General features: G+C 33.3%; 57 protein-coding genes, 1 tRNA gene and 1 pseudogene (1 of these 59 running past the window's edge). 27 read left to right on the top strand and 32 right to left on the bottom strand.

Features of this window, described 5'->3' with window-relative positions:
- The 5 genes in view from traM to BOW57_RS15355 are tightly spaced (at most 35 nt apart) and all read left to right on the top strand, a layout consistent with a single transcriptional unit that may run on beyond the window.
- On the top strand, window positions 1-605 hold the 3' portion of the coding sequence (gene traM / locus BOW57_RS15375; protein WP_129055494.1) for a conjugative transposon protein TraM. 685 nt of this gene lie to the left of the window's left edge; 605 of the gene's 1,290 nt are visible here — the last part of the coding sequence; its start codon lies beyond the left edge, outside the window; it ends in the stop codon at window positions 603-605.
- Window positions 606-617: 12 nt separating this feature from the next.
- Window positions 618-1,481: a conjugative transposon protein TraN gene (traN, locus tag BOW57_RS15370; protein ID WP_129055492.1), complete on the top strand. Its 864-nt coding sequence runs from the start codon at window positions 618-620 to the stop codon at window positions 1,479-1,481.
- 15 nt (window positions 1,482-1,496) lie between these two features.
- Window positions 1,497-2,648 (top strand): hypothetical protein, encoded by a 1,152-nt coding sequence (locus BOW57_RS15365; RefSeq protein WP_129055490.1) that lies wholly within the window; start codon window positions 1,497-1,499, stop codon window positions 2,646-2,648.
- A gap of 5 nt (window positions 2,649-2,653) precedes the next feature.
- A complete protein-coding gene (locus tag BOW57_RS15360) occupies window positions 2,654-2,956 on the top strand; it encodes a hypothetical protein (protein ID WP_026983253.1) in 303 nt (100 codons plus the stop codon).
- Window positions 2,957-2,991: 35 nt separating this feature from the next.
- A complete protein-coding gene (locus BOW57_RS15355) occupies window positions 2,992-3,267 on the top strand; it encodes a DNA-binding protein (protein WP_129055488.1) in 276 nt (91 codons plus the stop codon).
- Window positions 3,268-3,616: 349 nt separating this feature from the next.
- Here the strand turns inward: BOW57_RS15355 and BOW57_RS15345 are convergent, their stop codons facing one another.
- The 6 genes and pseudogenes from BOW57_RS15345 to BOW57_RS15320 form a co-directional block, all read right to left on the bottom strand.
- A complete protein-coding gene (locus tag BOW57_RS15345) occupies window positions 3,617-4,924 on the bottom strand; it encodes a site-specific integrase (RefSeq protein ID WP_035688725.1) in 1,308 nt (435 codons plus the stop codon).
- Window positions 4,925-5,215: 291 nt separating this feature from the next.
- A tRNA-Tyr gene (locus tag BOW57_RS15340) sits at window positions 5,216-5,296 on the bottom strand.
- Between the two features lie 487 nt (window positions 5,297-5,783).
- A pseudogene (locus BOW57_RS15335) lies at window positions 5,784-6,170 on the bottom strand (peroxiredoxin family protein); the annotation flags it as partial.
- Between the two features lie 18 nt (window positions 6,171-6,188).
- The gene (locus tag BOW57_RS15330) at window positions 6,189-6,950 is read right to left on the bottom strand and encodes a DUF4369 domain-containing protein (protein ID WP_129055486.1); all 762 of its coding nucleotides are present in this window, start codon (window positions 6,948-6,950) and stop codon (window positions 6,189-6,191) included.
- A 258-nt stretch (window positions 6,951-7,208) separates the two neighbouring features.
- Entirely contained in the window at window positions 7,209-7,649 is a 441-nt protein-coding gene (locus BOW57_RS15325; RefSeq protein WP_089054020.1) for a KTSC domain-containing protein, read from the bottom strand.
- A gap of 251 nt (window positions 7,650-7,900) precedes the next feature.
- Complete coding sequence (locus BOW57_RS15320) at window positions 7,901-8,152, bottom strand: hypothetical protein (RefSeq protein ID WP_089054021.1); 252 nt, start codon at window positions 8,150-8,152, stop codon at window positions 7,901-7,903.
- Window positions 8,153-8,238: 86 nt separating this feature from the next.
- Between BOW57_RS15320 and BOW57_RS15315 the strand changes: the two genes are divergently transcribed.
- From BOW57_RS15315 to BOW57_RS15270, 11 genes are all read left to right on the top strand, one after another.
- Complete coding sequence (locus BOW57_RS15315; RefSeq protein WP_129055483.1) at window positions 8,239-8,781, top strand: hypothetical protein; 543 nt, start codon at window positions 8,239-8,241, stop codon at window positions 8,779-8,781.
- Window positions 8,781-8,930, top strand: a complete 150-nt coding sequence (locus BOW57_RS20655; RefSeq protein ID WP_089054023.1) for a hypothetical protein — start codon at window positions 8,781-8,783, stop codon at window positions 8,928-8,930. Before BOW57_RS15315 ends, BOW57_RS20655 begins: the two co-directional genes overlap by 1 nt.
- Window positions 8,931-9,047: 117 nt before the next feature.
- Window positions 9,048-9,284, top strand: a complete 237-nt coding sequence (locus BOW57_RS15310; RefSeq protein ID WP_089054024.1) for a hypothetical protein — start codon at window positions 9,048-9,050, stop codon at window positions 9,282-9,284.
- Window positions 9,277-9,651: a YchJ family protein gene (locus BOW57_RS15305; protein ID WP_129055481.1), complete on the top strand. Its 375-nt coding sequence runs from the start codon at window positions 9,277-9,279 to the stop codon at window positions 9,649-9,651. The genes BOW57_RS15310 and BOW57_RS15305 overlap by 8 nt, the downstream gene beginning before the upstream one ends.
- A 106-nt stretch (window positions 9,652-9,757) precedes the next feature.
- On the top strand, window positions 9,758-10,876 hold the full coding sequence (locus BOW57_RS15300; protein ID WP_129055479.1) for a VWA domain-containing protein: 1,119 nt from the start codon (window positions 9,758-9,760) through the stop codon (window positions 10,874-10,876).
- Window positions 10,877-11,015: 139 nt separating this feature from the next.
- On the top strand, window positions 11,016-12,479 hold the full coding sequence (locus BOW57_RS15295; RefSeq protein WP_129055477.1) for an AAA family ATPase: 1,464 nt from the start codon (window positions 11,016-11,018) through the stop codon (window positions 12,477-12,479).
- A gap of 107 nt (window positions 12,480-12,586) precedes the next feature.
- The gene (locus BOW57_RS15290; RefSeq protein WP_129055475.1) at window positions 12,587-13,024 is read left to right on the top strand and encodes a MarR family winged helix-turn-helix transcriptional regulator; all 438 of its coding nucleotides are present in this window, start codon (window positions 12,587-12,589) and stop codon (window positions 13,022-13,024) included.
- Between the two features lie 5 nt (window positions 13,025-13,029).
- Window positions 13,030-14,349, top strand: coding sequence for a serine hydrolase (locus tag BOW57_RS15285; protein ID WP_129055473.1), 1,320 nt, complete (start codon window positions 13,030-13,032; stop codon window positions 14,347-14,349).
- A gap of 30 nt (window positions 14,350-14,379) precedes the next feature.
- Window positions 14,380-15,231, top strand: a complete 852-nt coding sequence (locus BOW57_RS15280) for a DMT family transporter (RefSeq protein ID WP_129055471.1) — start codon at window positions 14,380-14,382, stop codon at window positions 15,229-15,231.
- Between the two features lie 446 nt (window positions 15,232-15,677).
- On the top strand, window positions 15,678-16,964 hold the full coding sequence (locus BOW57_RS15275; RefSeq protein WP_241687456.1) for a Glu/Leu/Phe/Val dehydrogenase: 1,287 nt from the start codon (window positions 15,678-15,680) through the stop codon (window positions 16,962-16,964).
- A gap of 112 nt (window positions 16,965-17,076) precedes the next feature.
- Entirely contained in the window at window positions 17,077-18,297 is a 1,221-nt protein-coding gene (locus BOW57_RS15270; RefSeq protein ID WP_129055469.1) for a sterol desaturase family protein, read from the top strand.
- A gap of 320 nt (window positions 18,298-18,617) precedes the next feature.
- Here the strand turns inward: BOW57_RS15270 and BOW57_RS15265 are convergent, their stop codons facing one another.
- Window positions 18,618-20,216: a DUF6377 domain-containing protein gene (locus BOW57_RS15265; protein WP_129055467.1), complete on the bottom strand. Its 1,599-nt coding sequence runs from the start codon at window positions 20,214-20,216 to the stop codon at window positions 18,618-18,620.
- Window positions 20,217-20,688: 472 nt separating this feature from the next.
- Here BOW57_RS15265 and BOW57_RS15260 point away from each other — a divergent pair, with 472 nt between their 5' ends.
- The 6 genes from BOW57_RS15260 to BOW57_RS15235 all read left to right on the top strand — a co-directional run bounded on the left by BOW57_RS15260 (window position 20,689) and on the right by BOW57_RS15235 (window position 30,379).
- Window positions 20,689-21,213 carry a DUF5004 domain-containing protein gene (locus BOW57_RS15260; protein ID WP_129055465.1) on the top strand — a complete coding sequence of 175 codons (525 nt, stop codon included), beginning with the start codon at window positions 20,689-20,691 and terminating at the stop codon, window positions 21,211-21,213.
- Window positions 21,214-21,221: 8 nt separating this feature from the next.
- On the top strand, window positions 21,222-22,304 hold the full coding sequence (locus tag BOW57_RS15255; RefSeq protein ID WP_129055463.1) for a hypothetical protein: 1,083 nt from the start codon (window positions 21,222-21,224) through the stop codon (window positions 22,302-22,304).
- Window positions 22,305-22,423: 119 nt separating this feature from the next.
- Entirely contained in the window at window positions 22,424-25,441 is a 3,018-nt protein-coding gene (locus BOW57_RS15250) for a TonB-dependent receptor (protein WP_129055461.1), read from the top strand.
- Window positions 25,442-25,465: 24 nt separating this feature from the next.
- Window positions 25,466-26,980, top strand: a complete 1,515-nt coding sequence (locus BOW57_RS15245; protein WP_129055459.1) for a RagB/SusD family nutrient uptake outer membrane protein — start codon at window positions 25,466-25,468, stop codon at window positions 26,978-26,980.
- 110 nt (window positions 26,981-27,090) lie between these two features.
- On the top strand, window positions 27,091-28,335 hold the full coding sequence (locus BOW57_RS15240) for a glycoside hydrolase family 71/99-like protein (protein WP_129055457.1): 1,245 nt from the start codon (window positions 27,091-27,093) through the stop codon (window positions 28,333-28,335).
- Window positions 28,336-28,360: 25 nt separating this feature from the next.
- Window positions 28,361-30,379, top strand: a complete 2,019-nt coding sequence (locus BOW57_RS15235) for a glycoside hydrolase family 97 protein (protein ID WP_129055454.1) — start codon at window positions 28,361-28,363, stop codon at window positions 30,377-30,379.
- Between the two features lie 112 nt (window positions 30,380-30,491).
- On the opposite strand, the gene BOW57_RS15230 is transcribed toward BOW57_RS15235, so the two are convergent.
- The 21 genes from BOW57_RS15230 to BOW57_RS15130 form a co-directional block, all read right to left on the bottom strand.
- Window positions 30,492-31,403 (bottom strand): hypothetical protein, encoded by a 912-nt coding sequence (locus tag BOW57_RS15230; RefSeq protein ID WP_129055452.1) that lies wholly within the window; start codon window positions 31,401-31,403, stop codon window positions 30,492-30,494.
- Between the two features lie 280 nt (window positions 31,404-31,683).
- Window positions 31,684-32,118: a DUF6526 family protein gene (locus BOW57_RS15225; protein WP_129055450.1), complete on the bottom strand. Its 435-nt coding sequence runs from the start codon at window positions 32,116-32,118 to the stop codon at window positions 31,684-31,686.
- A 270-nt stretch (window positions 32,119-32,388) separates the two neighbouring features.
- Window positions 32,389-32,871 (bottom strand): DNA-deoxyinosine glycosylase, encoded by a 483-nt coding sequence (locus BOW57_RS15220; RefSeq protein ID WP_129055448.1) that lies wholly within the window; start codon window positions 32,869-32,871, stop codon window positions 32,389-32,391.
- A 91-nt stretch (window positions 32,872-32,962) separates the two neighbouring features.
- Window positions 32,963-34,162 carry an FAD-binding oxidoreductase gene (locus tag BOW57_RS15215; RefSeq protein WP_129055446.1) on the bottom strand — a complete coding sequence of 400 codons (1,200 nt, stop codon included), beginning with the start codon at window positions 34,160-34,162 and terminating at the stop codon, window positions 32,963-32,965.
- A complete protein-coding gene (locus BOW57_RS15210; RefSeq protein ID WP_129055444.1) occupies window positions 34,159-34,671 on the bottom strand; it encodes a low affinity iron permease family protein in 513 nt (170 codons plus the stop codon). The genes BOW57_RS15215 and BOW57_RS15210 overlap by 4 nt, the downstream gene beginning before the upstream one ends.
- Window positions 34,672-34,682: 11 nt before the next feature.
- On the bottom strand, window positions 34,683-35,444 hold the full coding sequence (locus BOW57_RS15205) for an MlaD family protein (RefSeq protein ID WP_129055442.1): 762 nt from the start codon (window positions 35,442-35,444) through the stop codon (window positions 34,683-34,685).
- Between the two features lie 15 nt (window positions 35,445-35,459).
- Complete coding sequence (locus tag BOW57_RS15200) at window positions 35,460-36,239, bottom strand: ABC transporter ATP-binding protein (protein ID WP_089054038.1); 780 nt, start codon at window positions 36,237-36,239, stop codon at window positions 35,460-35,462.
- Window position 36,240: 1 nt separating this feature from the next.
- Window positions 36,241-36,999 carry an ABC transporter permease gene (locus BOW57_RS15195; protein ID WP_089054091.1) on the bottom strand — a complete coding sequence of 253 codons (759 nt, stop codon included), beginning with the start codon at window positions 36,997-36,999 and terminating at the stop codon, window positions 36,241-36,243.
- 244 nt (window positions 37,000-37,243) lie between these two features.
- On the bottom strand, window positions 37,244-39,514 hold the full coding sequence (locus BOW57_RS15190; protein WP_129055440.1) for a glycosyltransferase: 2,271 nt from the start codon (window positions 39,512-39,514) through the stop codon (window positions 37,244-37,246).
- A gap of 616 nt (window positions 39,515-40,130) precedes the next feature.
- Entirely contained in the window at window positions 40,131-40,595 is a 465-nt protein-coding gene (locus tag BOW57_RS15185; RefSeq protein WP_129055438.1) for a DUF1440 domain-containing protein, read from the bottom strand.
- Between the two features lie 19 nt (window positions 40,596-40,614).
- Window positions 40,615-41,124 (bottom strand): DinB family protein, encoded by a 510-nt coding sequence (locus BOW57_RS15180; RefSeq protein ID WP_129055436.1) that lies wholly within the window; start codon window positions 41,122-41,124, stop codon window positions 40,615-40,617.
- Window positions 41,125-41,146: 22 nt separating this feature from the next.
- On the bottom strand, window positions 41,147-41,518 hold the full coding sequence (locus tag BOW57_RS15175) for a VOC family protein (RefSeq protein ID WP_129055434.1): 372 nt from the start codon (window positions 41,516-41,518) through the stop codon (window positions 41,147-41,149).
- A gap of 77 nt (window positions 41,519-41,595) precedes the next feature.
- Window positions 41,596-41,808 carry a hypothetical protein gene (locus BOW57_RS15170; protein ID WP_241687455.1) on the bottom strand — a complete coding sequence of 71 codons (213 nt, stop codon included), beginning with the start codon at window positions 41,806-41,808 and terminating at the stop codon, window positions 41,596-41,598.
- Between the two features lie 9 nt (window positions 41,809-41,817).
- A complete protein-coding gene (locus tag BOW57_RS15165; RefSeq protein WP_089054043.1) occupies window positions 41,818-42,198 on the bottom strand; it encodes a DoxX family protein in 381 nt (126 codons plus the stop codon).
- A 385-nt stretch (window positions 42,199-42,583) separates the two neighbouring features.
- Window positions 42,584-43,315, bottom strand: coding sequence for a GNAT family N-acetyltransferase (locus tag BOW57_RS15160; protein WP_129055432.1), 732 nt, complete (start codon window positions 43,313-43,315; stop codon window positions 42,584-42,586).
- Between the two features lie 71 nt (window positions 43,316-43,386).
- Window positions 43,387-44,013 carry a Crp/Fnr family transcriptional regulator gene (locus BOW57_RS15155; protein WP_241687454.1) on the bottom strand — a complete coding sequence of 209 codons (627 nt, stop codon included), beginning with the start codon at window positions 44,011-44,013 and terminating at the stop codon, window positions 43,387-43,389.
- A gap of 208 nt (window positions 44,014-44,221) precedes the next feature.
- Window positions 44,222-44,677 (bottom strand): hypothetical protein, encoded by a 456-nt coding sequence (locus tag BOW57_RS15150; protein ID WP_129055430.1) that lies wholly within the window; start codon window positions 44,675-44,677, stop codon window positions 44,222-44,224.
- Between the two features lie 262 nt (window positions 44,678-44,939).
- On the bottom strand, window positions 44,940-46,358 hold the full coding sequence (locus BOW57_RS15145; protein ID WP_129055427.1) for a TolC family protein: 1,419 nt from the start codon (window positions 46,356-46,358) through the stop codon (window positions 44,940-44,942).
- A gap of 321 nt (window positions 46,359-46,679) precedes the next feature.
- Window positions 46,680-49,844 (bottom strand): efflux RND transporter permease subunit, encoded by a 3,165-nt coding sequence (locus BOW57_RS15140; RefSeq protein WP_129055425.1) that lies wholly within the window; start codon window positions 49,842-49,844, stop codon window positions 46,680-46,682.
- A gap of 12 nt (window positions 49,845-49,856) precedes the next feature.
- Window positions 49,857-51,074: an efflux RND transporter periplasmic adaptor subunit gene (locus tag BOW57_RS15135; RefSeq protein ID WP_129055423.1), complete on the bottom strand. Its 1,218-nt coding sequence runs from the start codon at window positions 51,072-51,074 to the stop codon at window positions 49,857-49,859.
- Between the two features lie 247 nt (window positions 51,075-51,321).
- A complete protein-coding gene (locus tag BOW57_RS15130) occupies window positions 51,322-51,915 on the bottom strand; it encodes a TetR/AcrR family transcriptional regulator (protein ID WP_089054049.1) in 594 nt (197 codons plus the stop codon).
- Between the two features lie 545 nt (window positions 51,916-52,460).
- Between BOW57_RS15130 and BOW57_RS15125 the strand changes: the two genes are divergently transcribed.
- Complete coding sequence (locus BOW57_RS15125; RefSeq protein ID WP_241687453.1) at window positions 52,461-52,949, top strand: cupin domain-containing protein; 489 nt, start codon at window positions 52,461-52,463, stop codon at window positions 52,947-52,949.
- Window positions 52,950-53,176: 227 nt separating this feature from the next.
- Here the strand turns inward: BOW57_RS15125 and BOW57_RS15120 are convergent, their stop codons facing one another.
- Entirely contained in the window at window positions 53,177-53,494 is a 318-nt protein-coding gene (locus BOW57_RS15120; RefSeq protein WP_129055419.1) for a GIY-YIG nuclease family protein, read from the bottom strand.
- A 540-nt stretch (window positions 53,495-54,034) separates the two neighbouring features.
- On the opposite strand from BOW57_RS15120, the gene BOW57_RS15115 reads away from it, so the two are divergent.
- From BOW57_RS15115 to BOW57_RS15100, 4 genes are all read left to right on the top strand, one after another.
- Window positions 54,035-54,268: a hypothetical protein gene (locus tag BOW57_RS15115; RefSeq protein WP_129055417.1), complete on the top strand. Its 234-nt coding sequence runs from the start codon at window positions 54,035-54,037 to the stop codon at window positions 54,266-54,268.
- 153 nt (window positions 54,269-54,421) lie between these two features.
- Window positions 54,422-54,874 (top strand): hypothetical protein, encoded by a 453-nt coding sequence (locus BOW57_RS15110; protein WP_129055415.1) that lies wholly within the window; start codon window positions 54,422-54,424, stop codon window positions 54,872-54,874.
- Between the two features lie 10 nt (window positions 54,875-54,884).
- Window positions 54,885-55,580: a hypothetical protein gene (locus BOW57_RS15105; protein WP_129055413.1), complete on the top strand. Its 696-nt coding sequence runs from the start codon at window positions 54,885-54,887 to the stop codon at window positions 55,578-55,580.
- 21 nt (window positions 55,581-55,601) lie between these two features.
- Window positions 55,602-56,093 carry a hypothetical protein gene (locus tag BOW57_RS15100; protein ID WP_129055411.1) on the top strand — a complete coding sequence of 164 codons (492 nt, stop codon included), beginning with the start codon at window positions 55,602-55,604 and terminating at the stop codon, window positions 56,091-56,093.
- Window positions 56,094-56,189: 96 nt separating this feature from the next.
- On the opposite strand, the gene BOW57_RS15095 is transcribed toward BOW57_RS15100, so the two are convergent.
- From BOW57_RS15095 to BOW57_RS20650, 3 genes are all read right to left on the bottom strand, one after another.
- Entirely contained in the window at window positions 56,190-56,534 is a 345-nt protein-coding gene (locus BOW57_RS15095) for a hypothetical protein (RefSeq protein WP_123872351.1), read from the bottom strand.
- A 99-nt stretch (window positions 56,535-56,633) separates the two neighbouring features.
- Window positions 56,634-56,978: a hypothetical protein gene (locus BOW57_RS15090; protein ID WP_129055409.1), complete on the bottom strand. Its 345-nt coding sequence runs from the start codon at window positions 56,976-56,978 to the stop codon at window positions 56,634-56,636.
- A 374-nt stretch (window positions 56,979-57,352) separates the two neighbouring features.
- On the bottom strand, window positions 57,353-57,671 hold a 319-nt coding region (locus BOW57_RS20650), incomplete at its 5' end, for a hypothetical protein (protein WP_164973719.1).

The raw sequence follows: 57,671 nt of genomic DNA, 5'->3' as shown, positions 1-57,671 counted from the left end.
AAATATATTCAGTGCAGAAAAAAGAAGCAGAGAATAACATAAGCTCACTTCAGCGGAATGCCGATTTGCAGACCTCTTTGAAAACAAATGAATTTTATTCTCTGGACGAAGCACAGCCTGCTGAAGAAATACAAAATTCTATTGAAGCAGTTGTGCATCAGACGCAGACTATTGTCAATGGCTCAGTGGTTAAATTAAGACTTACGAATGATATTTTTCTCCAAGGAACAATGATACCCAGAAATACTTTTCTGTATGGTATGGCGGCTTTAAAAGGAGAGAGGCTGGAGGTAAAAATCACAAACATCCAGTACAATAATTCGATATTTCCCGTCGAGCTGGCTGTCTATGATATGGACGGGATTGACGGCATCTATATTCCCGGAGCGATCAACAGGGATGTGGCTAAAGCATCAGCTGACAGATCCATTCAGACTCTCGGTCTTACCGGGATTTCGGATTCATGGGGAGCACAGGCCGCAGGTATGGGCATCGAGGCAGCTAAAAGTCTTATCAGCAAAAAGGTAAAACTCATAAAAGTGGTTGTAAAGGCAGGGTATCAGGTGCTGCTGTATGATGAAAAACAAAAGAATTTAAAACCTTAAAAGAGAGAAAATATGAAAATAGCGAATTATTTGTTTTTAATCAGCTTGCTGCTGGTTTGTGTTTCAGTTAATCCACAGTCAAATGCAAAGGAAACTGTCTTTTACCAAGACCAGTATAAAAATCTTCAAGTAGGTTTTTCTAAAACCACAAGCATTATTTTTCCTTATACAATCAAGAGCATAGATATAGGAAGCGCAGAAGTGCTTGTACAGAAAGCAAAAGGAGTTGAGAATATACTACTTGTAAAAGCTGCTAAACAGCATTTTTTTCAGACCAATCTGACAGTTGTAACTTCTGACGGGAAATTGTATGTTTTTGTACTGAATTATGACGATTCCTGCCCTGACTTAAATTTTAAGGCTGAAAATGCAGTGGCTGCAAGCAGGGATGTGCTGTTTTCTTTAGAAAACGAAAATCAGAAAAGAATTGAACAGTGTGCTTTGGCTGCATATTCCAAAAAGAAAAAAATCAGTGGTCTAAAAAAATCAAAGTTTCAGATCAGACTGGAGGTAAACGGCATCTTTATCCAGCAGGATGTTTTGTATCTGCGTGTTGTTTTTGAAAACAAATCAAAGATTAACTACGATATTGATCAGTTTCGTTTTTTTATCAGGGATAAGAGAAAATCAAAACGAACTGCCTCACAGGAAATTGAATTGGAGCCTTTGTATGCAACTTCATCGTCTTCTGTAATTCCTTATAAATCTGAAATAAAAAAAGTCTACGCGCTGGAGAAATTTACTATACCTGAGAATAAGTATCTAACCATTCAGATGATTGAAAAAAACGGGGGAAGACATTTGGAATTAGATATAAATAATAATCTGACTAATCTGGTATTTCCGATTTCCGAATTAAGCAGTGACACTTTTTAAGCTTTAAAATTAATTATGATAATCAATTTAGCTGACACTGAAATGATGCTGTCATTTGCTGAGGAAATGGCTTATAACGGCCATCGATTTACCGCCTTTAATACCGATGAGGTGACTGATACCAACACAATTGAGTTTTTTAGAAACCCATTGGATGCGAAGGAGTACTGTCTGGTTATGACCAATGATGTGAATTATTTTCAGAGCCTGCCGATTGAATCAGTTATCGACGACTTGCGAGCAGTTTTAAGTAGCGGGGCAGATACTTCCGAAAATGAAGCAATAGAACTTACTGGATTTTCCAAAAGGGAAATAGATAGGAGAGAAATTTTAGAAAATAATTTAAATGAAAACGCAATGAATGAGAAAAATTTAGAATACCTGAAAGACCAGTTAAAATATACTGGATTTGGAGAAACGTTCGATGCTGAACTGCGAGAGAACATAATGAAGGGAGATAAGGATTTTAAAATTATGCACACCGGCATTATGAACAATGGTCTGCCAAATAAGGATACCTTAACTGTAGAATTAAATTTCAAAAGGTCTGAGCAGACAGATATGTACTTTTTTAATTCCTATCATGTCAATCTTCAGAAAGAAGAAAACAAACCTGGTCTGGAACAGACCTTCTACATCAACAAAGACAGCGCCAGCATTACAATGAAAGAGGCCTATAATTTGATGGAAGGCAGATCTGTCAATAAAGATCTTAAAAACAAAGAAGGGGAGAGCTATAATTGCTGGCTGAAAATCGACTTTAAACAATCTGACAATGGGAATTTTAAGCTGAACCAATACCATCAGAATTATGGGTATGATTTGGAAGCAAGTCTGGCAAAACATTTAATCAAAGAGCTCAATACTCCGCAGTATAAAGAAGACCTTTTAAATTCCCTTAAAAAAGGAAATCTTCAGTCAGCGACTTTCGTAGTTAGCGGTGTTGAAAGTAAAATGTTTGTGGAGGCAAATCCCCAGTTTAAGACTGTTAATGTTTATGATGAAAATTTACAAAGAATCAATCATCGAGAGAGCAAGGAAGAGAAAAAGGCTGAATCTCAAAAAGAATCAGTATCTAAAGATCAAAAAAAAAATCTAGATTCTGATGAAGGTGATTCAGGGAGGAAAGATAATAAAGTAAAGAAAAGAAAAACTCCTTCACTTTAAAAGTTATGGAAAAATTAAAGCCTTTATCGGATTTTTTCACCGCAATAGAGAATGATTACCGGATTAGTCCGATGCATATTGCCATTTATGCAGCTCTATTACAATTTAGATCCGTTAAGGGCTTTATTAATCCAATTTTTGTCTTTAGCTCGGAGATTATTGTTATTGCTAAAGTTTCTTCAGCAAATACGTATCATAAATGTGTCCAGGAACTTCATCAGTATGGATACATAAAGTATAGACCATCTTTTAAAAAAAATCGTGGAAGTGAAGTATATTTTTTGTTTTCAGCAGATGCGGACATTTAAAGATTCTGCAATTAATAATTCTATGAAATTGTACTATGAATGAAATTGTAACCAAGGAAGATCTGAGACAGTTTGGTCTTCTTCTAGTAGATAAATTACAAGCTGTATTTTATGAAATGAATTACAGACAGAAAGAACCTTTGGAACCTGAATGGCTTAAAAGCAAGGCAGTGAGAAAACTGCTTGATATTTCAGCAGGTTCAGTTCAGAATCTTAGAACAAGCCAAAAAGTCCGTTTCAAAAAAGTGCTTGGGTCGTACTACTATAATAAAGAAGATCTTCAAAAATTATTTGATGATGATAAACACTAAGAGATTAAAAGAAAGCTATATAATGAGTTATCTGTCAATGTATAGTAATGATCCTAAACTAAATGTCTGGCATCTATCAATTTTGACAGCAATACTAGGATTAGGCTATAGGCAGGGCCAAAGAAGAAGGATTAAAGTCAGCCGCAGTAAAATTATGGAGCTGTCACACGTGAATACGCTGCCGACTTATCATAAGTATTTTAAACAGCTTCAGGATTTAGGATACATTAAGTACACCCCATCTTATCATCCAGGATATAAAAGTGAAGTTAAGTTGTGTAAAAGGAGGCTATCTCAAATTATTTGAGATAGCCTCCTTTAATTTTAAATATATTTTGAAATTTATTGATCACGAAGAAATGTTGTATTTCTTTTTGATTGCCTGAATTTCCTTTTCGAGCCTGCTGAGAACCGCCAAATCAGGTTTAGATATTTTGGATCCAGTTTTATTGAGTTTTTTATTGAGAATAGACATTTCACGACCGATTGTAGCCTGCTCAGTTATAGCATATGCCTCAGTCTGTTTTACCGATGCATGACCCAGCAGTTCTTTAACTACATTAATAGGGACGTTGTTATTTAATGTCACAGTGCTTCCAAAAGTACGGCGGGCCATATGCGTGTTTAATGTAAAAGGAAAGCCGCACAAGACTGCCACCTCTTTTAGATACTCATTCATTTTCTGGTTGGATGAAACAGGAAGCACGGTTCCACGCTGGATACACAGCGGGTGCTCTTTATATTTTTCAACTATTTTCAGTGCTTGGGGAAGAAGAGGTACATTAAAAGATGAGTTTGTTTTCTGCCTTTCGGACATAATCCATAGATTTCCATCAATGCCTTCTTTGATATCAGTTTTCTTTAATTGATAAGCGTCTATGTAAGCCAGGCCAGTGTAGCATTGGAAGACAAATACATCCCTTACGACATTGAGCCTGTCAGTTGTGAAATAATGACTTTCAAGTTCGTACAATTCCTGTGCGGTGAGTGGTTTTTTTACCAGTTTTGTTTTACGTCCTTTAAAGTTCTTAAATGGGTCCTTGGTGATTAACTCCTTATCAATGGCGCGGATTACAATCTTTTTGAAATTTGCAATATACTTTAGGGTGGTGTTGTTGCTGCAGTCGCGTACAGTTCTAAGGTAAAACTCGAAGTCCTTTACAAACTCAAGATTCAAATCCGCAAATTCAAGATCGTGCTTTTTAAGCTTGAATTTTATAAACGCAGTCAAATGGTTTTTAGTAATGGTAAACCGGTCAAGGGTGCCTTTTGCATAGCCTTTTCCAAGAAGCGCCTCCATTTCATCATTATGCTTCTGAAATTCTTCGAGCACCTTAATCTTTGGGGCTGTCCTTCCCAGAACCTCGTCCATAATTTTCTCAGCGGTTATGGTTTTGCCGCTGTACATCATTTCGGTTTTGATTTCATTGATTTTTAAAGTCAGCGAATCCAAAAAGAAGTTCAGCGACTTTGCATCTTCCTTTGAGCCGACCGCTCTTTCGAACCTTTGATCCCATCGTGTATTATCCCATTTTCTCTTAGTTGAGCTTTCCTTACGGATACCGTCAACAGTTATTCTGAAATATACGATCCATTCTTTACTTTCTATTTTGGGTCTTTTTAAAAAGAATCCCAAACCAAAACTGCTTTCCAACATAATCCTACTTTTTAAATTAATAAATGTAGAATAATATTACTGCCAAATCAAGTCGTTAATCTCGTTAACCCCTATGATATAAGGGATTTTTACTGTTTCTGGTGCACTTTTCAGCGCGCCGGAAAGTGCACCGATTCTGCACCTTTAATTTTGTGAGGATTTGTAAATATTGAAAACAGGCTTAAAACGAAAAAAACCTGCAAATCCTTGAATTTGCAGGTCTTCAGACATTTTTTGTGGCTTTTTAAAAAGATTGAAAACTTTAACTTTTCCACCTTTTTGGCCTTTCCGTGGGGAGAGCAGGATTCGAACCTGCGAAGTTCACACAGCAGATTTACAGTCTGCCCTCGTTGGCCGCTTGAGTATCTCCCCGAAGCTTTGTATTGTTGTGCTTTGTTGTTCTAAGCGGTTGCAAATATAGGAACGTTTTCTACATCTACAAACAAAAAACGAACTTAATTTTAAGTTATTTTTAAATTATTTTTTAATTGATTGGAATTGAATAAAATAAAAATCTTCTAAAATGTATTTTTTTTAAAATATTTTTAAAAGTAAGAATATTTTTATGTTAAATTTATGATTTTTACTTTTGATTTGATCCTTGATAAAGCTGTCAGTCCTTGCTTTTATGGATATATTAATTAGAATTAAGGGAAGAATATTTGTTTAGTAATGTACTTTATAATTGGCTTAATCTAAATTTTTATTGATAGGTAAAATTTAAGTCATTAGTGTATCACTCTTTTTTTGATTGAATTTTAATTTCTGCTTGATGAAATTTCAATTTTAAATGGGAATGCTGTAAAACAAAAAAAATCTCCACTAGGGAGATTTTTTTATTTCTATTTTAAGAATGGTATTATTTAGCTAAAAGCTCTAATACTTTTGCTCTCAATTCTGGACCTCTTAAGTCTTGAGCAACTACTTTTCCTGAAGCATCAAGAATAAAAGTAGCTGGAATTGATTCAACATTGTATTGTTTTGCAATTGGTTCATCCCAAAATTTCAGGTTTGAAACGTGTGTCCAAGTTAAACCATCTTTTGCGATAGCTTCTGTCCACTTGCTTTTGTCTTTGTCTAATGAAACTCCAACAATGTTTAATCCTTTTGAATGCAGTTCTTTGTAAATAGCTACAACATTAGGGTTTTCTTGTCGGCAAGGCCCGCACCATGAAGCCCAAAAATCAACGATAGTTACTTTACCTAAGCTTTCTTTAAGCGAAACTACTTTTCCTTCTGGATTTGGCGCAGAAAAGTCTGCTCTTCATTTAGCGTTGCCAACTGCTGGAGCTGTAGCACCAACTGCAGGCATTTTCGCTTGACCTAATTTTGTTTTAACCTCTTTACCAGGAGCAGTGTTTTTTAATGACTCATCTAAAGCATTAAATAAGCTTTCTGTTTTTTTAATATCAGCGCTTGGGTCAGCAGCCATACCTTGAACAATTAAAACTGAGATAAACGATTTTGGATGACCTTCAGCATAAGCTAAATATTTCTTTTTGCTGTTTTCTTGTACTTCTGTTTGAATAGTCATGTATTGTTTCATCAAGCCATTGATAGTTGCTGTATCTTGAGCTTGTTGAGCTTGCTGCATTTTCTGAGTATTTTTTTTCTGAAAATCAATTAAGCTTTTTTGAGTTTTGTTAAGATCTTCTTGGAATTTCACATACTCATCGTTGCTGTAAGTTCCAGAAATTTTTGATTTATGGATACTGTCTTTATCAATTGCAATGTTGATTTCTCCTGTTTCTAAGATAAAAGGAATTGGTCCGTTTGCACCTTGAAGAATTAATGTATGGAAAGCTGGTTCAGTAACTTTTCCTTTTATTTCAAATTTTCCGTTTTCAACTTTTACTGTATCAAGAGCTAAAGGCATTCTTGTAGCTGGGTCTAGACCTTGAAGGATAATGGTTTTTCCGTTTTCAATTCCAGTTGCGGTACCAGTAATTAAGTATTCTCCGTCTTTAACTTTACTGCATGAAATGATAGCCGCAGAAGCTGTAAGTAAAAAAAGTATTTTTTTCATTATAAAAAATTAATTAGTTAATTGATTTGTGCAACAAAAGTATCTAAAATTATAAAACATACAGAATTTTGTAACCTAAAATTTTGTTATAGTTTTTTAGTGGTTAATTTGCCTGTAATCAAGGTGTTTGGTGCTTTAATTTGATTTAAAACTCTAGTTTTGGATTTATTCTGAGGGGTGATTTTGATTTTTTCTAATTTTTAAGCATAAAAAAAGCACTCTGTAAAAGAGTGCTTTTTAGAATATTTTTTAAGAAATCTATTCTTGATTTGTTTTCTTTCTCCAAGTAAAAGAGTTCAAAATGTGTCTTTTTGCAAATCTTCCAGGAGAATCTGCGTTTACCATTTTTACATAAGTTGCTTTAGGAACACTAATGTATTCGTAAACACTTCCGTTAGAAAAATCGATAATTAAACGACCTTCAACAAATTTATAATCAGTAATTGATGAAGTTGCGATAGTTTCAGTGTATTCTGGTAAATTTAGTTTAATCGTTTCAGGATTAATACTTACCAAGAAATGGTACGCTTCAATGATAGCTTTACTTTTTTCTTCTGCCGCTTTTAAACCAGCATCATCACCTTGAAATTTATCAGGATGAGCTTCTTTCATCGCATTACGATAAATGGTTTTCAAATCTTTTAATTCAGCAGTTTTGTCTACGTTTAGTAACTTGCGGTATTCAACTATTTTTTTCATAAATAAAAGGTAACTTCTTGTCTATTAGTTCGAAATGAGTGTTTTTACTTCAAAACGACAAATTTTTTGCAAAGGTACACTTTTTTTTAACTTTTCAGTTTTCATCTAAAAAATATTCCAGAAAGTTATCTGTAAAATGTAAAGAATCATAGAAAGTAATACCAATTTTAACCGCAAAGTTCGCAAAGCTTTGTGTAAAATACAGCTTTGCGAACTTTGCGGTTAAATTTTTCTGAAGCTTGAAATAAAACTTACTTGTTTTCTGGTTTATGATTTGCTTTATCAAAATTCCTAGACTTCTTCGGGTATTTATCATAGCTGATATCACTTGGATTTTCGATTATAGATTTTATTGTAATCCAATCACCAACATTAAAATTTGAATGTGCTATTTTATAATCTAAAAGATATTCACCACAGAAATAATTATTGTTTTCATCTTTTTCGATAATACCTGTATAAACTCCTTTTTGAGGCATTCTTTCTTGCGAATCTTTAGACATGATTTTTTTGTTTTAAATTTATGAGGCAAAGTTAATCAATTTATGTTTGTTTTAGGGAGTTCGAGACAATCTGAGTATATTTGCACATGCAGAAAAACTTTAAGCCACATCCAAATTCTTTTAAAAATACCTTTTGTGTTTTTCATGAAGTGCTTCCAAATGAAATTGAAGGTTTAAAAAAACAGTTCGAAAGCAAAGCAGGAAGTTCTTACTATTATACAGAAGAAGGGATGTACCGCGTTTCGAACCATTGGGGAAGACTGGCAAACAGCAAATGGCGTTTAGTGGCTCGTGAACCTGAGACGGAATCAAAAACAAAAATTGGATTTGCGGCATGGAACGAGTTTTATCCTGATAATGCTGAGGAAAAACTATATTATTTAGAAGCAGACTTTGATAAAAACCTTGCTAATTATCAGCATAAGAATAATCCAAAATATGATAAAAAAGCAATTTTAAGAACAAGTTTTGAAACTGCAAAAAGATTAAAACAGATTAGAAACTTGCAGCAATTAACTTCGTGGGCAAAGTATTTTGATTATGACGATCTAGCCGATTTGAGAAAGCAGATTATTGATGAATTGATCTACACGGAGAAAACATTAGAAGAAATTAAAAGAGAAATATAATGGGACGGAATAACGAAAAGAATATTAAAACTCATAATGACAAGTTGCATAAAGCTCAAGCAAAGAAAAAGCAGGCAGAAATTGCCCGTAAAGAAAAGCTGAAAGAAATTGTGAAAAAATTCAACGAAGATAAAAAAGAAGAAAACTAAATATGTTTTGCCGCGAATTTCGCGAATTAGCATGAATTAAATTTTAAGATTTGGGCTCAAATCAAATAAAAATTAGTGCTAATTTGTGAAATTCGTGGTAACTAAAAGATAACAATTATGAATTCAAAATTTGAAACCCTAAAAGCAAACGTTCAGGAAATTATTGATTTGATTGCTGCAAAAAACGACAGAGAAGCTAATAATAAACTGCTTGAAGTAAGTGATGAATTAGACGAAATGTTAGATCACGCTGAAGAAGATGAAGAACTTAGAGAAATCAGCAGATATCAAGTTTTATTGAATCAGCTTCATGTGAAAATTAACGGTGAAGAACAAGTTGACGGCGATGCATAAATGTTATTGTGATACAGGTTTACAGTTTGAAAACTGTTGTGGCTTGTATCTTGAGAAAAAACAAAAAGCGCAAACAGCTTTGGCATTAATGCGTTCCAGATATTCAGCATATGCGACTCATAATGCTGATTATCTTTTGCAAACCACTTATGTTACTGAAAGAGGATATTATTCTAAATCAGAAATTTTAAAATGGGCAGCCGCAAATAAATGGCAGAAATTAGAGATTTTAAGTTTTACAGAAAATACTGTTGAATTTAAAGCTTATTTTTTGGATTCGAACAATAAACCACAAACGCATTACGAATTTTCTACTTTTAAATTGGAAGAAAACGAGTGGTTTTATGTCGATGGAAAGTTTGAATAATTCACATAATTCGGATAACTTTTGAGTTGTTGTGCCATAATACTTTAACTAAAAATTAATAAACGTTTCGTTTTTCATAATTCTAAAAAACCTTAATTTTAGAATTATGAAAAACGAGTTTAAAAAAGGTTTTTATTTTAAGTCATACGAAGCTCCATTTCAGTCTCCGTTTGAGAAACTTTTTGGCATTTTCAAAGAGTTAATTACCCATACTTCGGGTGATTTTGATGAAGCTATAGATTGGCTTCGGGAACTAGATAAGGAATATAAGCTTACCGACGAAAACTACACTATCGATGATTTTATCGAAGATTTAAAAAAGAAAGGTTACATAAAAGACGAAATAAAAGGTGATGGTACAAATGGTTTTGGTATTACAGCTAAAACAGAACGTGCAATTCGTCAGCAGGCTTTAGATCAGATTTTCGGAAATTTAAAACGTTCAGGAAACGGAAATCATAAAACGAAATATGCAGGAAATGGTGATGAGCACACGGGAGAATTTCGTGAGTTTAATTTTGGTGACAGTTTAGAGCGTATTTCATTGACGGAAAGTCTCAAAAACGCTCAAATCAATAATGGAGTTGAAAGTTTCCAGTTGACCGAAAATGATTTGGTAGTTGAGGAAGCACAGTACAAAGCACAAATGAGTACCGTTTTGATGATTGATATCAGTCACAGTATGATTTTGTATGGCGAAGACCGAATTACTCCGGCAAAGAAAGTTGCAATGGCTTTGGCCGAATTAATAACGACCCGTTACCCAAAAGATACGCTTGATATTTTAGTTTTTGGAAATGATGCTTGGACAATTCCAATTAAAGATTTGCCGTATTTGCAAGTTGGTCCTTATCATACCAATACCGTTGCCGGATTGCAATTGGCAATGGATATTTTGCGTCGAAAACGAAATACCAACAAACAGATTTTTATGATTACGGATGGGAAACCAAGCTGCGTGCGCGAACGCGACGGCTCATATTATATGAACAGTAACGGACTAGATGAATATATTGTTGACAAATGTTATACACAAGCACAGCAAGCTAGAAAATTACATATTCCAATAACAACCTTTATGATTGCAAATGATCCTTATTTGCAGCGATTTGTAAATCATTTTACCGAAGCTAATCAAGGAAAAGCATTTTATACAGGACTAAAAGGTTTAGGGGAAATGATTTTTGAAGATTATGAAACGAATAGGAAGAAGAGAGTTCGTTAAATGAGGTTCAAAGGTTCATAGTGACAAAGGGACAAAGGTTTTTTTGACAACGTGTATAGAGGTGCACAGCGGTGCGTTTAAGACAATGCTTATTATCTACAGAAAATAATAAAAACAACAAAACACATATTTCAATAAAATGGAAATAGCAACTATAAAAACATTAGGGCAGTTAAAAGCCTCAGGATATAAAAGTATTAGTATTAAGGATGAATTAAGAAATAATCTACGCGAGAAGATTAAATCAGGAAAACCCGTTTTTGAAGGCGTTCATGGCTTTGAAAATACGGTAATTCCAGAATTAGAACGTGCCATTCTTTCTCGACATAATATTAATTTGTTGGGACTTCGCGGACAGGCAAAAACTCGCTTAGCGCGTAAAATGGTAGAATTGTTAGATGAATATATTCCGTATGTTTCTGGTTCAGAAATTAATGATGATCCATTAAATCCGATTTCACGTTTTGCTAAAGATTTAATTGCTGAGAAAGGCGATGAAACTCCAATTTCATGGCTTCAGAGAAATGACCGTTTCTTTGAAAAATTAGCAACGCCAGATGTTACTGTTGCAGATTTAATAGGAGATGTTGATCCAATAAAAGCGGCAAATTTAAAATTATCTTACGCAGACGATCGTGTAATTCATTTCGGAATGATTCCAAGAGCAAATCGCTGTATTTTTGTAATTAATGAACTTCCAGACTTGCAAGCCCGAATTCAGGTTGCTTTGTTTAATATTCTGCAAGAAGGCGATATTCAAATTCGCGGATTTAAATTAAGAATGCCGCTTGATATGCAGTTTATATTTACTGCAAATCCAGAAGATTATACCAACAGAGGAAGTATTGTAACGCCTCTTAAAGATAGAATAGGTTCGCAGATTTTAACGCATTATCCTGAAAGTGTTGCCATCGCAAGAACTATTACAGAACAAGAAGCAAAGCTGGACGCAAATCAAAGCGACATCGTTTATGTGCCAAGTTTAGCCAGAGATATTTTAGAACAAATTAGTTTTGAAGCCCGAGAAAGCGAATACATCGATAATAAAAGCGGTGTAAGTGCCAGAATGAGCATAACAGCTTTTGAGAATTTAATTAGTACCGCAGAACGTCGTGCCTTAAAATCTGGAACAGATAAAACCATTTTGCGTTTATCAGATTTTATGGGAATAATTCCGTCGATTACAGGTAAAGTCGAATTAGTTTATGAAGGAGAGCAGGAGGGAGCTGCTGTCGTTGCACAGTATTTGATCGGTTCAGCAATTAGAACATTGTTTTCAGAGTATTTTCCAAAAATTGAAAAATTAGAAAAGCCAGGCGAAAAAACACCTTATTCAGATTTAATTGAATGGTTTTTTACAGAAAGCGGTTTCGAGTTATTAGACGATGCTTCAGATGCTGAATACAAAGGTATTTTAGATGAAGTTTCGCCATTAGATATTTTATTAAAAAAATATCAGCCTCAATTAGATAAACAAGATATTCATTTTATGAAAGAGTTTGTTTTATGGGCTTTAGTAGAGTATAAAAAACTGAGTAAAGATCGTTTTGCGCAAGGTCATCAATTTAAAGATATGTACGGAAGTTATATTAGCAAATTATAGTTTATAACTCATTTTACAATCTAACCCGATAGTTATTTTTAATTGTCGGGTTTTATTTTGTGTATTATATTGATATATCAATTATATTTGTATCAAACAAGTGAATCATGAAAATTGAAAATCCAACAGGAACAGCTCTTTATTCTATAGAAAAAGCAATTAAAGAATATCGAAAACTGGCGCAAAAAAACATTGCCAAAGTGGTAAAAGATATTACAGTCGATCAATGCTTGGTGCTAATAATACTCCAGCAAAACGATAGTATTTCTCAAAACGAATTGGCAAATCTTGTTTTTAAAGACAGTGCTTCTATCACAAGAATGATCGAATTAATGGTAAAAAATGATTACCTAACCCGAACAATTCACGCAGAAGACAGAAGAAAATTCAATCTTGTAATTACTGAAAAAGGTTTGAAAACTATTGAGTTAATAGAGCCTGTTATTCAATCAAACAGAGAAACAGCTTTGCATGGTTTATCATTAAAAGAAATAACATTATTGGATCAAACACTGCATAAAATAATAAGTAATTGTAAAAAATGATTGGTATGAAATCAAAATTAATCTTAGTAATGTTATCGGTATTTGCTATTGGGTATTCGCAAAACGAATTGAGCAGCAAACTAGAAAAGTATATGGATGCGCAATTTGCTGTTAATGATTTTAGCGGTACCGTTTTAGTTTCTAGAAATGATACAATACTATTGAAAAAAGCCTATGGTTTTGCTGATTACGAATGGAAAATAAAAAACACAATAGATTCAAAGTTTAGTTTAGCATCCGTTTCAAAACAGTTTACAGCAGCGGCAGTTTTACAATTGGCTGAAAATAAGAAACTTTCATTAGAGGATCCTATAAATGAATATTTTACTGATTTTCCAAAAGGAGAAAAAATAACGATAAAAATGCTGCTGGCTCATAATTCAGGTTTGCAAATGGATTTTGATGAATTGTATTTATCAAAAACCGATTTAGATAAAGATTCTGTTTATCAGTATATCATAAAAAAGCCATTTCTGTTTGAACCTGGCACAAGTACGGCGTACAGTAATATAGGATATTATTTACTAGCAAGAATTATAGAGAAAGTATCAGGGCAGACTTATGCAGCTTTTTTAAAAGAGCAATTGTTTGATAAAGCCAAAATGTACAATTCAGGCATCACAACAAATAGTACAATAGTTGAGAAAATGGCTAAATCATATTATCTCGAAAATGATAAACTAGTAAAAAATCCTTATATCAATTGGAATTTTAATATAGGTCACGATGGTGTTTATTCAACTGTTGATGATTTGTATTTGTGGAATAAAGCCTTGTTTGACAGTGAGATTATTTTGTCGAAAGAATCAAAGAGAAAAATGTTTACTTCATACAACGATCAAGATTTTGGTTTTGGGTTTTTGGTTAATCCATTCTACAGTCAAAATCATCAGTTAATTGCGCATGACGGCGGCTTTTTTGGAGCCATGACATCATTTAATAAATTTACAAACGATAATATATTAATTACTGTTTTATCTAATAACCAGTCAAAGTCTTATTATATTGCGTATGGTCTTGCCGGAATCTGTTTTGGAAAAGAAGTTGAACTTCCGTACAAGCACATTCAAACTGCTGTAGATGCAAAAATCTATGATCAGTACGTGGGAGAGTATGAAAATATTAAAATTTTAAAGAAAGATAATAAGCTGTATTATATAGATCAAGATATTGAGTTATTGCCAGAATCTCAAACCAAATTTTTTCGCTCAGACAATAACAATACTACAGTTGAATTTGTAAAAGATAAAAAAGGAAAAGTTACGCAGCTGGAAATTAGAAAGGCAGGAATAAAAGAGGTAAAACTTAAAAGTAAGAAGGTATAAGTACTATTTTTGCATTCAAAATTTAATTCTATGCTGTTTTTAATTCTAAGTATACTTTGCAGTGTTACCGTTGGTGTAATCTTTAAAATCACCCGTAAATACAATGCTAATCCCATTCAAATTATTGCGTTCAATTATATAGCGGCATTAGTACTTTGTTTTTTTACTTTTAGTCCGGATCTTACTATAGTTCATGAAGATGCTCCGTGGAATATTTATACAGCAATTGGTATTTTGCTTCCTATCGTTTTTCTCTTTCTGGTATTTTCAATAAAACATATGGGAATTGTAAAAACTGATGCGGCACAACGATTATCATTGTTTATTCCCATACTTGCGGCATGGTTAATTTTTAAAGAAGAGTTTAATTCTTATAAAGTAATTGGGCTTATAATTGGGTTTATTGCGCTTTTATTCATTTTAAGAAAACAGATGCAGAACGAGCAGAATAAGTGGATTTTTCCTGTCGCCGTTTTTGTTGGTTTTGGAATAATTGATATACTTTTTAAACAAATAGCACTTTATACCACTTTGCCATATACAACATCACTATTCGTTGTTTTTAGTATTGCATTAGCAGTCTCTTTGTTAATAGTGCTTTACGATGTTATTTTTAAAAAGAATGGATTTAGTACTAAAAATGCTTTGTTCGGAGCTTTAGTTGGGATTTTTAATTTCGGAAATATTCTATTTTATTTAAAAGCGCATAAGGCATTTGCTGAAAATCCATCAACAGTTTTTGCGGGAATGAATATGGGCGTAATTGTATTAGGAAGTCTTGTTGGTCTATTTTTCTTCAAAGAAAAACTATCAAAGATTAATATAATTGGACTTCTTTTAGCGTTAATCTCTATTGTTTTCATTGTTAGGTCACAATTTTAGTGCATTTTTCATTCTTTTAAAGCTTTAATATTCAGTTAGTTTTGAGTTGAATTGAAAGTTTTTTAAAATAAACTCTACTAATTCTATAGAATTTATAAAATATATTTTATAGATTTGCATTAACAATGAAAAACTCTAGTCTAAATATCATTCCGTTTATGTGCAGCTTGACGATGTGCTGCATGATGAACAATGCAATGAAATGGCGTTAATAGAAAGTACTTGTTAGTTATTTTTTTTTTAGCCTTTCATGCACCATGAAAGGCTTTTTTTAGAACTAGTAAAAAACAAACAAAATGAGATCAAATAGAAATATCAATATTATGATGCCATACTGCTCGACGAAAGTTCCGTGTTGTACATGCATCAGCTGCTGATTTTTATCAGAAATAAAACAATTTAGTAAACCCAAATTAAGTAAATCATAAAAATTAAAAGTAAATATTATGAGTACAGAAATTATAAAACAGAATCCCTTTCAATCTATGATTGATCGTTTTAATATAGCTGCAGATATTCTAAAGTTAGATGAATCAATCAGGCAAAAGCTGCAGCGTCCTGAAAAACAAATTGTAGTAAATTTTTCGATAACATTAGACAACGGAACCGAGCAGAATTTTGAAGGTTACCGCGTAATACATAATACAGCTTTGGGACCATCTAAAGGCGGTATTCGCTATGATAATGCCGTAAATCTTGATGAAGTAAAAGCATTAGCTGCTTGGATGACTTGGAAATCTGCAGTAACTGGAATTCCTTTCGGAGGAGCAAAAGGAGGTATTATTTGCGATCCAAGAACACTTTCAAAAACAGAGCTAGAACGTATTACGAGGGCTTATACAAAAGCATTATCGGATATTTTTGGTCCGCAAAAAGATGTTCCTGCACCAGACATGGGAACTGGCCCAGACGAAATGGGCTGGCTAATGGATGAATTTTCAATAGTTCACGGTAAAACAATTCATGCCGTTGTAACAGGGAAACATCTGCATTCAGGAGGTTCATTGGGCAGAGTAGAAGCAACGGGAAGAGGAGTGAGTATTATTAGTTTATTGGCACTTCAAAAATTAAAAATCAGGCCGGCAAGAGCAACAGCTGCAATTCAAGGTTTTGGAAACGTAGGGCTGCATTCGGCTTTGTTTTTATATGAAAAAGGATTAAAAATTGTTGCAGTAAGTGATGTATCGGAAGCATTTTATAATCCGCAGGGAATTAATATTCCAGAGCTTATTTTATATTATAATTTGAATAATAAAACAATAAAAGGTTATCCAAATTCCGTTGCAATTAAACATGAGGATTTGCTGCTTTTAGATGTTGATGTATTGATTCCTGCTGCCAAAGAAGACGTAATCACTCAGAAAAACGCGCATGACATTCGTGCAAAAATTATAATTGAAGCTGCAAATGGACCAGTTTCTTCAGATGCTGATAAAATTTTGCATGAAAATAATGTTTTGGTAGTTCCAGATATTTTGGCGAATGCAGGCGGTGTGACCGTTTCTTATTTTGAATGGCTTCAAAATTCCTTGTTAGAATCGTGGAGAATTCATCAAATAAACAAACGCTTAGAAGATATTTTAGAAAAAGGATTTGAGACGGTGTTCAGAATTGCTGCAAAACACAATGTAACGCCTAGAATTGCGGCCTATATTATTGCTTTGAAAAAAGTAGCTGAAACACAATCTGTAAAAGAAGTGGCAGCCGAAGCGCCAAAATTCAAACAGAACTAATTCTATTTTTAAACAAGACTAAGATTATTTTCATCGATAGAAAGCCAGTGAGGGTTTTTTATTGGTGAAAATATCTTTTTTAATTTCATATCAATTCATATAATCTTTAAAAATGAAAAACATTAATTTTCTAGCATTTGCAATGCCGGCTTTTTTTCTTTTTTTATTTCTTGAATACAAGCTGGCACAACGAAAAAAAAGACCTGAAATTTTTAATTATGAAAGTTCTGTTTCTAATATAAGTATTGGTATCGCAGAACGATTGATTAATTTGTTTATTGCCGGCAGTTTTTATCAACTGTATTATTTGATTTATGATGAATATAGAATTTTTGATATTCCGAGTGGTGTATTAGTTTGGATTGCCTTAATTCTCGCTACAGATTTTGTTTGGTATTGGTACCATAGATTAGGGCACGAGGTCAATTTTTTCTGGGCGGCACATATTGTACATCATCACAGCGAAGAGTTTAATTTTACGGCAGCAGCCAGAATTACAACATTTCAGGCAATAGTTCGAACAGGATTTTGGTGTATACTGCCTTTTATTGGTTTTCATCCCTCAATGGTAATCACAATGCTTATTGTGCATGGAGCCTATTCGTTTTTTACACATACACAGCTTATAGGAAAAATTAAATGGCTCGAATACGTTTTTGTTACACCATCCGTTCATGGTGTTCATCATGCTTCTGACGAGAAATATTTAGACAAAAATTATGGGGATATGTTTACGTTTTGGGATCGTCTTTTTGGTACTTTTCAGGAGGAAGAAGAAAAACCAAAATACGGCTTGACTCATCCTTTAAAAAGTTATAGTTTTCTATGGCAGCACTTTCACTATTACTTTGAAATTTTTGAATTATGGAAACGCTCAAAAGGGTTTAAAGCAAAATGGAATGCCGTTTTTGGAAGCCCGGCACATATGGATCAAGATATTCGTCCAACATTAGAAAAGCGTTTTTTACAAGATAAAAGCAATCCAAATCAAAGGCTTCGTTTCAGGAATTATCTTTATATTCAATTAGGAATCTGTACTTTATTGTTGACGGTTTTTACCTATTATTTTGATCGCTTAAATGTGTTAGATAAAGGTTTTGTTCTGGCGTTAATACTAATAACATTAATTAACTGCGGAGCACTTTTAGAACAGCGAAAATGGATTTATTATCTCGAATACGCTCGTATTTTAATGATAACCACTTATTTCTTATACGAAGAAAATCTAATGATATTTTTCTTTGTTCCGCTGGCAATTATGATTTTTGCAGAGCAATTGTTTTCACTTAGTAAATTGTATCAAAATATTATTTTACAATTAGAAGCTGAGTAAAAAATGTTTGCCACAAATTACACGAATTTTTACGAATTACTTGGGGAAAAATTTGTGAAAATTCGTGTAATTCGCGGCAATTTTATGTCGCTCCGCCGGAGCTTTATAAATTGCTATAAATATTCGGTTCTTATGGAGCAAGGAAGAGGATCAAGTTGTATACATCTTTTTTCGTCCCGAATTCCTACATTCATATTTCAAAAATAATTCGTAGAAATTCGTGGCAAATTTTTCACATTACAAATTCAACATTTACAAAATAAAAAATTATTTAAATCCTGTTAATCTGTGGCAAACTTTTTTATCCCTGACAGAAAAACTTATATCGTTTTAATCGCCATAATTTTCTCTTCGAAAGTATCTTTAAAATGAGATTTACTCTTAATTCTGGTTTTGTAAGTGTAAATTGTAGCCACAGAAAGTTCTAGAAATTCTGCCATCTGACTGCTTTCCTGAATACCCAATCGATATAAAGCAAAAATGCGGAGTTCTGTATTTAAAAGCTCTCCTTTTTTAACGATGCACTTATGATCATTTGGAAACAATTGATTAAAATCGGTCACAAAAGTGGGGAATAATTTCAAGAAAATTTCATCAAATTGATGAAAAAGATTTTCCCTTTCTTCCTTCACATTGTAGCGTTTTAAACTCGCAATAACTTCATCAGTCTTTTTGGTAATAATTTTATGAAGTGTGCTTTTCTGAATGTGATCGATTTTATTGATAAAGGCCGATGTTGCTTTTATAAAATACGTAATATATTCTTCTTTAATAGCATTGGCTTCGCTTAAGCTTACATTCATTTCCTGCAGCTGCGCATACGAAGAAGCCATTATTTTTCGCGCTTTATTTTTCTCTTTTAATTGTTTGAAAATGATAATCGAAAAAAGAATAATAATCAAAGTGAGTATTGTCAATAAAATAATGATTTTTTCCAGCTTATCATTTTTCTCTTTTACATTATTTAATTGTGCTTTTTCGATAATTGGCAGAATTGATGAAATCTCAATTTTTCGATGCCTGGCATTATAAAAAGTAGCATCATCCATAGCGATATTAATATACTCATTTGCCTTATCCAAATAGCCCATTTTAAAAAGTTCGTTGGCAAGATTTCGCAGCGCAACCGTTTCTTTAGTGGCATTTTTAACATCGGCAATAGCGGCAAGCGCTAAGTATTGAATCGCTTTTTTTGTATAACCTCTTTCCGAGTAAATATAGCCTAGACTAGATGTTGCAATACCATAATAGTCGGGTGGTAATTTGTAATTATTAATCCAATAACTAAAAGCAAATTCAGCGCCTCGCCAGTCTTGCTGCTTTAGACGTTTTAAACTTTCTGCAGCCCAATATTCGTTGGTATTAGTGCCAATTAATTCTAAAGCTTTTTTTAGAAAATGGTTTCCCTGTTGTACATAATGAATATTAAAACGCTGATCTTTATTGTAATCGGCCAGATCGTAGTAAGCTCGAGCTTTTATGTTATAGTATTCGAATTTGTTTTTTAAATCGAGTTTTTTGTCATCAATCACATTCAGCGTATCAATAGCTTCTTTAAAAAGTCCTGACGATAAGAGTACAAATCCCTCTTTAATTCGGCTTTTAGCCAAATATTTGGGATCTTTTAAAACTTTGGCTTTAATTTTTGCTTCTTCCAAATAATAATAAGCAGAGTCGTATTTGAATGATTTGTATTCGTCAAATAACGACATATAAGTATTATACAACTGTTCATTGTTTTGACTAACAGTATATTTTGAAACATTCTTTTTTAAGGATTCAATTTTACGATATTTCTGTTTTAAGTAAATCTCTTTTTTAAGCAATGCATTATCTAATTCTTCAAGAATAGGATTGGTCTCTTTGGCGGTTAAAGAAAAACCCGCAATGAAAAAATACAAAAAGAATATTTTTCGCATGTTTTTGTTTTGGTTTTAGGGGTAAGATAATTTATGGTTAGCGTAAACGCGTTTTAAATCAAAACTAATTAAAAACTGATGATTAGTAGTTTTTTAGATTGAAAGCAGTTCTTTAAGATTTCTTGAAAAAACATCTGATAAGCCTGAAAATGGCCTAAAAATGTTAAAACCACTCTATTTGTTTGCAATTATACAATAAAAAGTGATTAAATATATGTATAGTAAAAAAATATTGCTATAAAATTTTCATATTATCATAATTGGTGTCGAAAAAAGTGTTTTTATGTCTTTACATGATCTTGATTTTTAGAAATAACACAAGTATTTAACTATTTGATTTTTAATTGTTTGTGAGTGAATATGATCTAAATAAATCTTGATTTTTAGTGGATGTTTTTTTTTAGATTTATTTAACATCTAGTTTCGTACTGTCCTTTTTAAGGGATAAAAAACTAACAAAAACCAAAATTTTATGAGATGTAAAAGTTATTACTTGTTAGCTCTGCTGATCTGTTTTTTTGCAATAAGCTGCGATACTACAGAAGACGGAAGCTACGTTGATCCAATTACGATTTACGAAAAGGTAGACGGTAATTGGGGATTAACAAACTTGAAAATGGTCGATGATTTTGCAAAGGCAAATAAGATCGAGCCAAACGAAGAAAACTTGAGTACTTATTTTAACTACGAAGATTTTAAAATCAAATTCAACGTAGATGAAAAGAACAAACCAACAAGTTATGAAGTTACTGGTAATGTTCCGCCTTTATTTGCCCCAAAAGGATATTGGCAGCTAAGTTCAGATTTTCAGCCGACAAATCCGGGCAATCCTGTTAAAATTTACTTATACAGTGATGCCCAAAAAACTCAAAAAACAGACGAATTAAGAGTATCATCTATTCCGGGTAAAAATGGAGAGATGGAAATTATTTTAACTAGAAGCTCTGGTGGAACTCCGTTTGTGTCTTACGTATTTAAATTAAATGCTATTAATTAGAAAGTAATATGAAAAAAATTATATATACAATTTTACTAGCCCTTTTGATGGCGCCTAATTTTATAAAGGCACAAGAAGCCGCGGGATCAGTAGGCGCGATGTCATCATTTCCGGTAGTATACAAATATGATGAAAAAGTTACTTGGTTTTTTGATCTTTCGGCAACCACATTTGCAGAAAATGAAGATGTATTTATTTGGATTTGGTCACCATCAGAACCAGATGCAAACAACTGGGAAAACTCTTCAGATTTTGCAAAATTGACTTATGTTGGCAATAAAGTTTGGAGTTTCACTTTAACTCCCACTCAGTATTTTTCTAGAACTCCAGAAGAAATTGCTGCAAGTGCAGGATTTTGGTTTCGTTTAAAAAACAAAAATGGATCAAAACAAAGTGAAGTGGCAAATATGCCTTATACTGATTTTTCTTCTTTTTATACTGCAAATGAGCTGATCAGAGCTTATCCGACCAAACCAACTATTGATAAAGGATTAAGTATTTTGTTTAATGCCAATTTAGCGCCTGGTTTTGCTGGAGCAGCAAGCGTTCACATGCACAGTGGCTTGAATGATTGGAATCTTAAACAAGAATATCAATCGTGGCTGCCTGAAATTGCGGCTAAAACGAAATTAAAAGATTTGGGTAATGGTTTTTATAAAATGGACTTAGTTCCTAAAGATTATTACAATGCGCCAGAAGGTTACATTATGGAAAATTTAGTTTTCTTAATGGTAAAAGATGATTGGGCAGGAACAATTCCAGATCAGGTTTTATACGCAGGAGCTTATGTACCGCCGCCGGCACCAGTTTTTGGATTCTTTCCACTACAAATCAGTCAGAAAGATTTTCTGGGAATGTCGAGAAAAAATAATGAATCAGGTGTAAACAAATTAATCTACAGCATTACAGCTGGAAGTAAAATAATTTCTGGTGAGTTTACTGGAGGGAAAGCTGAGATAAAAGGATTTGTCAACTTAGTTTCAGAACTAAATGGAATTCCAAATTTAAATGAAATACATGTTTTGGTAAAAGACAATAAGAACAAAACGATTTCAGATACCACAATTCCGCTGAAAACTTTAGACAAATAATTCGCTATCAAATTAAAACATCAACTCTAATGAAATGAGCATAATCCAAAATTGGCCGTAGAACCAATACTGGATATGTGAATTACATATGACCGATAAAAAACAATAAATAACCGCATATGAATAGTAAAAATAAAAAAAGAGTCCTGCATCAAATGTGGACTACTCAATCGCTGGTATTCATGATTTTCATGCTTTTTCTTTCGGCAGGAATGTTTGCTCAAGAGAAAAAGCAGGTATCTGGTACTGTATATGACAACACAGGAAATGTACTTCCGGGTGCATCAATTATAGAAACGGGAACAAGAAACGGAACAACAACAGATTTTGACGGAAAATTTACCTTGATGGTAGCTGTAGGAGGTTCGATAGAAGTTTCATTTATTGGGTCAACAACTCAAAAAGTACAAATTACCAGTTCTAGTTCAAAACTTGATATTCGTCTTCAAAACGATGGTTATCAATTGGCCGAAGTTCAGGTAGTTTCAGTAGGATATGGAACACAAAAGAAATCAGATTTAACAGGTGCTATTTCGAGTGTAAAAGCGGATGATTTAGTAAAAGGAACAATCTCTTCTACAGAACAGGTTTTGCAGGGAAAAGTTGCAGGATTAAACATAATTCGTCCTTCTGGAGATCCAGCTGCAGGTTCTACAATACGCTTGCGAGGCGGAACTTCCTTAACCGCAAGCAACAGCCCTTTAATTGTAGTTGATGGAATTGCGGGTGTAGATATTAATATCGTACAACCGTCAGACATTAAAACGGTAGACGTTCTTAAAGATGCTTCGGCGACAGCCATATACGGTTCAAGAGGAGCAAACGGAGTTATTATAATTACAACAAAGTCTGGTACAAAGGGAGTTTCTGTAGTATACAGCGGTTTATCGAGCGTGGGTTATGTTACTGATAATTTAGATCTTTTATCAGCAAATCAATGGAGAGGATATGTTCGCTCAGCAGGAAACAAAGATGCGGTTGATTTTGGCGGAAATACCAATTGGCAGAAAGCAATTGAGCAAACTGCAATTTCGCAATCGCATACTTTAAGTATTAATTCTGGAAAAGCTGACAGTGGTTTTAGAACTTCTCTATCATATTTAAACAATGAAGGAGTTATTAAAAAAACAGGTTTAGAAAGATTAAGCGGAAATATAAATGCCTATCAATATCTTGGAGACAATAAAGAGGTGAAATTTGATACGGGTTTATTTGCTAATATAGACAAATGGCATCCTATGGATTATAGAATATTTGAGCGCGCTTACAATCTTAATCCAACAATTCCAGTTTATGATGCTAACGGACAATTTTCAGCTGTTTCTGGAAACGTATATCAAAATCCTGTTGAAATCCTAACAAATAGAACTACCGATAATGAAAGACACAGGTTATTAGGTTATTTTAAAACGGAGGTTAAGTTTCTAAATGATTTTACTGCTGTTGCCAACATTTCATACGAACATAATGCAGTAAAAGGCAGTACTTACAAACCATCTTACGCTGTTATGGAAGGTGTAGATGAAAAAGGATATGGGCAAAAAACATATGCTGAGTATGCAAATGCTCAAGGAGAATTGTATGTAAATTACAATAAAGTAATAGACAAACATACTATCGGTGCACTTGCAGGATACTCTTACCTAGAAAATATTTATGAAGGTTTTGGAGCACAGCGAAGTGGTTTTGTAACAGATGCTTTCAGCTACAATAATCTTGGTGCTGGTTACAATTACCGTTTGGGAGATGTATATTCGTATAAAGGAAAATCAAATTTAGTTTCATTTTATGCTCGTGCAAATTATTCTTATGATGGCAAATATCTGCTTACGGCTACAGTAAGGAGAGATGGTTCAAGCCGTTTTGGAGAAAATAATAAATGGGGAACTTTCCCATCAGCGTCTGTCGCTTGGAAAATCTCGAGTGAAGAATTTATGAATGGAACAAAAGGCTGGCTGGACAATTTAAAACTTAGAGCAGGTTATGGAGTTACTGGAAATCAAGACGGAATTGGAGAATACAAATCGCTTTCGATTTTAGGAGTTGGAAAGGATAGTTACTACGATCCTGCGACAGAAAGATGGAGTTTGGCGTATTCGCCAACACAAAACCCAAATCCTGACTTAAAATGGGAATCAACAAAACAATTGAACATTGGTGTAGATTTTAGTCTTTTTAATAGAATTACGGGTTCATTCGAATATTATTCAAAAAATACAGACGATTTATTGTATACCTACGAAGTGCCGCAGCCTCCATATTTAGTGGGAACTATGTTGGCAAACGTGGGAGAAATGTCTAATAAAGGAGTTGAACTTACTTTGAATGCTGATATTGTTAAAGGAGAAAAATTCAACTGGAATGCTAACTTGACTCTTGGTCATAATGTGCAGAAAATCGAAAAACTATCAAATCCTACTTATAAAACAGATGTTATTTACAGCGGATCGTTACACGGATTAGCAGGTATGTCTGGACAATATTCTCAAATTATTGCAGAAGGTTATCCAGTTGGAACTTTCTGGGGATTCAGGAATGCAGGATTAGATTCAACAGGAAAAATACAATACTACAATGCAGCGGGGCAAATAGTTGCAGAAAATGCTTTGGTAGATGCTGATAAAACGGATTTAGGAAATATTCAACCCGATTTGACTTTAGGTATTGGAATGAATTTTACGTACGGAAATTTTGATCTTGGAATTTCTGGATACGGAATGTTTGGTCAAAAAGCATTAAACGCAACTAATATGATGTTAAATGATCCAAACAGATTACCAACATTTAATGTTCCTGATGCGTTTTTAGGAAGCGGAATCACATCGGCTCCAAAATATTCTGATTATTGGATCGAAGATGCTTCATTCTTTAGACTTCAAACAGTAAGTTTTGGATATACACTGCCTTTAAAATTCAAAAAGTCTAAACTTAGAATGTACGTAATGGGAGAAAACCTATTTGTAATCACAGGTTACAAAGGTGTAGATCCGGAAATAGGTTTAAATGCTCAAGATGGAATCAACCAAACTGGAGTAATGGATTTAACTGGATTGGCAGCTCCTGGAATTGACAGATACAATAATTATCCTCGACCAACAACGATTTCTGTTGGACTAAATTTTACGCTGAATAATTAGCGAATTAACCAAAAAATATAAAAAATGAAAGTCAAAATAACAGCATTATTAGCAGTAAGCATGCTTTTTACGATATCATGTACAGATTTAAATGAAGATTTATATGATAGAGTAGAAGACGGGAATTTTGGAAATACTCCAAAAGAAGTCGACGCATTAGTTGGCGGAGCTTATTCTTCTTTAAGAGGATTTAAAGATAATATATCAAACAATTTTCCAACAAGCGAATATGTATTTTTCTTGAACGAAACCGTTTCAGATGAAGCGACTATACCAACAAGAGGAACAAACTGGTATGATGGCGGGCAATATCAAGATGCACAAAAACATACTTGGAAACCTGATAACCGTATGATTCTTTCGGCTTGGCGTTACAACTATACAGGAATTGCAAAGATTAATGCGATCATTTATCAAGTAGATAAATCATCATTAACGGATACTGCAAAAGCTCCAATTTATGCCGAGTTAAAAGCTTTGAGAGCTTATTACTACTACAATCTTTTAGATTTATTTGGGAACGTGCCTATAGTAGTCAATTTTGAAGACACATCACTGCCGACAAATTCTACTAGAAAACAAGTTTATGATTTTGTAGAGAAAGAATTATTGGATGCCATTCCGCACTTAACATCAAATGTTGTGTATTCTAAATTTACAAAAAATGTTGCTTATTCTTTATTAGCCAGATTATATCTAAACTCAGAAGCTTTTATAGGAACAGCACGTTGGCAAGATTGTATTACTATGTGTCAGAAAGTTACTGGATACACTTTAGCACCAGATTTCTTTGCCAATTTTGCAACACAAAATGAAAAATCACCAGAAATTATTTTTTCAATTCCATACGATCAAAAAGCTGGAACAGAAGGAAATTATATGAACTCAATGTCATGTCATTACTTGCACAAATTGACCATTTCGGCAACGGGATTAGATTTTCCTTGGAGTGCAAACGGAATGTGTGCACAGCCTGGCGTTTATTCTGCTTTTGCAGATACAGACAAAAGAAAAAAATGCATGGTAGCTGGCGATCAAATCAGCGTAGCAACAGGACAGGTTATTGTAATGGATAACGGTGAACCGCTTACTTATACAGAAGAAGTGAAAAGCGTAGCTGATGCAAAAGAAAATCAAGGAGTTCGTTTAGGAAAATACGAAATGAAAGCGGGCGAACAATGGGAACGAGATCATGATTTTGTATTGATTCGTTATGCCGAAATTTTAATGATGCAAGCTGAATGTTACGTGCGTTTAGGTAATCCCGCTTTAGCAAAACCATTTATACAGCAAATAACAGCTCGTGCGGGCGAAGAAATGCCGGCAACAATAGATCTTCATTTTATAGATCAAGAATTGCTTAAGGAATTTACTTTTGAAGGAAGAAGAAGAACGGATAATATTCGCTTTGGAACATTCTTCCTGCCATGGTGGGAAAAAGGTGAAACGGAAAAATACAGAGCCATTTTTCCAATTCCAAGCACTGTTTTAACAACGAATAAGAACCTAAAACAAAACCCTGGTTATCCTGTGAATTAGGTTCTTGAATGTCAGTCTTCCATGTTGGTTAGTCGTGGAAGGCTGACATATTTTAAATGAAAATAACATTGAATGGCTTCAATTATAGTAAAAACAAACAGCACATCAATATGAAAAGATCTATCACATTACTGTTTTTTGGGATCATGAATATTTTGGTCGCCGCGGGCTGCAGCAGCGATGATAAAGGTTCAGATAAACCAGTAGAACCAGAAGTACTAAAACCAGCGGCGGTTGAAAAAACAAACAGTACTAAAATTTACGTGCACTACATGCCTTGGTTTGAAACCAATGAAAGCAGTGCCGATAAAAAATGGGGTTATCATTGGACAATGGCGAACAAAAATCCAAATACAATAGGAGCAAACAATCGTCGAGAAATAGCTTCGTACTATTATCCCCTTATCGGGCCCTATCATTCAGGTGATAAAAATGTGATTGAAAATCATTTGTTATTGATGAAATATGCAGGAATAGACGGACTTTTAATCGATTGGTATGGCACTTACGATGTTAACGATTATAGAATGGTAAAAGAAAATACAGAACAGCTTATTGCAATGCTTGACAAAGTTGGTTTAGAATATGCCATTGTATATGAAGACCGTGTAACAAAAAATGTTGTCGATGCCGGAAAAGCAATTTCAGTTACCAGTGCCGCAAAAACAGATTTAGCATACTTGCAGAATAACTATTTTGATGATGCTAATTATATAAAAATAAACGGAAAACCCTTATTGCTCAATTTTGGTCCAATAGTATTACAAACACCTGTTGAATGGACAAATGTTTTTAATACTTTGACTGCAAAACCTACTTTTTTAACCCTTTGGGATCAATCTGTTGAAGCTGGAGCAAATGCCTCGGGCGAGTATGCCTGGGTATTTAAAAATAGTACTTATTTGACTAATTTTTATACCAATACAAAACCGAAACTTTCGGTTGCAATTGGCAGTGCTTACCCTGGTTTTAAAGATTTTTATGCAGATGGCGGAGGCGGTGCCGCAATTGGATGGACAATAGATCATAACAATGGCGCGACGCTGGATGAAACACTTTCTTTAGCCAAAAATGCAAATTTAAATTACCTGCAATTGATTACATGGAATGACTTTGGAGAAGGCACCATGTTTGAACCCACAGTTGAATTTGGATACACCTATATCGAAAAAATTAAAGCATTTGCAGAAGTAAAAAATACCGAAACAGTTTTTCCAGATATAAGCAAAATGTACAATCTGCGAATCGAAAAGAAAAGTAATGCCGATGTTCAAAGAAAGTTAGATCAGGCATTTAATTATTTTGTTTCCATGCAGCCGGCAAAAGCAAAACAAGTAATAAACGAAATTAAATAAGAGTTGTAATTAATACAATCACATAATGAAAAACATAAAATACAGATACTGTTTAATCGCCTTTGCATCACTATTGCTCTTTGCCTGCAGTACGAATAAAACCTACAAAATCAATTCCCCAGGGAAAAATAATGAATTAGTTTTTGAATTGACAGAATCTGGTCAGCCCCAGTATAGTTTTACCTCAAATGGGAAATCAGTTATTGAGCCTTCTTTAATGGGATTTGAGTTTCAAGGAATTCAAAAAATGACCGATGGTTTTGAAGTAGTTTCTACCGAAGAAAAAACGTCCAATGAAACTTGGGAACAGCCTTGGGGAGAATTTAAAAAGGTAAAAGATCATCATAACGAGTTAATTGTTCATCTTAAAGAATCAAATGGAGAAGAGCGTTTGGTTGATATTATTTTCAGGGTTTTTGATGATGGTTTAGGATTTAGATACGAATTTCCAAAGCAGCCGCATTTAGGTAAAGTGAAGATTTCTAATGAAATTACACAATTTACTTTTAAATCAGATAATGATGTTTGGTGGATTCCTGTGCATCGCGAAAATAGTTATTACGAAAGCACTTATCGTAAAACTCCGATGAGTAAAACGGATACCATTAATACGCCTGCAACTTTTGAAACTAAAGAGAAATTGTACGTTGCTATTCACGAAGCTAATTTGACAGATTTTGCTTCAATGACACTTTTAAAAACTGGCGACAAGCAATACAAAAGCCCCTGTGTGCCTTGGGCAGATGGTGTAAAAGTTTATGCCGAAACACCTTTTAAGACGCCTTGGAGAACAATTATTGTAGGAGAGAAACCTGGAGACTTAGCTGTTTCGACAATCATGCTGAACTTAAATGAACCTTCAAAAATTGAAGATCTTTCTTGGATTACGCCTTCCAAATATATTGGAATTTGGTGGGGTATGCATTTAGAAAAATACACTTGGGGACAAGGACCAAAACATGGTGCGACTACTAAAAACACAAAAGAATATATCGATTTTGCAGCAAAAAATAATTTCGACGGCGTTTTGGTTGAAGGCTGGAATGAAGGTTGGGACGGCGATTGGACTGCCGACGGATCTGCTTTTAGTTTTGTAAAAGCATATCCTGATTTTAATCTGGAAGAAATTACAAAATATGCTGCCATGAAAAATGTACGTTTAATAGGACATCACGAAACTGCAGGCGCTTCTAAACATTATGAAAGCCAATTGGAAGATGCATTTAAGCTGTATCAAAAAATGGGCGTAAATTCTGTAAAGACAGGTTACGTAAATAAATATTTAGATAAAAAAGAATGGCACGACAGCCAGTATGCAGCACGTCATTATAGAAAAGTAATCGAAACTGCGGCAAAATATCATATTATGATTGATAATCATGAACCTATAAAAGGAACAGGATTACAGCGTACCTATCCAAACTTTATGTCGCAGGAAGGCGGCAGAGGTCAGGAATATAATGCATGGTCTGTAGATGGCGGAAACACGCCGGAACATTTAACTACACTGCCATTTACCAGAATGCTTTCTGGTCCTTTTGATTACACGCCTGGGAATTTCAATTTTGATTATAAAACACCTTCTGGAGCTAGGGTGCAGACAACTTTAGCAAATCAATTGGCATTGTATGTAATTATTTTTAGTCCGCTGCAAATGGCTTCAGACACGCCTGAGAATTATGTTGGTAAACCTGAATTTCAGTTTATAAAAGAGGTGCCGTGTACATGGTCAGAAACAAAAGTTTTAGATTCTAAAATTGGCGAGTATACAACAATTGCCAGAAAAGATTGGGAAGAGAAAAACTGGTATTTAGGTGCTATTACAAATAGAGAAGCCAGAGATCTTAAAACAGCTTTATCTTTCTTGGATGAGGGAAAAGAGTACGAAGCAGAAATTTATGCTGATGGAGCAGGAGCGAATTATAAAACGAATCCTTATCCTGTAACTATTTCAAAACAAAAAGTGAATAATAAAAGTGTTTTAAATATAAAATTGGCAGCTGGAGGAGGAACAGCTATAAAATTTACTCTAATCGATAAATAAGTTAGTTGGTATATTTTGAATTAAGTTTGAGTTTGAGCAATGAACCCGATATCTTCCAAAAGATATCGGGTTTGTTATTTTGTTTTAATTGTAAAATTTGGAATTTAAAACTCTAATGTTTGTAAAGTTTAACGTGATTACCAAATGAATATGTAGCAGCAATAGTTGGACCATTATAACCCCATTTAAAGAAGCCGTTCAGTCTTTCTTTTTCAGCATCAACTCTAATGTTTAAGCCCGTATATCCTGCAGTTAAGCTGAAATTTTTATATACGTTATATAATACAGAAAGATTGTAACTCAAAATACGACCGTCGATATCATTTATTTTTATAGCGAAGTAATTAAAGTTAGCATATAGACCTACTTTTTTGCCCAATACAAATTCTCCCCAAAGTCCAATATCTGGCAATGGAGCAGTCACTCCAAAATCATCATTATAGGAAAGCTGTTGAGTTTGTCCTTCCAAACTTAGACCTACGTCTACTAGCATTACATGCGCACCTATTAAAGCACCTATTTCATATTTTGGTTTTGATATAAAAGCGTAACCGTAATATACTCTAATAATCTGATTGTCTAGAAATGCAGAAACTCTTGCATCTACAGGATAGGTATGATCACCAAATTCTATCTCTTTTTGAAGGACTTTTGTTGATTTTCTATTCAAATAAAAATATTCAGAGCCTAGTCTTGATCTTCTTGAAATACGCCATTCAAAAGCCGCAGTAAATGATTCGCTGCTTTTATTAAAACCGAGATCCTTTTCAAAATCAATCATATTTCCAAAATTACCATTATTTGTTCCCACTTCGACTTGTGTATTGTTTATTGGGAAAAATGCACCAGCTGTAAATTTAAATCGTCTTGCATGCCAAGGCAAATCGTCAGCGTAATCTTGCAGGTCGTCGAAGTTGTTTTGTACGGCAGTTAGAGTGTCTTTTGTTGATGCATCTGCTACAATTTGTGCATGAGATGAAAGATACGAGAACGGAATTATCAAAAAATAAAATAATCTTTTCATGAGGTTTATCTTTAAATTTATTGATGAATTTTTAACAATTAAAGTTAACAAAAAAAATCATTCATTTTGATTTTAGAGTCTTATTATTTGATTATCAGTTATATATTTCGATAGTTTTGTTAAATACAGCCCATTTGAGGGATAATAACAATCCTGCAATTGCTGGAGCGAATAGCCAAGCGTCATATAGAAAAAGCCCCAATGAACGCAAGGTAAATTGGGGCTTTTTTTATATGGGGTCACGCCCATGATTTCGAAATTTTGAAACTGTTTTTCCCTATTAAACTCTGTGATAATCTGCCCGCCAGTGTACAATGGCTTTTTTGATAGAATCGCCCGAGAGGTTGTTTTTAAGAGCATCGTCGATTAAAGTGAGAACTTCGTCGTTTGGAGCAAAACGAAGTGCAAATATTTGATCATCGGTAAATTTGTATTCAATTTCTTCAAATCTTTTTCCAGTTAATGTAAAATAGCGATAGCGAAGTTCTAAGCGTATAATTCGATTTTGTAAAGTAAGTGCGTAATGCTGGCGCAGCATATAAGCGAGAAAAATAAGTAAGCCAAAAAGAATACTTATAAAGGACCAAATTAGCGTATCTGCTGAGGTAAAAGCAAAGTACAAACTGCTGAGAAAAAACAGAACTGCAAGCGGATAAAATACAAAATGATGTGCGGTATAAAATCGTATATGATTGTAGTAGGTTTGAATTTTCATAATGTAGAATGTTTATATGAAAGTAAAAAAAATAAAGCTACTCTAAAAGAATAGAATAGCTTTTTTTCTCAAAAATAAACTAACATAACCAATGTTTCCTTTATCGTAAAAACTTTTTACAGTTTTACTTAGTAATATATTTATAAGTCTTATTAAGTGTCAAATTGTCAATATTTTGACTTTGATTTATATTAGTAAAATTAGGTTATGTGCAGCCATTGTTTGTTATATCTTGAGTATCAAATGTTATATGATTTCAATATAGAAAAATTACAACGTGCCTATAATTTGCCATTGTTCAAGCTTTGACTGTAAAGATTTACTAGCATTTGCAGGACTTGTTGACGGCAGTGTTATAAGCTGATAGGTATCTTGAAGTTTAACATATTTCTTGAAAAAATGTGCCGCTTTTTGTCCGTTAAACAGTATGGTTTTTATATTAGGATGTTGTTTTAGAAAGGTTTCAAAATCATTGGCAATTTCATTTTTTATGGCACTGTCTAAACTTCCAACTCGTTCGCAATGCTGCAATACATCCCATAAAGCAATTTTGTTTTGAAGTAAAAATGCTTTTTTTATTTCGTAATCATTGCTGAAATCTTCATTGAAAATGGTAAATAAAAATTTCCAGAAGTTATTTTGATTATGCCCGTAGTACTGATTGAGTTCTAAAGATTTTGTTCCAGGCATTGTGCCTAAAATTAATATCGTCGAATTTACTGAGCTGATAGGAGCGAAGGAAAAACTTTTCATTTTATAAAATTAGTAAAATAAGGTTCTAAGGAGCTAAGATTCTAAGAAAAAAAGCTTAGAACCTTAGCGTCTTAGTTTCTAAGAACCTTCCTCAACGTCCAAATCGATAATACTCTAAATCCTGATTCTTTTTGTTAGTGATCGAGTCTAAAATAGAATTCATTCCCATCACGCTGAAAGTAATTCCATTTCCTCCGAAACCTAAAATATAATGCTCGTTTTTTTTCGCATTTGGTTTCCCAAAATACGGAAGTCCATCTTTGGTTTCTCCAAAAGTTCCTGCCCAAGAATAATCTAATTTAAAGTCAGAATTCGGGAATCTCTTTTGAAATTGTTTTAGCAAAAGCAATTCTTTTTTAGGAAGCAGATTATCTCTTTTTTTAGGATCTTTAAATTCTTCATCGCCTCCGCCCATTATAATTCTGTTGTCTGAAGTAGCGCGATAGTAAAAGTACGGATTTGCTGTATCCCACAGTATGGCATTTTTTAAGCAAAGTGGAATCTCTTCGATAGATTCAGATGCAATCGCATAAGTACTTTTTAAGTCGACTATTTTCTCATTTAAAGTTTCGGTACTTTCGTAACCTGTACAATGTATAACGTGATCTGCTGTAATGGTATATTTATTTTCTGTTTGAGCAATACATCTTCCTTTTTGATTACTAATACTGACGATATTGGTTCGATCAAAAATCTGCATGCCATTCTGCTCACAGTAATAAAGTAAGTCCCCAGCCAATTTAAAAGGATCAATAACTGCAGCCGTTTTCGATTCTAATGCAGCAAGAGCATTTAACCCTATTTTTTCTAAATCCTGTTTATTGAGCCAGCTCACATCAAAACCGAATTGTTTACGAACTTTAAATTCGTTTTTTAAAAATGGAATATCTTTTTTGAGTGACGTAAAATAAATACTCTTTTTAAACTCAAAACCACAGTCGCTTTTGATAGTATCAATTATTGTTCGAAGATCAAAAATCGCTTTTTTTCCATTGTTGTAACTGTCTACAGCGCATTTTTCGCCTCTAAGTTTTACTAATTCATGCAAAGGTACATCAACTTCATATTGTAGTAAAGCAGTACTTGCAGCCGTACTTCCGTTGCAAACATCACGACGATCTGCGAGTACTATTTTTTTTCCCTCAGAAATTAATTTATATGCCATTAAAGTCCCAGTTATTCCGCTTCCAATGATAAGAATCTCAGTATTGATATCAGAATTGATAGAAGGATAACTAATATTCATGGCATTTTTTAAAGGCCAGAAAGTCTCTGTAGAGCGTAATTTCATTTTTTTGATTTATTTTGTGCTGTTTGAGTAGGTTTTTGAGCTAGTTTTCGAGCACCTCTATTTTTATCTTTTTGTTCGTGCTGCTGATGTGCTTCGGCTATAGAATGCGAAGTTCTAATGCTTTCATCTTTTTTAGCAAGCTCACTAAGTCGGCGATAGTATTTTTGAATAATAACCATTTCTTCCTCGGTCATATTTTCAATGTCAACCAGACTATTGCTTGAATATTCATTTGAAGCAACTAATTCGTTTAGTTTTAATTGGATAGCAAGGGAATCTTTGTTTTGTGCTTTCTGAATTAAAAAAACCATTAAAAAAGTAATAATTGTTGTACCGGTATTAATAACCAGCTGCCAGGTTTCAGAATAATTAAAAAACGGTCCAGAAATTGCCCAAACAAGTACAATGGCAAAAGCGGAGACAAATGCTGTTGTGCTTCCGGCAGCTTTTGAAACATTTGAAGCAAATTTTTCGAAGGCATTACTGCTATTCTGTTTTTGATTTTTCATTGTTTTTACTGTTAAGGTTTACTAGCTTTTTCTTCTTTAGCTTTAGCGGCTTTTTCTTGCTGTTCTTCTTTCTTTTCCTTTATTTCTTCTTTCTTTTTTTCTTTTTCCTTCTCTTTTTTCTTGAAGTAACCTCTAAATAGGAAATTGCTTTTTGCAGCCTCCATATTATCACTAAAACCTTTTGTTCCTGTTTCTAAATTAGAAAGTGTATTCGAAACGCTGTTTGCCATTTTATCATCGCGTACCAGTCTTGCTAAAGCACCATTTCCGTTATTCATGCTATGGCTGAAAATGGCTAACTCTTCAGAAATAACGCCTACATTATCAACGCTTTTTTTAACGCTTTTCATAATGTCGTTCATTTCGATACCGTCAATAGAAGCTATTGCACCATTGTCTTCAATAATTTTTTGTGATTTAGTGCCGGGAGAAATAGTCAGTACTTTGTCGCCCATCAATCCATCAGAACCAATACCGGCACGAGCATCTGTTTTTATAAACTCTCGCACTTCATCTTTTATGACCATTGACACAACAACTGAAGAATCATTAATTAGCCTGATTTCTTCAACCGTACCAATGTTAATGCCTGAAAAGCGTACGTTGTTTCCAACTTCTAAACCGCTGACCGTTTTAAATTTTGAAGTAAGGTGAAATGTTGAACCAAAAAGATTTTTTTGCTTTCCAATAAAATAAATTGCGGTTATAAAAAGTAACAAACCAACTGTTACAAACATTCCTAATTTCCAAGTATATCCAGATTGTTTCTCCATGATTTCTAAAGTTTTTTATTTAAAAAAAGAACGAACCCATTTGTCTTCGTCTTTTTCTAATTCGTCATACGTTCCTTCGGCATGAATTACTCCATCTTTCAGCACTATAATTCGATCTGCCGTCATTTTTGCGCAAGCCATATCGTGCGTGATTATTATAGCCGATGTTTTTTGTTTCTTTTTAATTTCAAGAATTAATTCGCTGATTTCTCTAGAAGTAATTGTATCTAATCCAGTTGTAGGTTCGTCATATAATATGATTTCAGGTTTTAAAATCAATGTTCTTGCTAAACCAATTCTCTTTCTCATTCCGCCAGAAAGTTCAGATGGCATTTTATCTACAGCATCGCTTAAACCCACATTTTCCAGAGCTTCCATAACTTCATTTTCAATCTCTTCTGGCGATAAATCTCTTTTATGTTTGCTCAAAGTAAAAACAAGATTTTCTCGTACAGACATCGAATCATACAAAGCACCGCTTTGAAACAGAAAACCAATTCGAGCTCTTATTTTGTTAAGTTCATTTTTTTTGAGTTCCAGTATGTTTTCATCAAAAACAGTTATTTCGCCTTTGTCTGGCGCAATCAATCCAACGATACATTTTATAGTTACTGATTTTCCTGAACCAGAGCGCCCTAGAATTACCAAATCCTCACCTTTATGCAAGTTCAGATTGATGCCTTTTAAGACTTCGTTATCTTCGCCAAAAGTTTTATGTAAATCCTTTATAGTGATTATTACGTTTTGCTTTCTGTTTTTTGACTGTGGTTCTATATTTTCTTTTTCTTTAATCATCTTAAAAAAATAAATCAGTTATCTGTACTGCGAGCATATCGATAATAAATATGGTTAACGAGGCTGTAACAACTGCAGAATTTGCAGCTTTCCCCACGCTTTCGGTTCCATTTGCGGCATTAAATCCTTTAAAACATCCAATCATTCCAATAAAAAAGCCAAAGAAGAAAGTTTTAATTGTGGCAGGAATCAGATCTAAAAATTCCAAAGACTGTATGATTTGCGTTAAGTATCTATAAAAATTGACATCGCCATGAATGTTTATTCCAACATAACCGCCAATAATTCCAATTGCATCAGCAAAAAACACTAATACAGGCACCATTAAAGTACAGGCTAAAATTCTAGTTACGACTAAATAGTTGTATGGATTTATAGCCGAAACTTCCATAGCGTCAATTTGTTCTGTAACTTTCATAGAACCTAATTCAGCACCAATTCCAGAGGAAATTTTTCCTGCACAAATCAAAGCAGTAATAACGGGTGCAATTTCTCTAATTAAGGAAAGCGCCACCATTCCTGGAAGCCAGCTTTCGGCTCCAAATTTTACTAATGTTGGACGAGATTGTAAAGTGAGTACTAAACCCATAATAAAACCTGTGATCGCTACCAAAGGCAATGATTTGTAACCAATAACATAACATTGTTTCAAGAACTCTTTGGTCTCATAAGGAGGAATTATGACCTCTTTAAAAAACTTCTTTGCAAACAAAGCTGCCTCTCCAATTTCTGTAAATGTATTTTTTAGGCTGAGAATCAAAATGTTTAGTTTTAAAGTTGCTTTAGTATTTAAAATCAATATTTTAACAGTTTTTTCTGCTTTTGTAATTATTTAGGAAAGTTACCCTGATACTTGTTAAAATTATTTACACAACTCTTTCTGAAGTTTATATAATTTTCATTGTGAGTTGATTAAATAAAATCTTGCCGAATGTGATATAACAAAAAATCCCTTTTGTTTAAAAAGGGATTTTCAGGGTTTAATAAAATATTGGTTAGTTTTACTAAGAGTTTATAGCATACCAAGTTCTAGATTTTAGTAACGGAATTACTTTAGATTGCGATTGTGCAAAATTTTCCATTAATAATCTTGCGGTTAAATAACATATAGTTGATTCTGCACCTTGATTTAAGTTTACATTTTCTTTTTCAAGACCGTCGTAACCACCGCCGCTTACTGGATTATACATAATTTGGTTTAAATGATTTTTTCCTAAAAACCAATTAAAAGCGGTTTTCATTTTATGTTTGTATTCTGGAAACTTAAATGCATTGTAAAATGCATTTAAAGTTTGTATTGTATAAGACACATCAATAGGCTGTTCTCCAAAATGCTTTGGATCTGAGCCTTTTTGATACCATCCTTGATTTGAAATTACTTTAAAATTCTTGTTGATAAACATTTTTGATATTAAAAAATCCAATGAATCCATTGCAACTTTTTTATAAATAGGCTTATTGGTAATTAGATAAGCATATAGCATCGATTCTGGGAGAATCCCATTAGCATAGGTTAAATAATTTTCAAACCATTTCCATTCATCAGTGGCTGTGTTTTCATAATTGGTTAGTAATTTTGAGTTCAGTTTATGTATAATGGCAGCCACATATAAGTTTGGAACTGTATTATGGTATAAATACAGTCCTTTTGTGGCAAAACCTATTGCTCTTGGAGATGTAATGTTTTCTGCAGATTTTAATGCATGCAGCAAGCATTTTTCGGCTTTTTTTGAAATACTCTCAGGAAGTATTGCAGCATTAGAAATAACAGTTCCTAAAGCCCAAATAGCTCTTGCATTTGAATCTTCTAAATTAACTTCGGCATTTTGTTCGATATGATCGCGGTAATCCTGATCGACATAATTAATGAAATTTCCTTTTGGTTTTTGACATCTTTCTATGAAATCTAAATAAATCAAAATGTAGGGAAGGTCGCTTTTATCCTCTGTTAACTTATAATGCATACAAAATGCAATTAGGGCGCGAGAATTATCATCTAAAGTATATCCAGATTCTAGATCAGGAATAGAAATTTTGCTAAACTGTATGATACCTAGGTCTGTTGTTAATTTTTTAATATGTTTTAATTGTATTTTAGGATAACTGTATTTAATTTCAGTCGGTTTTTCAATTAGTTTTTTGTAAGTGTTCATGTGAATTATTGCCGTATTTTCCCAAGATGAGGCTCTGGTTTTTCTAAAGGCATTGATTCCCATTTCGTGTCTTAGATTTTCATCCGAAATTAATTTAAGAGTCGATTCGGCAAACTGATCAACATTTCCAATATCGACTAAAACGCCGCAATCTGAGGTTAGAACTTCTCTCGTATGCGGAATTTTTGAAGCTACCATTGGGCAAGCACAACTCATCGCGTATGAAAAAGTGCCGCTTACTGCTTGGTTTGGATCTTTTGAAGTAAACAAATAAATATCAGTAGCTTTTAAATAATCTAAAAGTTCATCAGTGTCTAAATACTTATTGATAAAACGAACATTATCTTTTAAGTTCAAATCTTCAACAAGTGCTTCAAGTTTATTTCGGTACGCATCAACACCGTCTTTAATTAAATTTGGATGCGTTTTTCCAATTATCAAGTAAAGTACATTTGGTTCTTTTTTAAGGATTTTAGCCAAAGCATTTAAACCAGTTTCGATATTCTTTCCTTCACCAAGTAATCCAAAGGTTGATAATACTAATCTGTCTTGAATATCATATTTTGCTTTAGCTTGATAAGGAGTTTCATAAATTACAATATGTGTTCCGTGCGGTACAGTTGTTATTACATCTTCAGAAATATCATATTCTCTGATTAGAATTTCTTTGGACTGATTTGTCATTACAAAAACGGACTTACTGTAGCTTAGAAGTAATTTTACAAAAGTTCTTAACTCGTTATTCGGATTTGGAATAACACTATGGAAAGTAAAGGTTACGGGCTTTTTAATTGTATTTAAAAAATCTAATAAATGATCTCCATATTGACCGCCAAATAAACCAAATTCATGTTGAATATGAACTAACTTTATCTTTTCATCTTTATTGATTTCGTTGGCAGCTTTAGCATAATCATCTTTGTTTTTTGTGTTTAAGGTAAAAGCTTGTGTTGGTTTTGTGTTGGGTTTATCGACCAATTCGCAAATTTCGCAGGTAATCGATTTGCCAAAAACATCAGTAATACCTTTAATCGTATCTTGAGTATAAGTTGCGATTCCGCATTGCGTGGGTGGAAAAGTGGAGAGAAAAACTATTTTTGATTTATTTGATATCGTCTTCATGGGAGTTCTGTTTAAATTTAGTTAATAAGTCTTTTAGGATTAGTGAATCCATTTTAATTTTAGTAGCGGCAATATTTAGGAGTTGTCAAAAACAATTCTCCTAACACAGAAAATAACATAGTCTGCATACGTGTTTTTAACGCAGCAATCTAGAGGTTTAGTAATTGGTGTTTAGTTTCGAAACTAATTTCGAAAGAGCATTTGGCTCAAATAATGCAATGCAGGCTTATTAGACTTAGTTTTTGTTTTTGTTACCGTTTGATGAATCAAGCGTTAGTTAACAGAAATGGTAATAAAGAAAAAATATGATGACTAGTTTTATAATTAAAGTTAGGTTTTAAGCTGATTAGAAGGTTGAATATTCTTCAAAAAACCTATAAAAATTATAAACTAAGTCTATATTTTTCTTTACATAATACAATTGAACCGGTGAAAGTAAATTGTGTATCAAATAGAAGTTTCTTGTTGTTTTTTTTTAATCAACAGAACATTTTATTTTAGTTTTAATAAAAGTATGATTCTTTTTTGAAATGAAAAGCTAAAATTTTGATAATTCTTTTTTTAATGTAAGTTTTTGATAGTCAGTTTTCTAGTTTTTAATTTTAGAATTGAAAAATTAACGATAAGTGTAGTGCTTTTTCGTTATAAATGCTATCGGAATACCAATACAAAATATCAAAATTAAAATGGAAAGCAATAAGGGAAAGTCAAACTGTTTCGATGGAAGTTTAGGAAATGTAATTGGAAGCACAATAAGATTCATCACAATCCAAACAAATATGCCATACAAAATACCAGAAACCATGAAGTTTTTTTGTAGAAAAGGAAAATAAGGGTAGATTTTAAAGAAAAAGTAAGCAAAAGAAAAGGCAATAAAATAATGAAGAAGTAAGCCGTATAAAGCCATTTGAGATCCGCCAATGTACGCTTCCTGTTTAAAAACACCACTGGCAATTGATTGTAGAATTTTTTCGGCTGTTGTTTTATGCAGTACTACAGCATAAATTAAAATTGCTGCCAGAATATCTAAAGTTCCTGCCAATAAGCCCGAAGATAAAACAGTTCTTGATTTTGATTTCATAGCATAAATTTTATATGAGTTAAATTTTCTTTATCGATTTTAAAATTTTGTTTAATTGATTTGTGTGACGCTTTGTATGAACGAGTACAAAATTAATCCATTCGTAAATCGTGAATTTGTCGAAACCAGGAACTTGAAAATCATGACAAGTTAAAGTTAAATCATATTTTTCAGCCGAATCTAATAAATCGAATTCAATTTTATGAAGTTTTTCAGTAAGCGCTTTTTTATTGTATTCTTTTTTTTCAGGTTGTAAAAATATTGGAGCATCCATTTTTATGTCGAAGTTTAAAAAAAGAGCTTCAAGATCTTTGACTTTTTCTTCGGGATTTCGAGTTGTTTTCTCCGTTTTTCCTGCAAAAAGTTCGGGATAACCAGAGCCAGCCAATACAATATGCTGTACGGTTTGTCCTGCTGTCCAGCTCCCTTCATATGGAGTTTTATTTATCTCATTTTCAGAGAATGACGAAAAGATTTCGTTTAGATCATGAAAAGTTTGAACTATATTTTGTTTAACTGCTGCTTTCATATTTTTAATCTTTAAGTGATTACTACACTGATGTTATCCACCAAGTATTCCCGAACGGATCTGTTACACCGCACGTTCTCCCATAATCCTGATTACTTAAACCCATTAATGAAACGGCTCCATTTTCTAAAGCCTTTTTATAAGTTTCATCAGCATTAGGAACATAAACAAACAAATTTGCGGTTTGTTTGGGCCAGTCTGTAACTTCATCTGTAAACATTATGGTACTTCCGTTTAAAGTAATTTCGGCATGCATAATGGTTCCATCTTCGCGTATTGCCTTGGTATTTGTTTCTGTTGCTCCAAAAACGGTTTTCGTAAAATCAATAAATTTTGATGCGCCCGGTAAAATTAAATAGGGCATTATAGTTTGATGTTCTGCCGGAATATTCATTTTGCGGTATTTTAAAATTTTGGATTTTAAAATTACAAATTTTTATTGTATTATTTTGTAATTCAGTTGATTATGGTTTAAGGAAGCACTTCGCAATGAAAACCATAAGAGTTTACAAGCTCTATTATTTTGTGATTTAAAATTTCCGAATCGTTGATTCGCAAAATTTTATCACAATCTTCAAGATCAAAATTGACAGCGCTGTTAGGAAAATGCTCAAGAAGTTTTCCCACAATCATTACTGATTGCTCGACTTCTTGAACATTTGTTTTGAAAACTTCTATCATCATTTGAAAATTTTATAAAGCGATATTTTTATAACGCTCAATTTTATGATAATAGGTATAAGAAACAGCCAAAATCACTAAAAAGATTAATGGAAAGAAACCTTGAAAGCCAATTCCGTCAACCGCAAAATGGCTGATTGAAGCGAATATAAAATCAAAACCAAATCCGGCATAAGCCCATTCTTTTACATTTTTGGGAACTGACGGAATCACTAAAACCAAAACACCCAAGATTTTGAAAATGACTAATGCACTTCCAAAATACTCTGGATAACCTAAATGTCTGATTCCTTCTTTGGCTAATTCAGTTTGAGAAGTTAATGCCGGCATAACGCCTTCGAATAAAAAAATAATAATTGTCGTAACCCAAAAAATAATTTTTGCTTTTTTCATGTGGTATTTTTTAAATAGTTATTAGTTAATGTATTACAAATGTAATGATCTTATATTTCTGATAAAATACACATTTACGACTATTTTAGGGGCATTTACGACAAGATTGTGATTTTAGATTCTTGAAGGTAGATTTTAGATTAAAAATAGTTTTCGCAAAGTCGTAAGGTTTTATTTTTAAGCCACAGATTAAAAAGGTTAAAGGATTTGTTTCTCGCAGATTTGGCAGATTAAGCAGATTATTTATTTCTTACTTAAAAGTCTAATCTGCTTAATCTGCCAAATCTGCGAGAGGTAAAAAAACTTTGCAACTTAGTTTCTTTATAAGAGATTTAGGTGTTTGATTAATTGGAATTTGGATTTTAAAATTTTAAAATTTTGGAATTTACGCTAGTTGGTAATTTGTAATCAAAAATAAATCCTCAAAACCCAATCGTGTATAAATGCCTTTTCCTAAAGCTGAAGCTTGTAATTGTGCATATTCACAATCAGCATCAATTGCTTTATTGATAGCAAATTTCATGATTTCTTCGGCAAAGCCTTTTTTGCGCATTTCTGGAATAACGCCGACACCATGAATTCCCATTGTTTTTTCGGTTTGAAAAAGTGTAAGTGTTCCAATTGGTTTTTCTTCATAATGAACCAGATAGAACGCTGCATTTTCGTAATTATGAACCAATGTTTCTTTACTGATGACATAACTAAAAGACAGCGGATAAATATCAGACCAGGTTTTGGCATCTTCTTCATTTAAAACTCTTTTAAATGTCAGATTGTTTTGAAATGGGATTTTTTCGCCCAGTTTCAAAGCCATAGCCATTAATTGAATTCGAATAGAAAATCCGTTTTTTTCAAAGATTTCATTTGAATTACTTCCAAAAATATTCCAATATGGAATAACTAATTTGGGATTTTCTCTCATTGTTTCCATAATCTGCGGAAGATTTTCTTCGGTAATATCTTCTCGAAACCATAAGCGGTTTGGCCAGCCGGAGTTTTCTATTTGAATGAATTCAAAAGGATCGTTTTTATGATAGGAAAGGAGAGGAGTAGCAACAGTTCTCCAAAGCGCTGTCAGGTTGTCAATATTGTCTTTGATGAGGGTTGTATTTTTCATTTTGAATATCGAATTTAAATCTGAAACAAAGATAAAAATTGCTTTCCCGAAAAACCTTTACATATGTTGATTTACAAATCTTTTTCCAGACTTTTTCTAATTCGGCTTAACTGTGTTGGTGTAATTCCTAAATGTGATGCGATATGCAATAAAGGCACGCGTTCGGCGATACTAGAATATTTCTCTAAAAGTTTGAGATATCTTTCGGTTGCATTTTGCATTACCAGTGCCACTTCTCTTTGTTCTTTATCAATAATCCAGTTTTTTTCTAAATGAGCAATATAAAAGTTTTTGAGATCTTCATTTTCATTAATCAACAAAATGTATTTTTTGTAATTTAGGTTGATGATAACACTGTCTTCCAAAGCTTCAATAGTAAAATCTGAGGGCGATTGCAGCATCAATGAGACTTTTGAACCTGCAAAAGAGTTTTCCATAAAAAGATTTTTATTATAGAAATTTCCCAGTTGGTCAGTAATAAAAGCTCTTAGAATACCTTTTGCAACAAAATGAAGATTTTTAGCAATTTCTCCATTTTGCACTAACGTTTCTCCTTTTTTAAGCGTTTGAAATTCTATAATGTTCTCAATTAATTTCCACGACCTTTCAGAAATAGGAGAGTAGCTTTCAAAAGCTAGCTTTAGACTGTTGAGGTATATTTCTTTATTGAAAGTTATAGTTAATCGTTTTGCAGCCAAGATGCTAAGAGATAAAGTTTACTGCCACGAATTTCACTAATTTTCTCGAATTATTTTTAGAGTAAAAAAGAAATTAGTAAAAATTAGCGCAATTTGTGGCAAACATAAAAAGTTTGGTGCCTCGATGACTTTACAGCAAATAAAAAACCGCCAGAAACTCACAAGCTTTTAGCGGTTTAATCAGAAGTTATTTGTAACGTTTTAGAGTTTAATCAGCATAATGATAAATGCTTCTTTTTACTGTATTATTTATTTTTTCGAGCGTTACTTCCGTCACACCGCCTTCATAATTCATAGAAATTGCCGCTTTATCTTTAGTGATTTGATATTCAATAGAGATTAACCCGTTTTTATTTATTTCAACAGATTTACTTTCGGCAGGAATGGTACTTAAAAAGTACTCTGATTCTTCCACTTCTTTATTTTTAATAATGTTTTGATATACTTTATCAAGATCTGTATTTTTTAAAATACATTCTCTTCCAGATCCCATTTCTACTTCGATGTCTTTACAATCCTCTTTTTCCTCTGCCTTTTTTTCTTCTTTTACAACTGCAACTGTGTCTGCAGGTTTTGTTACTGGTTTTAATTCTTCATTCGAATTGTTTTGTTTGCAGTTTGTAAATACTAAAGCTAAAAGAGCAAGGCATGTAATTTTCTTCATGGGTTTTGATTTATTTAAATAATGGTTTTGCCAATGGCATTAAGTCAAAAAGTTTGTTGCCACGAATTTCACAAATTTTCGCGAATTATTTTTATAAATATTTAAATAAAAAATTAGTGGAAATTTGTGAAATTCGTGGCAGCCATAAAAAACTTTGCTTCTTAGTACTTTAGCAGTAAAACTAAAAAAACGCCATGAAACCAAAGATCTCACAGCGTTTTCATCTCAAAAAATAAATAATTAACGGGTATTGTAACGAGTATTATTTCCAGCCTCCGCCTAGAGCACGATATAAATCAGTATTAGCGGTTAACTGTTGTCTTTTAAGATCAGCAAGTTCCAATTCGCTTTGTAGTAAATTGGCCTGAGCCGTTAAGACTTCAAGGTATTCTGCCATACCATTTTTGAATAAAAGGTTGGCGTTTTTAATGGCTTGCTGTAATGTTTTTACTTTTTCTTTTAAGAAAGTTTCCTGTTGTTGTAATTTCTCCACTTTAACTAAAGCATCTGAAACTTCGCTTACGGCAACCAAAACAGATTGTCTAAAACTTATAACTGCTTTTTCTCTTTCTGCTACAGCGATATTATATTGTGTTCTCACTTTTTTGTTGTTCAAAAGCGGTTGTGTTAAACCTCCAGCGACAGTTCCAAATAATGAAGCAGGAATGTTGAACCAATTGCTGGCTTCAAAAGAGTTTACGCCGCCTTGAGCCGTAATTCTTAAAGCTGGATATAAATCCGCTTTTGTGATTCCTACGTTTGCGTTGGCTGCTTTAAGAGCCAATTCGGCGTTTTTTACATCAGGTCTTCTGCTAACTAAGGCAGATGGAATTCCAACAGCTGTATTGTGTTTTACCTCAATTGTGCTTAAACGAATTGTTCTTTCTTTAGAATTCGGGAAAGAACCTGTTAAAACACTTAATGCATTTTCTTGAATCGAAATATTTTGCTCTAATAACGGAATCAACTGCGCGGAGTTTAATTTCTGTGCTTCAGATTGTTGAATCGCTAAAGTGGTTACTTGACCAGCATCGTATTTTAATTTGATAATATTTGTTGTACTATCATTTAAACGCAAATTTTGTCTGGCAATATCCAATTGAGCATCCAGCATTAAAAGATTGTAATATCCTCTCGAAACATTGGCTATAATATTTGTTTGTAACGCTTTCTTCACTTCTGCAGATTGTAAATACTCTGCATAAGCGCCTTTTTTCTGATTTCTGATTTTTCCCCAGATATCAGCTTCCCACGAAAGTGAAGCTCCAGCAGAAAAGTCATCAATATGATTTTGACCTAACGCCTGACCTAAATTCTTGCCTGTAAAACTATTGTCAGACGGATTGCTGGTACTTGCGTTTACTAGTAAATTAACCTGCGGTACATTTCCCCATTTTGACTGCGTAAAACGGTAATGTGCAATTTCAATGTTCTTTTCGGCAATCTGCAAATCGTTGTTTCTCACAACGGCGCTGTCGATTAATTTAACAATATCTTTTTCTGTAAAGAAGTTTTTCCACTCCACATCGGCAATACTGCTTGTATCGTTTGAAACCGATGCATTCCTGAAATTTTCAGGAAATGCATCTTTTGGAGTTTCAATATCCTTAGAAACTTTACAGGATATTAAAGTCGTGATCAGAATGGCGAAGACCACGATTTTGGTTATATGATTTTTCATTTAGTTTTTTTATTAATTTTTTTATCCTTTGGGTTTAGTTTTTTAAACACATAGAAACATAGTTTTTTGAGGATTTAAAAAAGGCGTTTCACTTGTTTAAATGAACATAGTTTAGCTATGTGTGGAAACTAGTTTCTTTTACTTTCTTTTTTCGAGACAAAAATCTATGTTTCTATGTGTTAAAACATTTTTTCACGCAAAGGGTTAAATTTCTGTACAAGTATCTTTTCTATTTTCAAGATCTTTTGAGATTCTGTACGATATATATCCAATGCCAATTATTATGGCGACAAGGATTGTTGTGATATAGTTTTCCATGTATTATTTTTCTTCGTTATGAATTACGGCAACTGGTTTTCCAGAAACCTTTTCTTGTAAATGCTGGAAAATGATGAATAAAACAGGAATGATAAACAAACCTAGAATTACTCCCGAAATCATACCTCCCGCTGCACCAATACTAATAGAATGGTTACCTTGAGCTGATGGTCCTTTGGCGCTCATCATTGGTACTAAACCAACAATAAAGGCAAGAGACGTCATGATAATTGGTCGCAAACGTAATTTGGCTGCATCTATTGAAGCTCTAACTAACGCTTGTCCCGATTTCCTTTTCTGCACGGCAAATTCGACAATCAGAATGGCATTTTTGGCGAGAAGTCCAATAAGCATTACAAGAGCAACTTGTACGTAAATGTTGTTTTCAATTCCAGTTAAACCAATAGCTACGAATACTCCAAAAATACCTGCAGGGATTGATAAGATAACCGCTAGAGGAAGGATATAACTCTCATACTGTGCAGCAAGTAGGAAATAAATGAATATCAAACACAGTAAGAAAATTGTAGCCGATTGCCCTCCAGAAGAAATCTCCTCACGAGTCTGGCCCGAGAATTCAAACCCGTAACCTGCAGGTAATTGTTGTGCTGCTACTTCTTCAATTGCTTTAATGGCATCTCCGGAACTAAATCCTGGTTTCGGAATAGCATTAATAGAAATTGAGTTAAATAAATTGTATCGTGAAGCGGTTTCTGAACCATAAATACGAGTTAGTTTTACTAAAGTATTTATTGGTACCATTTCGCCTGTTTTGTTTTTTACAAAAACTCTGTCAATTGCTGTTGGATCTGCTCTGTCTTCAATATCAGCCTGAACAACCACACGGTAATATTTACCAAATCGGTTGAAATCAGATGCTTGTGCGCTACCAAAATAAGCCTGCATCGTTTGTAAAATGTCTTTTACATTAACACCCAATTGATTCGCTTTTTCATCGTTAACTTCCAATTGTAATTGTGGATAATCCGCTTTGAAAGAAGTAAAGGCAACTGCAATCTCTGGACGTTTCATTAATTCTCCGATAAAATTTTGAGAGATGCCGCTGAATTTATCCAGTTTTCCTCCCGTTTTATCTTGTAGCACTAAATCTAAAGCCTCAACGTTACTAAATCCAGGAACAGTTGGGAAACTAAATACGAAGAAACTTCCACCAGAAATACTGCCCAGTTTACCACGAACCTGATTCATGATTTCGTCAATATTTTTAACATCGCCACGATCTTCATTAGGTTTAAGCAATACGAAAACTACTGCTGATGATGGACTTGTAGAATTCGTCAATAAGTTGAAACCAGAAATCGCGGTTACAAATCTTGAAGCATCTAAACCTCTTAAAGTATTCTCAGCTTCCGTCATTACTTTTTGAGTTCCGTCTAATGATGTTCCCGATGGTGTATTTACTGCAATCGCAATAAATCCTTGATCTTCTGTAGGGATAAATCCGGCAGGAGTTGTTTTTACCATGATTACTGTTGCAATAGTAATTAAAGCCAATCCTCCTAAACTCAACCATTTTCTTCTGATTAAGAATTTAAGTCCGCCCACATAACGATTTGTCAATGATTCGAAACTGCTGTTGAAAGCGGTAAAGAATTTCTCTTTAAATCCTTTTTTTACATAAGGTGCATCGTGATCGTGTGCTCCGTGATTATCTTTCAAGAACAAAGCTGCAAGCGCCGGACTCAATGTTAAAGCATTAACAGCCGAAATTACAATTGCAATCGCCATCGTAAAGGCAAACTGACGATAGAAAACTCCTGTTGAGCCTTCCATAAAACCAACCGGCAGGAATACAGCAGCCATTACCAGCGTAATCGAGATAATAGCACCCGTTATTTCGTGCATTGCTTCATGGGTTGCGATTTTTGGAGACAAACGTTTGTGCTCCATTTTCGCATGCACCGCTTCGACTACCACAATGGCATCATCGACCACAATACCAATCGCCAGAATTAATGCGAAAAGTGTTAAAAGGTTGATCGAAAATCCGAATAACTGCATGAAGAAGAACGTTCCTAAAATTGCTACAGGTACAGCAATAGCCGGGATTAATGTTGATCTAAAATCTTGCAAGAAGATAAATACCACAATAAATACCAATATAAAAGCTTCTAGCAAGGTATGTTGAACCTGTTCGATAGATTGGTCAAGAGATACTTTTGTACTATAGAAAATATTGTGTTTTATGCCTTTTGGAAAGTCTTTAGAAGCCTTTTCCATCATTTTGTTGATAGCAATCTGGATTTCATTAGAGTTAGATCCCGCTAATTGAATCACCCCGATTACAACTCCTTTTTTACCATTTAAGCGTGTTAAACTGTTGTAAGAATAAGCACCAAGTTCAACTCTAGCTACATCTTTTAAACGAAGTACTGAACCATCTGCGTTAGAACGTATCGCAATATTTTGATAGTCTTCAGGTTTGGTTAGTTTTCCTTTGTATTTAATAACGTATTCAAAAACTTCTTTGCTTCGCTCTCCAAATTTCCCTGGTGCCGCTTCCAAACTTTTGTCTTGAATAGCCGCCATCACTTCATTTGGTGTCACTTTGTAAGTTGACATTTGTGTTGGATTTAACCAAACACGCATCGAGTAATCTTTTACACCACCAAAAATACTAGCAGAACCTACACCCGGAATACGTTTTAGTTCAGGAATAATATTAATTTGCGCATAGTTGGCAACAAAAGTCTGATCGTATTTTGCTTCATCATCAGTATACATACCAATCGCCATGATGAAACTGTTTTGTTGTTTCGCCGTAATAATACCTTGTTGTACAACCTCGGCAGGAAGCTGGCTCGTTGCTTGTGCAACTCTGTTTTGTACGTTTACAGCAGCTTGATCCGCATCTGTACCAAGTTTAAAGAAAACTGTAATAGCCAAAGTACCGTCGTTACTGGCTGTAGAACTCATGTAAGTCATGTTCTCTACACCATTTATAGATTCTTCGATAGAAGGTGCCACAGAACGTAAAACCGTTTCTGCGTTGGCTCCCGGATATACCGCTGTTACCAAAACCGATGGCGGTGCAATATCAGGAAACTGTTGTAAAGGCAGTTTAGTTAAACCTAATACTCCCAGAATTACCAATAAAATGGAAATTACGGTTGCCAGTACAGGTCTTTGTATAAATATTTTGAACATTGTCTTTTAGAATTATTTTTTATTAGTTACTTCGGCAACTTTAGTTGATTTTTCTGGCTGAATTGCTTGTCCATCCTGAAGTTTGTCAATACCGCTTAACACGATTTGGTCACCCGTTTTTACACCTTCTTTAATTAAATAATTGGTACCGCTTTTACCTACAATTGAGATAGGCATTTTAGTCACCTTGTTGTCTTTACCAACAGTGAAAACAAAAACTTTATCCTGCATTTCAACTGTTGCAGCTTGCGGAACTAAAATTGCATCGTCGTGATTTAATCCTAAACGAATTCTTCCTGTGTTTCCAGAACGTAACGTTCCGTTAGCATTTGGGAAAGTTGCTCTAATCGTGATCGCACCTGTAGTTTTATCAAATTGACCATCAACCATATCGATTTTTCCTGTTTGAGGATAAGCGTTATTATCTGCCAAAATCAAAGTAACTGGAGGTAATTTTTTGATTTTATCACCAAGTGAACTTCCTGCATATTGAGTCTTAAAGTTGATGAAATCTGTTTCGCTCAAAGAGAAATAAGCAAATACTTCGTGAACATCAGATAAAGTGGTAAGTGCTTCAACATCAGATGCCGAAACTAAACTTCCTTGTTTTTTAGGCAGTCTTCCAATGTATCCGCTCACTGGAGCTGTTACGTTTGTATATCCTAAATTAATTTTAGCAGAACCTACCATTGCTTTTGCCTGTTCGATATTGGCAGCAGCAATTTTTTGAGAAGCTTTAGCTGTTTTTAACTGATAATCAGAAACTACTTTGTTTTGAACTAATGGCGTCAATTTATCAACCTCTAAATTAGCGTTGATCAAAGCCGCTTCTGCAGCGTGTAAACTTGCCAAAGCATTGTTTAACTGCTCACGAAACGGACGTTCATTTATTTTGAACAAAGTTTGTCCTTTGCTTACATAAGCACCTTCGTCAACAAAAATTCTGTCAAGGTTTCCGCTTACTTGGGGGCGAATCTCAACATCTACGGTTCCTTGTATAGCTGCAGGATATTCAGCGTCAGTTGTTGTATTTGCACTTGTTATAGCCAAAACTGGTAAAACCGGTGGAGGAGGAGCAGTAGGAGCCTGATTTTTATCGGCACAACTGCTTAATACTAAGGCCAGAATTAAACTGGTTATAATTACATTTTTCATTTTCATTGTGGTTTTAATTGGTTGAACATTTTCTCGGATTAAATTCATTGGTATTCTGGCATTCTCGGGATTCATATTTAATTGAATTAAATTATCTAACGTTGTTAAGTAAATGTGCGCAAACTTCTCTACTTTATATCTTTTTCAATTTATTTTTAAATCACTATTAAAATATTTAACGGTGTTAAGTAAAAGTCTAAAAAAAGAGTTTTATTACCTCTATTAAATTTTCTAACAGTGTTAAGTGAAAGTTATAAAAAAAAGGATTCTATGTTATCCCGTTTAAATTATTTTACACTGTTAAGTAAAAAATGAAAAAAAACTATTGTATTGATTTGATGATACCGCCAATGGCATCTTTCAAAATTTGAGCATTTATTGTTTCTAAAATATCACTTTTATTAATGATGTTTATGGCAATTAAACCATGAATAACAGAAAAGAAAGTAAAATATTTTTGTTTAATGATATCTTCACTAGGATTGCTGTCCTTCATAACTTCGGCAATAACACCAGTGAACAATTTGTAAGGTGCTTCCTGAGCCGAACATCGCTGAGCACAGCAAGTCATTTGAACACCAAACATTAACTGATACATTTCAGTATTAGTAAAAGCGAAGTCCCAGTAAGTCATCCACATGGCTTCTAATTGATCTTCGGGTTTTTCAAACTTGTCGATTGCAATTTGCAACTCTTTAGCAAGTTTGTTAAAACCTTTGCCTGTCAATTCTTCTAATATTGCTTCCTTATTCGAAAAGTATTCATAAATAATAGGAGCAGTATATTCGATTCTGTCGGCAATTTTACGCATACTCAAACCATTCCAGCCTTCTTCTTTTACGATATCATAAGCAGCGCCAAGAATGTTACTTCTTGTCTCTTCTTTTTGTCTTAAAATTCGATCTTTGCTAGCCATTTTATTCGAGTATTAAATCGTTTAACACTGTTAGGCAAATGTATGGCGGATTTTCGAATTTCAAAATATTTTTATCATAATATTTTCTTATCGTACAATAAGTGTTTTTAAAATTCTTTGCGAAGTGCTTATTTTATTGAACTTTTGGTTGTAATATTTTTTTTAGGAGCAGATCTTTTTCGTTTTATAAGACCATTTGTCCCGCTCTACATTATATTTTTTGTGGTGAACCCCACCACAAAAAGATACCATTTCGATCGGGGCTAGGAGAGAACGTGTATTTTTTCATTAGAACTTTGTCAAAGTTGGCAGGAACAATTTTCTCTCAGCAAAATTCCAGAGGAATAAAATGTTTATAGATCGTTGATACACATTTTAGAAAAAGCTCCAGCGGAGTAAAATATAAATATTGTACATTCAAAAGATATTTCGCCCCGCTGGGGCTCCATTCAAATAAAATTAATTGTTACTATAAATATTTCGTCCCGCTGGGACTTTTCGTTGAAATGTTCAATTGCGATCCTTGCTCATCAGGATAACAAAAAATGTCACTGCAAGTACCCGCTTTAAAATTTTTCGTAACATTACAACAAAAAGAAATGAAACTAACAACCATCATAAAAACCACAATTGCAATCTTAATTTTCCAGCAAACCTTTTCTCAGGAAACCAAAAAAGAAATTGCGCCGCCAGAATACACAATCGAAAATTGTGTCAATCATTTTGACATAAATAAAGCCACAAAAACCAAAGTAGGTTATCAATATTGGTTTGCCGATAAAAATTTTACACAAGAAAACACACTCAAAATGAGTATTGTCGAACCCGGAAAATCAACGCACGCGCCGCATCATCATCCCGAAGAAGAATTTTTCTTCATCTTAGAAGGAACCGCCGAGTTCTTTTTAAACGGAAAAACTGTTACAGCTGGCCCAAATACCAGTTTTTATTGTCCGCCAAATGCCGAACACGGAATTAGCAATGCAGGAAAAACAGACTTGAAATATTTAGTAATTAAAAAGGATTTGAGGTAGGTTCTCCTGAATTTGTTCATGAAGTTTGATATTTTGACACAAGAAGGCTCAAACGATGGTGAATCAACAAAAGATATTTATACAAGAAACTCCATAAAGAATTACCTCACACTTCGTAAAGTATTACCTCAATCTTGTCATTTCGACTGAAGGGAGGCACGTGAGATCACGAACTCACGAGGTAAATCGCACAAGTGCATCGACAAGGATTTGTTAGAAAGCAAAACTTACTCAAAATGAAAATTAAGAAATTCAAAAGTTTCATTAAAACTTCTTATCAATTCGATTTTTTTATCTCTCCGCCATTTTTTTAATTCTTTTTCTCGGGCAATTGCTTCCTGTATCCAAGTGAATTTTTCGTAATAAACTAAAAACTGAATATTATATTTTGCTGCAAAACTATTTATATTTAAATCTATATTTTCTTTATGTTTTGAAAGTCTTTTTTTTAAGTTGTTAGTAACTCCAATGTAAAAAGATGTTCGATGTTCATTTGTTATAATATAGACATAGTAACTATGAAAACCAAGTTGCGGATTTAGCATTTTGTGTTTTTTTTGTACGAATATATGTATTTATTTTTAGTTTGTCATTTCGACCAAAGGGAGAAATCACACACGTATATCGACAAAGATTGTCGACTCGCTTTCTGGAATTTCTAGTGTGATTTCTCCTTCCAGTCGAAATGACAAGATTGTGTCAAATCGTACAGTATGTTAATACTCACAGTTTGTCATTTCGACCGAAGGGAGAAATCACATACGTATATTGACAAAGATTGTCGAGTCACTTTGCGGAATTTCTAGTGCGATTTCTCCTTCCAGTCGAAATGACAAAAATGTAATAAATGTTTGCTGAAATATAGATTTCTTATATTTGATAAAAGAAATATATTAATTGAAAGAAAAATCTTTCTTTTTAAAAAGATTTCTCTACATTTGAAGTTCCTAAAAAATTACGACTTTAAATTAGAGCAAGATTTGCCCTTGTATTATGTGTACGGTATCGGAAACGACCGTAAACGCGGTCGTAAGCGTTAGGAACACTAAGATGCAAGGGTTTTATATTCCTAATATTACGACATTATGAAAACAAGAACCCTTTCCAAAGAAGCCGAAACAAGGCTGATTGATTTTTTTAACCATGTTATAGATCTCGAAGATATGGCTAAAGTATTACGACAAGTAAATTATATTTTAGCTTTGGGCGTATTGCGAGAACACGAAACCCTTCAAACCAGAATAAATGAGTTAGAAAACGGCTTTTTTTGGCTCAATGAATTGGCTGAAGTTTTGAATCCTTATTTGAGTGAGGAATAAGATTTGCAAAATAAAACCTCGGTTTTTTAAGATCGAGGTTTTATTATTTGTATTGTTGTTGAGATTTTGATGCGTTTACAAGACTCATCTTTAGGTTAAAAACAGGTTTTTGTTAGAAATTTCAGGTTGTAATCTTTGTTATATTTAATTCAAATGAAAAATTCAAAAAATACTATAATTCATATTCTTTGTTTGCTGCTACTTCTTGTTGTATTGAATGCTTGTTCTTCAAAGCACATTAAAAAGGTAAATCAAGATATAAAAACAGACTTTGGTATAACGGTGACCTCACCTTCACAAGGAATGTTTTTTGTTGAGAATCAAAAAGTTGCAGCCTCAGAAGAAGAAATTGAGATTCATAAAAAAACGGCAGATTTTATTTATAATAAATACGGTCCAGCAACAGATAACAGATTTGTAGGCAGAACAAACGCCAGAGAATTAAAATTTATTACTGCAAAAAAAACATACCTTATAGATGTCACGATGCTTGATAAAAGAACTGCAATGGTTTTGTTTGATGGTAAAAATAAACCTGTTATAAAGTATAATCCTAAGAAATATAAAAGTATTGTTGAAAAGCATTTTATTGCCAATTCTAACTAAAATAACACCCATGCAAAAAAGCAAATACACTATTATTTGTATCTTTTTTTTCTTTAGTCTATATTCTTTTTCACAAGAAAAAGCGACCGATAGTCTAACATACAATTTTTCTTCTTATGTAAAAGGAGCAGATAAAACTAAGGACAACACTTATATCCGAAAAGTAAATATTTATAAGTCAGATATATCAGATCAAATCATCAAGTATACTTTTTTGTGTATGGATTTTAAATTTGAAGGTCCAAATAATGTTTCCTACATTCGAAGAGTTGCTTATGTTTTTGATGAAATTACAGTTTTGGTCAATCCAAGCGGAAAGATAATTGACGTCATAAAACCTGAAGATATGGATAAAAGATGGCAGGAAACAAAGGAAAAAATACTGCTTAGTTATTCTGGTCCGGCAATAACAAAATATTTAGAGCAAGTAGAAGAAAGTATAAATAACAAACAAAAGCTAACTGATTTTTTGCAGTCAGATGCCATGTATGGACTCCTTTTAAAAGGGCTTTCGCAAATAAATAATCCTGACCAATTATCGAAGATAAAATTTAATAAAAAAGAGGATTTAAAAACAATTACACCAAAATCATTATCAAAAGATGATAAGGAACAGTTTGTCCTTAAAAAAAATGCTCTTATAAAAGCTGCTAAAGCTAGTGAGTCCGTTAGCTACGAAATTGATTTACTACCTTATGAAGAGTAGTAATTTTTAAAATATATACATATGACAACACATCCATATTGGGGAAATGTAGAAGAAGATTGGGCTGGTTACTCTTCTGATATTTATTTTTCATATCCGTTTTTTGACAAGCCTAAAACAGAAGTTTTTTTAGGTGATGAATACGATGAAGAGGGCGAAGAAATTGAAACGCCTCCAACTGAAAAACAATTGACAGCCTTTGCAGAAACATATAGAATTTTTATTGATAATATCGAAAACCGTTTGGCAGATTTACAATTAAAATCATTTGAACGATACAAAAGAGTTTATGCAAAATATTATGAAAACAGCGAGCAATCAGGCGAACCGCCATTAAACATTGACAGCATTGAAAAACACAACGAATATATTAAAGATTTAATGTATTTACGGATTTCGGACAATAAAACCATTAGAGTAACTATTCGGTACAAGTTAGATACTGAACATGGCATTGAATTTAAGTTTGTAGATGGGCAAATAGAAGATGTTGGGGGTATTTCAGAGACTTAGATAAAGAAAAACTCGAGTTTGTCGAGTTTTTTATCTTTATTTTGTGCTTACAAGCGAGATTTTTTGTGTCTGTACTGTCTTTCTTTTTTCGCCTGCTTATTCAATTTCTATATATTCAGAGTTTCCTTTTTCGCTTCCATTTGTGAGCCATTCCCAATCTAAAGACAGTTTTATTTTATCATTCTCTGTCAAACTAATCTGTGCCAATGCTTTGCCCGCTTTTAGTTCATTATCTGTAGTCAAGCATTGATAAAGCATATTTAATTCGTTGTCTTTTAATTCCGCAATAATTTTTCCGTATTTAATTGTTCCACCAAAATAGTCGGCAGTTACAAGATTACCATCCTGATTATAATTAAAAACAGTTTCTGTGTTTACTTGTCCATTATCTGAATTTTGAATAAGTGCAAACTTTTTATTTTTAAAATTAAATTTACTCATGTTTTTTTAGAGTTTTATTTTGGAGGCTTTGAGGTAAAATTTTGTTCTTAACCATAACTCAGAGCTAGGTTATCACATTCAAACTTGAGTAGGTAAAAACTATTCGATATTGTGTTTATGGTTTTCGAAGTATTTTACTGCCATTTCCAGAATTTCTTCTTTTGTAGTGAAGTTGTATTTTATTCCATCATTTGCAACGTACAATTCGCCGAGTTTTGGAGTGTATTCTTTTCCATTTGAAGGAAATGATTGCACAAGTGTCATCCAATGATTTCGGTGTTGATCTTTGAAAGAAAATAAAGTATTTTCTGATATTATAAAAGTAGTTCCATTATCGTGATCTAGAATAGAAGCACTCTTACTGCTGTCATAATTGCCAAAAATAGTTACATTGGGGTTGTATTTTTTTGACAATAATTCCGTTATTTTTGGTGTTAGCGGCATGATAAGTGGTTTTAATTTTTTGAGTAGGTCTCGTAAAATAAGACTACGGTTTTCAGTTATTTTACTAATATACGACTTTTTTGTGTCACAATACGTCTTTTTTTAGTCAAAAAGAACAAGCAGTTTCGATTATGAAATTTATAAAAGAAGGCAAAGTCGAGAGACTTTATGTAGTGTAGAGGAGAATTGCATTTTAATTTTTGGCTGTAATGTTACAACACGAAACCTTCCTAAGCGGACTTACAAATTTTGAAGACAATTAGTATTGGCTCAATGAAATGGTGGGGATTTTGAATCCTTATTTGAGTGAGGAGTAGAGTTTGTAAAATGAAAAACCTCGATTTTTTTAAGGTCGAGGTTTCTTTCTTGGTGTTTTAATTTTCTTTTGTAATATGAAAAGTTGCATTAGAAGAGATAAAATCTGTTTTACTTAAAGTTACATTAAGCTTTCTATTTTTAATTGAATAAGTAAATATTTTTCCAACTTTTACATTTTTATAATCTTCATTCTTATTATTTCCGATACTCAATACCAAATTACATTTTCCATAAACATCAATATCATTTACAGCTATTACAATTTTTTCTTCGTCATTAATATAAGTATTACCTTTTTTAACTACTACATTTATTGGATAAACTTCTCTAATTTTATTATTTGAGACTTTTGCAGTAGAATCTTCTGAAATAGAA

The sequence above is a fragment of the Flavobacterium sp. YO64 genome (genome assembly GCF_004119505.1).
In the GTDB taxonomy this organism is placed as follows: Bacteria; Bacteroidota; Bacteroidia; order Flavobacteriales; family Flavobacteriaceae; genus Flavobacterium; species Flavobacterium oncorhynchi.
Note: the sequence above shows the minus strand (reverse complement) of the source record. Positions and strands in the feature narration are given on the sequence as shown.

Excerpts from the sequence above, each read along its gene's own strand:
- BOW57_RS15125 (WP_241687453.1), top strand. The coding sequence starts at position 52,461 with ATGTCACTGCAAGTACCCGCTTTAAAATTTTTCGTAACATTACAACAA.
- BOW57_RS15295 (WP_129055477.1), top strand. The coding sequence starts at position 11,016 with ATGGAAATAGCAACTATAAAAACATTAGGGCAGTTAAAAGCCTCAGGA.
- BOW57_RS15245 (WP_129055459.1), top strand. The coding sequence starts at position 25,466 with ATGAAAGTCAAAATAACAGCATTATTAGCAGTAAGCATGCTTTTTACG.
- BOW57_RS15200 (WP_089054038.1), bottom strand. The coding sequence starts at position 36,239 with ATGATTAAAGAAAAAGAAAATATAGAACCACAGTCAAAAAACAGAAAG.
- BOW57_RS15320 (WP_089054021.1), bottom strand. The coding sequence starts at position 8,152 with ATGTCTAAAGATTCGCAAGAAAGAATGCCTCAAAAAGGAGTTTATACA.
- BOW57_RS15240 (WP_129055457.1), top strand. The coding sequence starts at position 27,091 with ATGAAAAGATCTATCACATTACTGTTTTTTGGGATCATGAATATTTTG.
- BOW57_RS15145 (WP_129055427.1), bottom strand. The coding sequence starts at position 46,358 with ATGAAAAATCATATAACCAAAATCGTGGTCTTCGCCATTCTGATCACG.
- BOW57_RS15285 (WP_129055473.1), top strand. The coding sequence starts at position 13,030 with ATGAAATCAAAATTAATCTTAGTAATGTTATCGGTATTTGCTATTGGG.
- BOW57_RS15260 (WP_129055465.1), top strand. The coding sequence starts at position 20,689 with ATGAGATGTAAAAGTTATTACTTGTTAGCTCTGCTGATCTGTTTTTTT.
- BOW57_RS15180 (WP_129055436.1), bottom strand. The coding sequence starts at position 41,124 with ATGAAAGCAGCAGTTAAACAAAATATAGTTCAAACTTTTCATGATCTA.
- BOW57_RS15255 (WP_129055463.1), top strand. The coding sequence starts at position 21,222 with ATGAAAAAAATTATATATACAATTTTACTAGCCCTTTTGATGGCGCCT.
- BOW57_RS15210 (WP_129055444.1), bottom strand. The coding sequence starts at position 34,671 with ATGAAAAATCAAAAACAGAATAGCAGTAATGCCTTCGAAAAATTTGCT.
- BOW57_RS15310 (WP_089054024.1), top strand. The coding sequence starts at position 9,048 with ATGAATTCAAAATTTGAAACCCTAAAAGCAAACGTTCAGGAAATTATT.
- BOW57_RS15280 (WP_129055471.1), top strand. The coding sequence starts at position 14,380 with ATGCTGTTTTTAATTCTAAGTATACTTTGCAGTGTTACCGTTGGTGTA.
- BOW57_RS15190 (WP_129055440.1), bottom strand. The coding sequence starts at position 39,514 with ATGAAGACGATATCAAATAAATCAAAAATAGTTTTTCTCTCCACTTTT.
- BOW57_RS15250 (WP_129055461.1), top strand. The coding sequence starts at position 22,424 with ATGAATAGTAAAAATAAAAAAAGAGTCCTGCATCAAATGTGGACTACT.
- BOW57_RS15355 (WP_129055488.1), top strand. The coding sequence starts at position 2,992 with ATGAATGAAATTGTAACCAAGGAAGATCTGAGACAGTTTGGTCTTCTT.
- BOW57_RS15265 (WP_129055467.1), bottom strand. The coding sequence starts at position 20,216 with ATGCGAAAAATATTCTTTTTGTATTTTTTCATTGCGGGTTTTTCTTTA.
- BOW57_RS15205 (WP_129055442.1), bottom strand. The coding sequence starts at position 35,444 with ATGGAGAAACAATCTGGATATACTTGGAAATTAGGAATGTTTGTAACA.
- BOW57_RS15115 (WP_129055417.1), top strand. The coding sequence starts at position 54,035 with ATGAAAACAAGAACCCTTTCCAAAGAAGCCGAAACAAGGCTGATTGAT.
- BOW57_RS15135 (WP_129055423.1), bottom strand. The coding sequence starts at position 51,074 with ATGAATCCCGAGAATGCCAGAATACCAATGAATTTAATCCGAGAAAAT.
- traN (WP_129055492.1), top strand. The coding sequence starts at position 618 with ATGAAAATAGCGAATTATTTGTTTTTAATCAGCTTGCTGCTGGTTTGT.
- BOW57_RS15105 (WP_129055413.1), top strand. The coding sequence starts at position 54,885 with ATGCAAAAAAGCAAATACACTATTATTTGTATCTTTTTTTTCTTTAGT.
- BOW57_RS15170 (WP_241687455.1), bottom strand. The coding sequence starts at position 41,808 with ATGATGATAGAAGTTTTCAAAACAAATGTTCAAGAAGTCGAGCAATCA.
- BOW57_RS15330 (WP_129055486.1), bottom strand. The coding sequence starts at position 6,950 with ATGAAAAAAATACTTTTTTTACTTACAGCTTCTGCGGCTATCATTTCA.
- BOW57_RS15090 (WP_129055409.1), bottom strand. The coding sequence starts at position 56,978 with ATGCCGCTAACACCAAAAATAACGGAATTATTGTCAAAAAAATACAAC.
- BOW57_RS15230 (WP_129055452.1), bottom strand. The coding sequence starts at position 31,403 with ATGAAAAGATTATTTTATTTTTTGATAATTCCGTTCTCGTATCTTTCA.
- BOW57_RS15315 (WP_129055483.1), top strand. The coding sequence starts at position 8,239 with ATGCAGAAAAACTTTAAGCCACATCCAAATTCTTTTAAAAATACCTTT.
- BOW57_RS15150 (WP_129055430.1), bottom strand. The coding sequence starts at position 44,677 with ATGAAGAAAATTACATGCCTTGCTCTTTTAGCTTTAGTATTTACAAAC.
- BOW57_RS15100 (WP_129055411.1), top strand. The coding sequence starts at position 55,602 with ATGACAACACATCCATATTGGGGAAATGTAGAAGAAGATTGGGCTGGT.
- BOW57_RS15160 (WP_129055432.1), bottom strand. The coding sequence starts at position 43,315 with ATGAAAAATACAACCCTCATCAAAGACAATATTGACAACCTGACAGCG.
- BOW57_RS15130 (WP_089054049.1), bottom strand. The coding sequence starts at position 51,915 with ATGGCTAGCAAAGATCGAATTTTAAGACAAAAAGAAGAGACAAGAAGT.
- BOW57_RS15270 (WP_129055469.1), top strand. The coding sequence starts at position 17,077 with ATGAAAAACATTAATTTTCTAGCATTTGCAATGCCGGCTTTTTTTCTT.
- BOW57_RS15305 (WP_129055481.1), top strand. The coding sequence starts at position 9,277 with ATGCATAAATGTTATTGTGATACAGGTTTACAGTTTGAAAACTGTTGT.
- BOW57_RS15095 (WP_123872351.1), bottom strand. The coding sequence starts at position 56,534 with ATGAGTAAATTTAATTTTAAAAATAAAAAGTTTGCACTTATTCAAAAT.
- BOW57_RS15110 (WP_129055415.1), top strand. The coding sequence starts at position 54,422 with ATGAAAAATTCAAAAAATACTATAATTCATATTCTTTGTTTGCTGCTA.
- BOW57_RS15365 (WP_129055490.1), top strand. The coding sequence starts at position 1,497 with ATGATAATCAATTTAGCTGACACTGAAATGATGCTGTCATTTGCTGAG.
- BOW57_RS15220 (WP_129055448.1), bottom strand. The coding sequence starts at position 32,871 with ATGAAAAGTTTTTCCTTCGCTCCTATCAGCTCAGTAAATTCGACGATA.
- BOW57_RS15345 (WP_035688725.1), bottom strand. The coding sequence starts at position 4,924 with ATGTTGGAAAGCAGTTTTGGTTTGGGATTCTTTTTAAAAAGACCCAAA.
- BOW57_RS15120 (WP_129055419.1), bottom strand. The coding sequence starts at position 53,494 with ATGCTAAATCCGCAACTTGGTTTTCATAGTTACTATGTCTATATTATA.
- BOW57_RS15290 (WP_129055475.1), top strand. The coding sequence starts at position 12,587 with ATGAAAATTGAAAATCCAACAGGAACAGCTCTTTATTCTATAGAAAAA.
- BOW57_RS15215 (WP_129055446.1), bottom strand. The coding sequence starts at position 34,162 with ATGAAATTACGCTCTACAGAGACTTTCTGGCCTTTAAAAAATGCCATG.
- BOW57_RS15325 (WP_089054020.1), bottom strand. The coding sequence starts at position 7,649 with ATGAAAAAAATAGTTGAATACCGCAAGTTACTAAACGTAGACAAAACT.
- BOW57_RS15165 (WP_089054043.1), bottom strand. The coding sequence starts at position 42,198 with ATGAAAAAAGCAAAAATTATTTTTTGGGTTACGACAATTATTATTTTT.
- BOW57_RS15360 (WP_026983253.1), top strand. The coding sequence starts at position 2,654 with ATGGAAAAATTAAAGCCTTTATCGGATTTTTTCACCGCAATAGAGAAT.
- BOW57_RS15235 (WP_129055454.1), top strand. The coding sequence starts at position 28,361 with ATGAAAAACATAAAATACAGATACTGTTTAATCGCCTTTGCATCACTA.
- BOW57_RS20655 (WP_089054023.1), top strand. The coding sequence starts at position 8,781 with ATGGGACGGAATAACGAAAAGAATATTAAAACTCATAATGACAAGTTG.
- BOW57_RS15225 (WP_129055450.1), bottom strand. The coding sequence starts at position 32,118 with ATGAAAATTCAAACCTACTACAATCATATACGATTTTATACCGCACAT.
- BOW57_RS15140 (WP_129055425.1), bottom strand. The coding sequence starts at position 49,844 with ATGTTCAAAATATTTATACAAAGACCTGTACTGGCAACCGTAATTTCC.
- BOW57_RS15300 (WP_129055479.1), top strand. The coding sequence starts at position 9,758 with ATGAAAAACGAGTTTAAAAAAGGTTTTTATTTTAAGTCATACGAAGCT.
- BOW57_RS15185 (WP_129055438.1), bottom strand. The coding sequence starts at position 40,595 with ATGAAATCAAAATCAAGAACTGTTTTATCTTCGGGCTTATTGGCAGGA.
- BOW57_RS15175 (WP_129055434.1), bottom strand. The coding sequence starts at position 41,518 with ATGAATATTCCGGCAGAACATCAAACTATAATGCCCTATTTAATTTTA.
- BOW57_RS15275 (WP_241687456.1), top strand. The coding sequence starts at position 15,678 with ATGAGTACAGAAATTATAAAACAGAATCCCTTTCAATCTATGATTGAT.